Here is a 57,671-nt window from a genome sequence, read left to right as displayed (position 1 = left end):
CCTTGTCAGCGGTTCTTGCGTTGAACTGCTTTGTGAATTCAACGATATTAACTCCGTGCTGTCCAAGTGCAGGACCAACCGGGGGAGCTGGTGTAGCTTTACCAGCAGGGATCTGTAACTTAATGTATCCTTCTACTTTCTTTGCCATTGTGGCACCTCCTATAATAATGCAATAAATGCATTGTGGTATGGCGCATTCCTCCCGTGCAGCTTCTGCTGCAGCCTGAAGTTCTGCTCCCACTGTCTGCGGGTAAACGCAGACCTTACTTTGTTCCTATATTTAATAAGAAGTTTCTTGTGGAATACTTCCTAAAAAATATCAATCCTATGACATTTTTCTCACTTCTGCAAAACCAATCTCTACAGGAGTCTCCCTGCCGAACAGTTCCACATTGATGGTCGCTGTCTGTTTGCCAAAGTCCATACGTTGAACAATGCCAACCGTATCCTTCCAGACACCGGCTACAACAGCAATGGTATCTCCCTCTGCGAAATCAACAGATACATTCTCTGTCTTGATACCAAGGGGCTTCATCTCTGCCTCTGTCAACGGAACAGGCTTACTTCCGGGGCCTACGAAACCGGTAACACCTCGGGTATTCCGTACCACATACCAGGTGTCGTCATTCATGATCATGTTGATCAGGACATAGCCGGGAAACAGCTTCTTCTGGACTGTCTTCCTGGCACCATTCTTCATCTCAACAACATCCTCCATGGGCACACGGACTTCCAGGATCTCTTCTTCCAGATGTCTGTTCTCGATGGTTTTCTCGATATTGGCTTTGACTTTATTTTCATACCCTGAATAGGTATGTACTACATACCAGTTTGCTTCTGCCATATTATCCCACCCTCACTTTACAGACTTGTCAGGAAATCCACTCCGTACTGCATCAGGAAATCCAGCACGGCGATAATTGCACCAAGTACGATAGAAATGCAGACAACAGCAACAGACTGCTTCAGCACTTCGTTCCTGTCAGGCCATACGATCTTCTTGTACTCTGCCTTCAAGCCTTTAAAGAAGCTGGGTTTATTCGCTTTTTCTTTCTTAGCGGAATCTGCCATCTCTACTCCTTTCTTACGCAAAGCTGCATTTTCATGCAATCAGATTATTTGGTTTCCTTGTGTAATGTGTGAGTTTTGCAGAATCTGCAATACTTCTTAGTCTCCATCCTGTCCGGATGTGCTTTCTTATCTTTTGTAGTATTGTAGTTACGCTGTTTGCACTCTGTACAAGCTAAAGTAATCTTAGTACGCATTGTAATTCCTCCAATCTTTTACCGGATTTTGAGCATAAAAAAAAGACCTAAATCTCATCTCGCCCGATAACTATAACATATCTGTCCTGCCCCGTCAACTCATTTCCCAATGTTTTTCTTATTTTTGCGTATTTTTACGCCTCCTGTGCTTGAATTTATACCTCTCCCATGCTAAGATAGTAACATAACAGTGAGTTATTATGCCCTTAGTTTAATTATCAGGGAAAGGATTCCCTTACAGAATGATAGTCATGGAAGAAAGGAGGGGCAGTTATGGCTTATAGTGCAGCTCTGAATACGATCTATAATCATTATCTTTCGGCCTATGCGCCAAAGGGCACGACCCGTTATGATGCTCATAAACGAAGTGAACTGAAAAGCATCTATAATACCATCCTCAAGCTGAATAAAGAATCCCCCCTTTACCTTCCGGAAACAAATGACGAATCAATCCAGTTTGCTGTCAGCCTGAAGGAGAACGCAAGGCAGCTTCGGAACACCATTGCTTCCCTTGGCGGACTTGACCGCACAGATCTACTGAATAAAAAAACAGCCTATTCCAGTAATCCGGATCTTGTGGAGACCTCTTTTATTGGAGATGCCTCAGAGAAAGAAGTTCCATCCTTCCAGATCTCTGTAGAAAATCTGGCTACCGGTCAGATCAATATAGGAAGCTTTCTTCCTTCAGCAAGTCCTGCAGATCTACCAGAGGATTCCTATTCCTTTGATGTCCTGGTCAATGATCTGAACTATGAGTTTCAATACAACATCCGTCAGGGGGAAACCAACAGGGATGTACAGGAACGTCTTGCCAGGCTGATCTCCGGTGCAGACATTGGTCTTAAGGCAGATGTACTGATTGAAGGCCAGAACAGTGCCCTGCGTCTTACAGGTGTCTCTACCGGCCTTAAAGGCGGACAGGATTTCCACTTTGTCATTTCCGATAACAGTACCAGTAAAAAAGCCGGCAGTGTGGCATACTTTGGTTTAAATACGGTAGCAGTTTCCCCTTCCAATGCCAAATTTACCCTGAACGGAGAACCGCGGGAAGCATCCTCCAACCATTTTACAATCGAGAAGCTATATGAAGTTACCCTGCACGCAGCAAGCACTTCGCCTGAGGATACTGCTGAGCTCAGTCTGAAAACAGATGTAGAATCCCTGACTGAGAATATTTCCAATCTGATCGATGGTTATAATTCTTTCCTTGCCTCTGTCAGCAATTATGATGTGGATTATCACAAGAGTCGCCGGCTTCTTCGTGAAATGAATCATCTGTCCTCCCAGTATGCGCAGTCTTTTTCCGAGCTTGGCATCTCAAGGCAGGAGGATGGTTCTCTTAGTCTCGACAAAAACACATTCACACAGACTGCCCTTTCTGAAAAAGGCTTCCACGGTTATGACACTCTTAAGGATTTTACGGATTCTATCCTAAAAAAAATAAATGATGTCTCCCTGAATCCCATGCAATACGTGGAGAAGACCATCGTGGCCTACAAGAATCCCGGACACAACTTCCCGGCTCCCTATGCAGCCAGTGCCTACAGCGGCATGATGTTCAATTACTACTGTTAAAAAACCTCACTTCCCAGTCCATACCGGTAAGTGAGGTTTTTTAACTCTTACTGTTCCTTATACTTATCAAGCTGTGAATAGTCTTCCATCATTTCAAGGATCTTCTTACGTCCCTTCTTGTTCAGAAGCACATAATACTGCATAACTCTGTTTTCAAGAATCCTCTCTCCCAATGACTCTCCCTTTTCAAGAGAAGAAAAGTCGACCGGATTCAGACTCAGCTTGTCGCACATACGGATCACCGTTCCATATGCCATGCCCTCAATTCCTCTGTCAAGGGCAGTCACAAGAGTACTGTAAGGAATTCCCATTTCAAGGGCAAACTGTCTGACACTCTTGTATTGCTTTAAAATTTCGGCCTTTAAAATTTCTGCTTTGGTCATTTTCAAACCTCCATTAGCGTTTCCTGTTTATAATTCATATATCTTTGTTCTTCATGCAAGTATATCACATTCTCGATATTTCGTCACTGATAAAATACTTAATTTTTTATAAACTGTTACCAAAGTACCGAAAAATCCGGTTAAAAGCCCCATAATGCAAGAAGGAACAGGCAAAGCCTATTCCTTCTGTTTTATTTATTGTGTATTTGGCGCAAATTTATTTTTTCTGATCCATGAACTGCGGTGGTATTACATTGTTGCCACTCATGTTCTTATAATATCCATATGCTGTCCGGGAAGCCTTCTTTCCCTTCTGGAGCTCTCTCCGTTCTCTTATAAAGTAATCCTCCACCAGCTTTTTATTTCTGGTCTCCTGGGCTTTAATGGAAACTCCTTTTTCTGTCACCTCGGAAATCAATCCCTGAATCCTTCTGATCTGATCCTTATAAGCATCCTTATTTGTAAGCAGCTGCTCCCGGATTCTTTCATACAGTGCTTCAAAGCCTTCATCCAGCTCTGTCAGCTTCTGTATCAAAACATCCTTCTGTTCCATATTGGTGTCCAGTTCTTCCATGGATACTGTGTCCTTTTTCAGAAGCTCTTCCTGCTGTTTATTGTAGGCTGTGATCTCCTCCAGTACGTCAAGCTTCTTATGCAGACTGTCTTCCAGTATCCCCAGGTAATTATCGATCATACTCTTCCTTTCTCTCTATTAACCCGCATAACTTCCTTCCAGTTATCCCGGATGGCATGCAGGTGATCACGGATCTCTTCAAGGATCTCCACATCCTTCTTTACATTTGCCTCTACAAGTCTCTGATCCAGATAGACATACATCCTTTCAAAATCCTGTGCTACCGGATACTTCATATCCAATGTCTTCCGGAGATAATCGATAATATTCTCTACCTTGACAATATTAGTATGTGCCTTTGCTATATCCTTACGCTCTACAGCATCGATCGCCACATTACAGAATTTGATTGCTCCCTCATAGAGCATCAGTGTCAGCTCTGCCGGTGACGCTGTCAGCACCTTGCTATTGTTATACTGGGCATACGCATTTGGTAACGCCATGTCATGAGCCTCCTAATAATCCTGTTACAGCGCTTGAATTTGACTGCATCTTGGCCAGCGCAGTTTCCATCTTGCTGAATTTGGAGTACCATTTATCCTCATAATCCTGAAGCTTCTTCTCCAGCTCCTTGATCTTGCTTGTGTAACTATCGTAATCCGACTTCATTTTCTTGTCATCATAGAAATTACCAAAGGTTCTGTAGCCGTCTACTGACTTGGAAAGGTCTGTCATCTTGCCATACAGCTTCTGGGACAGTGACGTAAAGAAGGAAATAACCGTGTCCGGATCATTGGAGATCATGGTCTTCAGCTTGTCAGCATTGCCAGCGGTACTGGCATCATCTGAGTCTCCATCGATATGATAAGCATGCTTCTCATTCTCAGCTGCTGTAAAATAGCCGAGGGTATCGATGCCAAAATCACTCAGATACATGGTCTTGCCGCCAACCTCAACGCCGCCTGACATGATCTGCTGCAGAGCAGAATTTACTGTGGAAAGATTGTCATCTCTCCGGAGCAGGGCATCCTTGATCTTCTTTTCATATTTCTCAACCTCAGAATCGGACAAGGACTCCTTCTCATCATCCGTCAGCGGCTCATAGCCCTTGGCGGAATCTGCATTGTACAGCTTATCCATTTCGTTGATCACACTGTTATATTCCTTCAGGAAATTCTTGACCATGTCATAGATACCATCAGTATCCTGCTCTGTGGTCACAGTAACTGTCTCTCCTGGTGCTGTTGCAGAAAGTGCAGTAAAGGTCAGTCCGTTGATCTCAAATACATTGGTGCTGTCGGTAAATTTGGCACCATTGAGATAAATCTCCGCATCCTGTCCCTTGGTATAATGTGCTGCAGCCTCATCATCACTCTTACCGGTAGACTCTGCACTCGCATCATAGGAGATGCCAAGCATCTTAAGTGCCTTCTGTCCGCTTGCATCACCACTTGTGATGCTGAAGTTTCCATCCTCACCTGATGTTTTAGCGCTGACAAAGAACCTCTTCTGTCCGGCATCGTAGCTGGCATTTAAGCCTGCTTCCTTCATGGTATTCAGAACCGTTGAGATACTGGTATTCTTATCAATATTAAGTGTTTTCTGCTTGTCTCCGGCTCCCACTGTAATCGTACCGGAAAAATCATCTCCAAGCTTTTCATCCAGCTCTCCAAGAGTCGTAAGCGCCGTTACCTCCTTACTGCTCTGAATCTTACCACCTGTCAGGTATGCAGTTTTGGCAAGTCTGGAAACTTCCAGGGTCTGCACTCCATTCACAGCACCTTCACCTGTGATCACACTGACTGCGCTGCTGTTGGAAACCTTGGTCGTTTTTTTGCTGTATGCATCAGAAAAACGCATATTTGCGATATATTTGGACTGAAGATTCTTCAGCTTGGTATTCAGTTCCTTCCAGGCATCCTGCTTCCACTCAAGCTTGGTCTGTGCCTTTTTCTGTGTATCTACTTTTGTCTGTTTGGCACTGACCAGCTCCTGAATGATGCTTTCCGTATCCATACCGGAAAACATACCGGTCATTCTCATTGACATATCATATTCTCCTATCTCTTCTCATCCACTAAGATTCCAGCAAGCTCCCATACCTTGGCGATCATGTCAAGAGTCTTTTCAGGAGGAAGCTCCTTAATCACTTCCTTGGTATCCTTATCTATGATCTTGATGGTCACTCTGTTTGTTTCCTCATGGAATCCGAAGATTGCCTCTGAATGCGGCATACTCTTATTCAGCTGCTCTACCGCCTTCTTCAACTGTTCATTACTGGGCTGCTGATTCTGGGAGCCATTCTGTCCACTCTGGCTGTCCTGCCTCTCTGTCTCCCCTACCCTGGTTCCCGCTGCAATATCACCGCTTACAGCCTTCCCCTGTGTAGTAGTAACCTCCGTGTCCTCTACAACTGTCTTCTGTACAGGCTTCGCCTGTCTGGTCGTCTGTGCCTGATAGCTGACGGCACTGTTTAATGCTTCAATTGCCATGATAATCACCTCCGTGTGATAGTAAACAATTCCATTTAAACTGATTTCTTCTGTTATCTTTTATTTATATCGGAATAAATATCAAAAAAATTAAGGGTCAGCCAAGCAGATTTTGCAGTGCAGAAAGCCCTTCCATACTGACAGCCTCCTGATTTGCCTCCTGGATCTGCGCATAGACCTCTTTCCGGTAAACCGGCACTTCCTTCGGTGCACTGATGCCAAGCTTTACCTGTTCTCCCTTGATCTCCAGTACAGTAATTTCAATATTATTGTTGACGATCAATGCCTCGTTCTTTTTTCTGGATAAAGCTAACATCTATTCACCTGCTTTCTTTCCCGCATTCAGGATATCATAAATAGGGTATTTGACTGCATAAGCTTCGCCTTCCACAATCACCTGGCACGCTTTCTTTTCTGCCGCATTAATAATGATCGGTCCTCGTAAGTTAACGCTCATCTTCGTCAGATCCGAAGGCACTGTTACCGTAACGAGCACCAGAATCTCTTCCGGATCCAGCTTTCCGATCTGGGAAAGCAGTTCATCTTCTATTTCCGGATTGTAATCCGGTTTAACGATCAGCGGATCCATGACCGGCATGGCAAAAGCAGGCTCCTGCAGGGACTGCAGCCAGTGGATCGATCCTGCTCCCTTTTCCTCATCATGGATCAGGGCAAATTCTGTCATATCAGGAAATCCGATAATTCCTGCAGGAAAATGGATCGCCTTATCATCGTCAATCGTTACTTCTCCAAATACCTTCGTTTTGATCTTCATCGCTGCTCCTATCTGTACTCTCCGGTACGTTTTAAATATAATTCATCAGTGATGTCTGTAATATCTTTCCTGTTGCCATCAATGCCGCTTCGTACGTCAGCTTGGAGCTGGTGAGTTCCACAGTCACTTCCGCAATATCTGCATCCTCATTTTCGGACTGCAGCGTTTTAAAGGTTGTCTTCTGATCCATCAGTCTGTCGCTGATCAGGGCAAGTCTGCTGCTTCTCGTACCATTATCTGTAACTGCAATATTGGTGTCGTCCAGATATCCCTGCATACTGGTAATGGAATTTTCAAATTTTGTATGGATGTTTTCTCTGGCGTAATTGTAAGCCTTGGTTGCTGCATCAAGCTGCTTCTCTACCTTTTCATAGTCGGCAGTCCCCTCTGTCAGTTCCTTCTTCAGCCTGCTCAGATCCGTCATGGTCGCATTGATCTCCTGCAGGGAAGAAAGTGCTCTCTCAAGATCCTCGATATCTCTATTAAGGCCATGGGAAAAGGCTTCGTTTGCCATGGTATTGACACGTATCGTCTGGTTATATCCCACATCATACTCTATCACCTGATCGTTCACATCTGCCTCAAAATTAAACTTGGTCTTTGTACCATCTGCCTTCGTAACAGTGCTTCTGAAATAATGCTCAGGTCTTAAATCACCCTTTTCCCATTCGCTCTTTGTATAATTAATGGAAATCTCGGTATCATCCTTCACCGCTTTGCTCAGGGTTTCATAGGCCTTGTCACTGAATAACAGTTCTCCCGTCTCCGGAATGTAGGCCATGGCTGCAGTTCCTGCTTTATTTGCTGCTGCAATCTGCTGATAGCCTGCTTCTGCCGATGCCGCTGTCTGAATGTCTGCAGAATCAATACCCTGAATAGGCTTAAAAACTTCATTCCCACCTGCATCAACCGTAGCAGTTCCGATCTGAATACGGGCTGCACTCAGCTTGTCATAGGAAAGGCGGATCCTGTGGATGGTGCTGTTTGTTACATCCTGTTCAGTCACCGTATCATATTTGGCATCATTATAATTGCTCTTCGTCAGCCCGGCAAGCGTACTCATATTTGTATAACTGGTGGTATCAAAATCCTTCAGCTTCACCGGCTCTGTCATATTGTAGGAATCACCCTTTGCCGCATCCTCCTCTGTAAAGGTCAGCGTGGTATTGGTACGGTAGCCTGTAAATACATATCTGCCTGCAAAGTCTACATTGCCTGTAGAATAATACTCATTCCGGAGTGTCTTCATTTCCTGCAGAAGGATATTCAGGTCTTCCACTCTCTTTTCCTTATTGGCTGCCTTGCCCGCCTTCTTGACCAGATCTGTCAGAACCTCGGCATTTGTGCTGAGCGCGCCCTCTGTAATAGACAGCCAGCTGTCTGCATCCGGTGCATTCTTTTCATAGTACTGTGTCAGTTCGGATACACTGGTACGAAGCCGCAGTGCACGGATCGCTGTCACCGGATCGTCCGATGGTCTTGTCAGCTTCTTGGTCGTAGACATCTGTGTACTGAGCTTATCCTGTAAGATCTTATTGTTATTGATATTGTACAGGGAATTATTTTCCATGATCCTGTTTGTTATTCTCATAGCTATGTTCTCCTCTTTATGGCCTGGCTTTATACGCCAGTTTCCAGAATCAGTCTGTCATAAATTTCCGTCAGTGTCTGGATCATCTTGGATGCCAGTGTAAAGGAATTCTGATATTTTACAAGGCTGACCGCCTCTTCATCCTTATCCACTCCGGATATCGAACTTCTCTGGTTCTCAATCGTATTTTCCAGTCCCTCATAAGTCTTTTCAAAGGTATTGGCATTGCTTGCGTTCAGTGCCACATCCGACAGGATCATCTCCAGCATCTGACTGGCTGAACCATTCCGAAACTGGTATTTCTCCTTGCTCGTCAGAAGCTCGATCATTTCCTTGATCTGTCCGCATTCCTCCACACCCTGAAATTCATCATTCGAGATCCATGATCTGGTGCCCAGAAGCCCTGCATCATTTAGAAGCTCTTCATTTATAGTAAAGTTTCCTGCCGTCAGCTCATACAGACCGTTGTCCTTAGCTGCATCAAGGTCAGCCTCTGTATACTGTCCTCCCGTTGCCTTATTTCCTGTAAAAAGGATGCATCCCTTACCGTCATAAGCGTTCACACCACCGGTAAAAATATTATTTACCTTCTCAGAAAAGCCCCTGATCCATGTGTTCATCTGTGCCATATAATAGGGAATCCCCTGATATTTAATGGATTCTGAGGTCTTCGCTTCCTTACCGACTGCCTGTGTTGTAGGAAGTCCGGTATCCGGACTCGTCTTCAGGGTAAAGGTGTAAGTGCCATCATTATTGTATACCCATGATGTATAATCATAGATCGTATTTGCTATATTGATATGACCGCCCGTGTCAGAAAGCGTACAGGTCTTCATATCCTTCAGGTCATTGGCTGTTACCTCGATCGTAACCTTAGTGCCGCCACCCTTTACAAACTTTACCTTACCTTCAAAGTTGGTGCCGTTATTTCCATCCCTGAGCTCTACAAGTCCCTTCAGCTTGCCCTTCATGGCTGCATTGGTCAGATTAAACTCATTGCCGTTTGACCAGTGGATCTCATACAATCCGTCTACATCCGTCTGGTTCACCTTCTCGGAGGTGGATCTTGCTGTATAGGAAAGGGTATTGTAATCATTGGCATCTACAAGTGGCTGTCCCCCTGCGATCTGCACAATATAACGGGTTCCCCCCGTCTTTCTGTCCGGCTTATTCGGATCTGTGATGTCATATTCTGTAACATCCACATCCACAATCTTAGAAAGGTCATCAACAAGCTTTTCTCTCTGATCCCGGAGTTCATTGGCCTTTGCTCCGGAAAGCTCTATGACATTGATCTGCTTACTTAAGGTGGCAATCTTCTCTGCAATGGAATTGATCTGATCCACATTCTGCTGGATCTCAAGGTTTACATCCTTCTGCAGCTCCTGCAGATTTCCATACATGGTATTGAAATAATCCGTCAGCGCCTTGGCCGAGGAAATAAAGGTCTGCTTTGAATGGTCGCTGCTGGCATTGGATACCACACTCTGCAGTGCCTGGCTCATCTTATCAAAGACACTCTTAAAGCCTGTACTTCCATTATCATTGAAATAATCCTCAATGGTCTTGCAGTAATAGGCCTTAGACTGATACTCTCCGTATTTGCAGTTGTTATCCCAGTACTTCACGTTGTAGAACTGGTCTCTCACACGTTCAATCGCAATCGTATCAACTCCGGCACCGGCGCAGCCATAGGTCGTAAAGGTACGCAGTGCATTATTTGCTTCCTGTGATACCACCTGTCTGCTGTAGCCTTTGGTCTGGGCATTGGAAATATTATTTGCTGTTGTATTCAAAGCCGCATTGGAAGCTCTAAGTCCCGAGCCTGCGATCTGTAATCCAAAAAACTGTGAAGGCATGCTGTCACCTCATCTCTGATTATTTTGATTATCTGCCAAGCGTTGAGATCACGTGATCCAGCATCTCACTGATCACATTGATATAACGGCTGGCTGCATTATAAGCATTCTGGAACATGATCATATTGCTGAGCTCCTCATCAGACGATACACCATGCACCTGATCTCTCGCTGCATATGTCTCATTTACCGTCTTCTGCTGGTTCTCACTGATCCCCTTCAGTACTGATCCTGTATTTCCCACCTGAGATACCAGATTATTATAATAATTGGCAAGATTTGTCTTCGTATGAACCTTTGGATTCAGCGTATGCACGGCCTCTGTAAACAACGTTTTCAACGCATCTGCTGTATCCTGATCCACCTTCTGATCCGGTCTGATAAATCCAAGTAAGGATGGGGACTGCTTGATCTCACCGTTAATGATGATATTATTTATGGTAAAGTAAGGATCCCCATTCTGATCCGTTTCATTTGCTACCAGATTAAAAATCTGATAAGGGTTTCCATTACCGTCTCTCATATAGGTACTGTCCGGATAACTGCCGGCCTTATCAGCTGCATTTTTGAAAATCTCATTGATCCCCGTTACAACCTTGTTTACAAGCTGATCCAGCTCTGCCTGTACATTCATCAGGATCGACTGGGATATGTTCTTTTCATAATTATCCGCATCCTTCAGGTCTTCGTAGGTTGCTCTGTGATCTCCCCTTGCAAACAGCATGGATTTCAGGGATCCGATATCTGTATTGGTATCTGTGGAGATCGTCTGCTGCATATCATAAACTTTGGCAGAGCTGATATCTATAGGATTCTTCGTGGTATCTGCCAGATTTTTCCAATAAGGTGTATAGAACCCGGTCACCTCATCCTCCAGAAGTGCGATCTCATTGATCGAATCTTCCTTTACAAAATCATTTCCTTCAAATTTCACCAGCACATTGCCGTCTACATCCTCATAGTAGCTGATATTCCCCTTGCCTGATAATTCGTCAAGCAGCTGGTTTCTCTGGTCACGAAGGTCATTGGCATGCTCCCTGCCCCCTGCCTCGATCCTCAGGATCGCCTGATTCAGCTCCACGATCCTTTTACCATACTCATTGATCGTATCTACTTCCTTTTTCAGGTTATTGTTCAGATTGTCCTGATATTCTGCAAGTCCTTCATATACCGCCTTGCCCCTTGTAATAAATTCATTACATCTCTGGACAAATACTCCCTGATTTACAGAATTGGACGGATCCTTTGAAAGCTCCTGGACTGCTTTCCAGAGATTCTGGATCCCCTCGGAAAAGGTCTCTCCCTGCAGCTCCTGCAGAAGATCCTCCACCTCCTCTATAGCAGAAACAGAAGTGTCATAGAAAGCACTCCTTCCATTCTCCTGACGATAAGTTTTATCAAGGAAATAATCTCTGACCTGTTTAACCCGAGAATAATTAACACCAAGCCCTGTCTCCTGATAGGCATTGGCTGATGCTGTCTTAGATAAGATATTATAAGAACGGGTACCCTGCTGCACCTGCTGCCTGGTATACCCGGTAGTGTCAATATTGGACATATTATGCGCTGTGGTATTCAGTGCATTCTGACCGGTCTGTAATCCGGATACTCCGATGTATAAGCTTCCCATCAAACCCATTGTTATCACCTCATATAATTACAAATGCTGCCTTACTGTTTGGCATCAAAACCGCCAAAATTCACGCCAAGCTGCTCACCGGTATTGTAAGCGCCTCTGTTATAATTGGCTCCTTCCGGTGCTGCATTTCTGGACTGCAGCATATTCATGTCAAATTCAATCATCTCAAGTGCGTTCTGTAAAAGGATCCTGTTCTGTTCATTCACCCTTTTCACTTCCTGCACGACAGCCCTTAATCTGTCATAGGTCTGTGCCAGCTTCTGCTGTTCAGAGGGTCTCTTCTCAAGCATGGCGATCAGATCCGTGAGCTTCAGTGTTTTAACATCCTTGTTAATTACATTGGCAATATCGGCATAGGTTTCCTGGCGTTTATGATCCAGTTTATTCACTCTGCCTGCAATAGTCTGTTCTTCATCCGTGATTCTGGTAAGCTCTTCCAGATTGCCGGATACGATCACCGGCGTCTTCTTTCTGCATAATCCCAGCAGCGCTTCATATTCTCCGCTTTCCTGATCCAGTACATCTATCAGGTTTTCCATCAAACTTGCCACTGGGATTACCTCATTTCTTCATATTTGGAAAACAGCTTATCTGCAAAGCTTTCTGTACTTACATGATAAGTCCCTGCCTCAATACTTGCTTTAAGAGGAGCGGTCACTTCTTCTCTGATATCCGAAGCAGCCCTTGCAGCTTCCTTCGCAATCTGCATATCCCTGCCCATGCTGGAAATCTGCAGCTGGTCAGTAGGGCGCACATTCTTCTTTTCCTGCGTCTTCGTTGTCCTGTTTGTATTATAAATCTGCTGGATCTGTGAATAAGCTTCAATACGCATTCTGTTGTCCTCCTTCCATTATTATGATTTCATAATAGATATCGGATAAAACAGGAAAGACTTTAGTATATTTTCAAAAAAAGAGACCGGACACCTGCTCTGGCAGTCCGGTCTCTGATCATATTCTTCTGTTTAAATGTGCTCTCTTACTTAGATCTTGAACTTTGACATCGCAGCTTCCAGCTCTCTGGTCTGCATCTGCAGATTTTCAGCATCCTTTGTCAGACCCTTCAGGAATTCAACCTGTTCAGAAATGCTTGCTGTTACCTCTGTTGTTGCAGCGCTTGCACTCTCTGATGCCTGGGATACTGCCTGGATCTTCTTAAGAACATCATCCTTGTCTCCAACAAGCTCTGTCATGCCGCTTGTAATTCCCTGCAGATTAGATACCAGTGCCTGCACGGTATCATTGATCTCGTGGAATACGGAAACCGTTTCCTCCAGTGCTTTCATCTGATAATCCACATTCTTCTCTGTCTGTCCCGCAGACTCCGCTGCAGTTCTTGTAGCTTCTTCAATCGATGCCACAATTCCGGTGATCTCGCTGCCCGCTGTCATAGACTGGGCTGCCAGCTTGCCAATAGACTGGGCTACTACAGCAAAGCCTCTTCCGCTCTCTCCGGCTCTCGCTGCCTCAATGCTTGCATTCAGGGAAAGCAGATTCGTCTCCTCTGCAATATCACTGATCGTTTCAATGATCCTTGCGATCGCTGTACTCTGTTCGTTTACATTCTCAACATTGTCTACCAGCTCTCTGGTGATCTTGCCGGTAGCTGTTGCTGTCCTCTTCAACTCATCCACCATGGTAGTACCACGCTGGATACTTCCGATCGTGCTCTGCATCATACTGCCCATGGAGTCCACCGTTTCATTCATGTGGTTGATCTTATCGCCGAAGGCTGCCATCATCTGATAGCCATCCTCTGCATCCTGTGCCTGAGTAGCAACATCTGCTTCCACACTGCCAAGGGCACTGTTTACTTCTTCCATGGAAGACAGGATCTGCGAGGTCGTTTCTGCTACCTGCCCTGCGGAGGTATCTACCTCACCACCAAACTTCTGAACCTGCCACAGCAGCTCCTTCACACCGCCAAGCATCTTGCCAATGCTCTTGGATACCAGCCCGAATTCGTCTTTTCTCTTCTTGGTCGGAATCTGTACGAGCAGATCACCTTCACTTGCCACCTGCATGCACCTAGAGATGGTATTCAGTGTCTTACGGATATCACTGGAAAGTATGATACCGATCATGATCGCTACTACAGAAGCGATCAGCACGAATATAACCGTAGTGTTCCTGAGTCCTGATGCCTCTTCCAGGATACTGGCCTCCGGGATCAGGGCACATACTGTCATTTCAGTTTCTCCGACCGGTGCCGCCAGAAGCAGATATTTCCTGCCGCCTACATCCACATATTCAGATACGCTGTCCTTTCCTTCTGCAGGAGCAAGATCCAGTCCCTGGTACAGCTCTGCATCTGTCACTTCTCCATTCTGGATATTGATCTCACGTCCGTCCGCAGTCACGATAGATGCACTGCTGCCCTTGCCAAAGTCCATCTTTCCAAGAACCTCTGCAACCGTATCCATCTTGATATCAACGGTAAGGAATCCCTTACCCGTCGTAAATCTCTTCACGAAGCTGAATGCATAATCATCTGTGGTGATACCGGTCGTCTCATCAATATAAGGGTGTGTTCCCATCCATATACTTTTTACTGTAGAATCTTCAAAAACAGCACCTTCCCTCTTCAGGAACTCATCATAAGCCCCATCCGGGAAAGCCACCTTGGTCGGTGAATCCTTCGTGGTGGAAGAAACCGGGCGTCCAAGCTGGGCAAACTCATGCACATTTGCCGTATACTTGGTCGATGAGGTCTGCTTCAGGATCAGATCCTTCATTTCATTATAAGAAGTTGCTTCCTTATTCTTGTCCTTGCTGCCGGCATTCAAGCCAAAGTAATTTTTTACCTGCTCTGAGGTAAGCAGCTCTGTCGTACCGCTCTCCACTGTCTGTGTCAGCAGCTTCATATATTCTGCCACTGAAACCACAGTACTGCTGGCAGACTGCTCATACTTCTCCATCGTCGACTTGGACGCGGTCTCATAGGACACCACTCCAAGAACGATCATCATTACGATTGGAACCAGAAAGGCGCCAAGTAATTTGACAAAAATATTTTTCTTTTTCATATGTAACCCCCAGTGAAGCATATAACTTAATCGTTTTCGTTACATTTTATTATAATCCAAAAATACCCTTCTGTCTATGGATTATTTCCCTTCATAAGTAACAACTGCTTCAAAATCATAGCCCTTCAGCTTCCTGCGGCCCTCCAGCCCTGCAAGCTCCATCAGACATACGATCTTGACTACTTCTCCCCCAAGTCTCTCTACCAGCTTGATCGCAGCTTCGATCGTTCCGCCGGTTGCGATCAGGTCATCGATCAGGACAACCTTCTGTCCCGGTTTAATAGAATCCTTATGCATCTCGATCTCTGCAAACCCGTATTCAAGCGCATATTTCTCAGAAACTGTTTCACAGGGCAGCTTTCCCTTCTTGCGGACCGGGACAAATGCCTTCCCCATAGCATAGGCAACCGGTACTCCAAAGATAAAGCCCCTTGACTCTGTTCCTGCTACAACATCAAAATCCACGCCGTCCAGTATTTTGATCATGGAATCAATGGCAAGCTTCAGTCCCTCCGCATCCTGCAATACGCTTGTCACATCCCGAAACATGATACCGGGCTCCGGAAAATCAGGAATGCACCGGATATATTCTTCCATTTTCTTCACTTTTTCTTCCTCCCATCTGCTAGTATGACTATCATTTCTGCATATATTTCATTATACTCTGTGGTCATTTGAAAAGCAATGTTATTTCCGCAGGAGACCGTTTTCCAGTGCCACAGAAAGAGAGATCGTCTTCATCCCCGCCGGATCCGGAAAGGCGATCATGGCCTTGTCCCCTTCCCTTTTCAGGATGAGACCAAGCCCGAAGGTTTTATGCAGGACATACATACCTTCTTTATATTCTTCCATATCATATGTGTATGCCTGCCGGCTCCCGCAGGATATTCCGATTCCTTTCCCCCTGCTCCCTGCTGCTGATGCCCTGGACGCAAATATCTCCCTGGAAAAGGAGGATGTGCTTCCATCCTCAAAGGTAAAAATATAAAGCTCCTTTCTGGCACGGGTCATGGCTACATAAAAAAGGCGTCGTTCCTCCTCATACAGTTCCCTGTCCTTCTCTGCCTTTCTGCCGCTCCCGGTGCCCTTTTTCCCCTCAGGCGGCTTCTGCACAGAGGGCAGGATTCCCTCTGCCATATCCAGTAGAAATACCCTGTCATACTCCAGCCCTTTACTGGAATGAATGGTTGAAAGCAGAAGATGCGGTTTCTGCTTCGTCATGCTGCCGCCTGCCAAAATCAGCTCCTGCAGCTCCAACAGTCTCCGTAAAAATGCCCTGCTGTCATTTTCCGCTTCTCCAAGGATCCGCAGGATCTCTGCCTTGCCACTGTCAAGTCCATGGCTTTCCATGTAATCCTGATAGCCCATGAAATGCAGGATCCGGTAGATTGCCCTGCCTGCTCCTTCTTTCTGCATACTGGCAAAATGTGTCTGCAGCGACCGGCACTGCTTTCTGACAAAGGGCGTTGCCTTCTCTCCCTCTGCCACCTCCTGCAGGAGCGTCCGCTTCAGGGAATTATTCTCTATGGCCTCCAGTGCTGCCGCCTTGCTGATCCCGGCTCCCATTTTATAATAGATCCGAAGGAACACCTCCCCATCATATGGGTTCTGGGCAAGCCGCAGGAAATCACAGATATCACCCACCACTGGATGGGAAAAGAAGGTCATGTCACTCCCCTTCATCCGGTATGGAATCCCCTCCCTCTCCAGAAGGTCAATGAGCGGCAGGGCACTTTCGTGATTCCGGTAAAGCACCGCCGATATCCCTTTTTTCTCCCTGGCCTGTTGAAGAAGATATGCGTACTGGGCTTTCCGGTTCCGCAGCGTGATCCGCTGTACCTTTCCTTCCATATCCTTCCATGGTGTCATGTGCTTTTCGTGCCGCGCCACATTTTTCTGGATAAAGCGGTCTGCCGCCTCTACAATCTGCTGTCCGCTCCGGTAATTGCTTTCCATCAGAAGCACAGACGCCCCCTGATGTACCGCTTCGAAATCTACCAGTGCCTCCGGATAGGCCGCCCGGAACCCGTAGATGCTTTGGTCTTCATCGCCCACCATGAAAAGATTGCCGCATTTTTCAGAAAGCAGCCGGATCATGTCATGCTGGATCTTCGAAGTATCCTGCGCTTCATCCACGCAGAAATAGCTGTAGCTTTCCTGAAAATGTGAGCGCACCTCCGGGAATTGCTGAAGAATCCGCAGTGCATATACCATCTGGTCATCATAATCGATCAGCGACTTCTCCTTCAGCCCTTTCTGATATGCCTGATAAATCTCCGGAAGCTTCTGTACTGGTGTCTGATACTTCTGTATCTCTTCCTCCGTATAGCGCATATTTTTCACGTAGGTTACCGCTGTCTGCAGCTCACGGATGTCATTTTCTGTGGCAAAGCTGTTTCTTACCTCGAAAAAGGCACTTTTCAGAATAGCCACCGCTTCCTTGTCCGCTACGTCAAACGGTGTCTTGCCGGTCTTATATCCAAAATACTGCAGCACCCGTTGGGAGATCCCATTGATCGTCCTAAACTCCAGCCGCCCGGCATACTCTTCCCCAAACAGCTCGCAGAACCGCCGCTTCATATCTGCCGTAGCTGCTACCGTATAGGTCACCGTCAGGATCCGCTCCGGTGGGATCCCCTTACAATAGATCAGATACCCAATACGGGTCACAAGTACCGTGGTCTTTCCGCTTCCGGGCACAGCAAGCAGCAGTACCGCTCCCTCTGTGTGCAGTACCGCTGTCTCCTGCTGGTCATTCAGCTGTAAGGAAAATCTTTCTTTAAATTCCTGGAAGGTCATGGATGCCTCTTTATCTGTGTGGATAAATGTCTGGTGGTTTCAGAATATCTGATATCATGTTATAGGATACCAGGGTCAAAAGGTCTAAGACCACATGAGCTTGCTCATAAGTGGGTGAAAGACCTTAGGACCCGCCCCGATATGAGCATAAAAGTGGGATGATAATCCCACGATATGCGAATATTGGGTAGGATTGTGGGAGTGCGTAGCACGAAGCAATCCGTAGGTATCAAAGTCGGGGGCTTTTGACCCCGACATCATTATAGGAAAGTATAACTGATTCAGGGGGAAATGGCAAATTACCTGTTCCGTGCTCTCCTGCAGCAGAACAATAAGGTACTTACCGGCCTTATTGCCTCCCTGCTCCACCTTTCGCCATCAGAAATTTCTTCTGTGGAAATCACCAATCCCATTATCCTTGGCGAGTCCATTAACGACAAAACCTTTTTTCTGGATATCCGGGTAGACCTGAACCAGAATACCCTGATCAACCTGGAAATGCAGGTCATCAATGAACATAACTGGCCGGAACGCTCCTTAAGCTATCTCTGCCGGGAGTTTGATCAGCTTTCTGCAGGTCAGAGCTATGAATCGGTAAAACCTGCCATCCAGATCGGTCTTCTGAATTTCACTCTGTTTCCGGATCACCCGGAATTTTATGCCACCTATAAACTTCTGAATGTAAAAAATCATACCATTTATAGTGACAAGCTGCAGCTTTCTGTGTTAGACTTAACACAAATCCATTTAGCAACCGATGAGGATAAAGCCTGTCATATCGACTTCTGGGCTTCCCTCTTCAAAGCCAGAACCTGGGAGGAATTACATATGCTTTCTCAGAACAATGAATATTTAAAAGAAGCTTCCGAAACTGTCTACCATCTGACACAGGAGGAAAAAATCCGCCTGCAGTGCCAGGCCAGAGAAGATTACTATCGGCGAATGAAGGGCATTCAGGAGAAGTTTGAACATTATAAGGCAGAGAAAATTCAGTCAGACGCTGAAATTGCGGAACTGAAGCAGCAGATAGCAGCCCTGAAAAAAGAACTGGAGGCAAAAAGCAGGGAGTAACCCTACTTTTTCACTATTATGCCGAAACTATCATATTGGTTTCAGAATGGTAATTTCATCTGTTCATAGGACTGTGACTGTTTTATATTATCAAGAAATGCAGCAAGGCCTGTCTCATCATGTAAAACGGTGCTTTTTCCGGTATTTTCCAGATATTGATTTCCGGATGACATCTGTAACAAGCTGTACGCATAGCAGGCCAGTCTTTTATATTGCCGCATGGCAAAATCTGCAGTATGCATTGTTCCACTGTTCTGTTCTGCTTCAATAACAATCACTCCCTGGCTGATTCCACTCTGCAAACGGTCTCTTTCAACATATCTGTATTTCTGTACCGCCGTTTTTTCCGGATATTCGCTCAAAAGACAGCCACCTTTCTCCAGAATTTCCTCTGCCAGTTTCTGATTGGCAGCGGGCAAAATCCGATCCAGCCCGCAGGGAAGGAACACCACACATTTTCCATTTACAGAAAGAGCCCCTTTCAATGCAAGTGTATCACAGCCCAGCGCCAGTCCATTTACAAGATTGAACCCTTCCTCTGCTATCTTTATTCCTGTCCGATATGCCAGTTTACTTCCCTGCTCCGAAAGTGTCCTGCTTCCTATCGCTGCAATGTTTTTATGCTGATTAATAATTTCTATATTGCCTTTATAATACAGAAGCGATGGCATTCCTTTTAAATTCCGTAGTTCATTGGGATATCTTTCATCATCTTCCCTGCATACTGCAATGTTATATTTCATCAGATTGCCTTTCCCAGTGCAAACATTTCCACTTCACGTGCACCATTTTGAAGTAATATTTCTTTACAGGCAGACACCTTCCAAGTAAAATAATAATCAGGGCATGGTTCATGCCAGACATCCTGTGCAGGGAAGCAAGAAAGGGTCAGCAATGGAGATCATATTTTATCGTTATGGAAGCATCTGTGAGCCGGATATTATCAACGCATTTCATGCTGCCGGACTCACTGTAGCCGAAGAAGCACGTGAAATTACAGATAAATCCATATCTAATACTGATCGTCTCCTTGCTGTGGAAGCTCTGTTAAAGAGCCATCCACCGCTCTTTGTATTCAGTATCAATTTTTTCCCTGTAATTGCAGATATCTGCCATATTTACCGTGTGCCCTATCTGTGCTGGACAGCAGACTCTCCGGTACCGGAGCTTTTTTCTTCCTCTATCAGGCATGACACCAACCGGATTTTTTTATTTGACAAAGCACAATATGAACAGTTTGCTCCGTATAATCCAGACTGCATTTTTTATCTGCCTCTGGCATCCTGCACACAGCGTTTTGATCAGGTGATCTCTGCGATTTCTTCTGCTGACAGAAACCGCTATTCCTGTGATATTTCTTTCATCGGATCCCTTTACAATGAAAAAAGTCCATTACAGACACTGTCAGCTGCTCTGCCAGACTATACTGATGGCTTTATTCGTGGCCTAATTGAATCCTCCCTGCAAATTTATGGATACAATCCAATCGAAGCAGCACTTTCTGATTCTGTGATCCATGATCTGAAAACTGCGGATTCTGCCTTTTATCAGTTACAAAATGCGGTTGCCAGCTCTGACCGTTATGTGGCAGCACACAGCTATATCGGAATGGAGGCCGCCTGCCTGGAACGGATCCGTACGCTGAACCTTCTGGCTGATCATTTCCCGGTGGATCTCTTCACCAGAAGTGATACTTCCGCTTTACATAATGTCCATATTCATGGAGGTGTCCAGACTCTTACAGAAATGCCAAAGATTTTTCACCTGAGCAAAATCAACCTGAATATGACTATCAAGCCCATTCAGACCGGCCTGCCACTGCGTATCTTCGATATCCTTGGCTGTGGCGGCTTCCTTATGACAAACTTTCAAAGCGAGCTGACCGATTACTTTACAATCGGTGTAGATCTGGAAGCCTACTCCTCCATGGACGAGCTGGTTGATAAATGCGCCTATTATCTTGCTCATGATGATGAACGGCTGCAGATCGCCCGGAATGGCTATGAAAAAGTATCTGCCAGCCATACCTATCCTCACAGGATCCGAGAAATGTTGAAAACACTGATACCTGTTGGATAAGATATACTTCATTAAAACCCTTTTCTGCCCTTACCTCACGATCATGACTTTATTATAATACTCACTCTTATCACGCATAATTTCCAGTCCTCTGTGCAGTTCTTCAAAGGGCAGTCTGTGTGTGATCTGCTTTTCTGGACTTAAGATTCCCTGCTCCATGGCAGCGATCGTTCTGGTCCAGTCATCCTCCTTTTCCTCCGGAATAAAAGAAGAATTCCATGTACCGCACAGTTGCAGCTGCTTACGGAGAATTTTCCAGTAAATATCCCGCTTCAGATTCATATCGCCATGGGGATTCCCTACTGTAAGTACCTTTCCCCCACGTTTTACTACATCCAGACACTCTTCGAGAACTTCACTGTATCCGGCACATTCTATTGCCAGATCTACACCTTCTCCTGCCGTTCTCTCCAGAATTGCCTGCAGTACATCCACTTCTTTTCCATTGTAAAACTCAGAAAAACCAAGCTCTCCGGCAAGTTTCTTCTGTCCTTCTCCGGTTCCCACCAGAATGATCTTTTCTATACCAAGAGCCCGCAGCCACTGTGCAATCAGAAGCCCAATCGTTCCCGGGCCAAATATAACTGCTGAATTCATGCCTTCTTCATAAACTCTCCGCAGAGCATGGATTCCTACGCTAGCAGGTTCCAGCATAGCTGCTGCTTCCATGGAAATGCCATCCGGGATCTCGATCAGATTCCTGACAGGCACTGCCACATATTCTGCAAATCCACCATCACTTCTGGAACCCAGATAGTCATAATGCATACACATCTCATACTGTCTTTTCTGGCAGGGTGCACACGTTCTGCAGGGGATCAACGGAAATACACCTACCCGTTTTCCGATCAGCCCCTCATTTTCTTTATCCTTTACCTTGCATACCACTCCCGCAAACTCATGGCCTGGTATCGTCGGGAAATGATAAGTGCCATTTGCAAAAATCCGGGGAATATCTGAACCACAGATCCCGGCTGCTTTGACCTCTACCAGCACTTCTCCATCTTTTAACACGGGCTCCGGTACATCCATCAGGTCAAGACGGCCTATTCTATTCAATACGTATGCTTTCATTTAAAAATATCCCTTTCTTTTCTTTCAAAATAGCAGATTGCACAATACAATATTTCCCCTGACCATCCTGAATTCTATTCTACATACAGACTTTTCAAAGCCAAAACCTGGGAGGAATTACATATGTTAGCTCAAAAGAATGAATATCTCCAAGAAGCATCTGAAACCGTTTACAAATTGACACAGGAAGAAGAGATCCGTTTACAATGTGAAGCCAGAGAATACTATTACCGCAGGATGCATGGCATTCAAAGGAAATTTGAACAGCAGGGCGCTGAGTTTAAAGCTGTGAAAAAGGAAAAAGCTGCTCTTAAGCAGTCACTAGTCTCTCAAACCGCTGCAAATCCTCCGCAGTTGTAATCTTGAAATTCCGCTCATCCCCAGGGATCATATGCACTTTCATGCCTGCCATCACCGCCACCTCTGTCGAACCATTGATGGTCAAGATCCGATCCGGCATAAGTGCCTGATTAGCCCTACAGTAAGATCCCAGTCTGAAAGCTTCCGGTGCCTGTCCGGCAAAGATCTGTTTCCGGTCAAGAAGACTCGATATTTCCTTTCCATCTTCACTCAGATATACAGTATCTTTCATGGGAAGTACCGGCAATACGCCATCATAACCTTCCAGTCCCTGTAAGCAATCATGGATCAATCCGGCAGAAAGTAACGGTCTTGCCGCATCATGGATCAGCACTGCATCCTCTTCTTCAGCATAGCTGCAAATATCCTGTAACCCATTCCAGATCGACAGCTGGCGATTCTCCCCTGGCAGAGTAAAACCATGCATCTTCTGCTTCCATTCTGAGCCATTCATTGATTCCGATATAAAACCCTGCCACACCGGATCTGCCACAATCTGTATGGCATCAATTTCTTCATGATTCATAAGTGTTTCCAGACAATAGGCAATAATGGGCTTACCGCCTACCGCCCTGTACTGCTTCGGAATATCTCCTCCAAGCCTCGTGCCTACACCGCCTGATAAAATAAGTGCTATGTTCATCTCAGAATTTCAACTCCCTGATATTTTTCAGTGTTTCTCCGTAAGACTGATCCCTGCCAAACAGAAGTGTTGTTCCAAGGACAAAGCCGTCTACTCCTTTGGGAGCATATTCTATGATCTTATCCGCACCACAGGCACCATCCCAGAAAATCTGGATGTCCATTTCATCTTTCAGTGCCAAAAGCTTTGTAATTTTCTTTCCAACATAGGGAAGATACATCTGACCTGCATTCCCGGGATTGACAGACATAACAAGCACCTTTTTGACAATGCGCAGCATCTCCATCACCGTCTCAATACTTGTCCCCGGATTGATTGCAATACCGGGAACCATCCCGGCATCAATAATACTTTGAAGTGTAGTAGAAGGATGATACTCCGCCTCAGGATGAATGTAGACAGTATCTCCCTTTCTCAGATTTTTCAAAAATAAATTAATATGATTATTTGGATGTTCAATCATCAGATGAACGTCAAGCGGCTTCTTCACCGCACTTGCTATGTACCGCATATCATTCAGTGACATGGCAAAATTGGGCACATAACGTCCATCCATAATATCAATATGAAAGGAATCGATGCCTCCCTGCTCCAGTTCCCTGACTTCCTTCTCCAGATTGCCATAGTTTGCGCACATCATGGATGCTGTTAATTCAAAATTCATTTGTTCCTCCCTGAAAATCAAACCCTCTGATCTTTATTCCCCGATCAGAACCTTTGATGACTGCTCAGTTTCATTCAACTCAGCCTCTATACATATACCAAAGTTTGTATGTCGTTCCAATGAATTTAATCCCTTTTCAATAAATTTCCAGGAATCCTTATAATCCCCTTTTACTGAAAAGCCGGATTTACAGATATAGGTAATAAATCCCTGCAGATCATTCCTGTACTTTTTTGCAAACTGATAAGAATTTTCTTCCTTCTCATCATCTGAACTATTTCGTTTATCGTACAGCACATGATCCAAATTACAGGACATATAATACACCTGATATGGTATATTCCAAATCTGTCCTGTACTCTGCAGACGCCTTAAATTATCCCGTTTCTGTTTATTACGCTCTATGATCAGCTTTGGATTTTTCGTATAGATCCCTTCTGATTCATATACAGGTTCTTCCTTTGTACCGTCGTTTATCACCTGCTCATCGGGAATATACCCTCCATCTGTGTCCACAATATGAATAATCTGCCTGAAATTCTTTGCTGTATAGTGCTGTGACCTGGCATATCCCCGTATTTCATTTCCAAGACGGGCAACAATATTCTGTGCATTCACACCTTTTCTGGTCGTAATATCCCCATGCATGATATATACATAAACAGAATTTCTGTCAAACAGCTGGCTTAACATAACACCAAGTGCTGTGTCATCTGAAGGCCCTTCAACAATGACCATTACTATCTTCTTATGCGCCAAATGCCTCACCAGCCTCTCTGAATGCCAGTGCTATTTCAAAGTTATTTGTTGCATTATATAACAGCTCACTTTGCTCACCCAGCACAATATCTCTGTAGTAAAAATCCCTCAGATTATTATTTTCCTTCACATTTGTCATCCGGATATAACGATTTTCTGGATTTGTTGTAGTAAATGCTACAAATCCCTTATCAATCGTTTCAAGTGGTCTTAAATTATGAGATGTAAAGATCAGCTGTCCCTTTCCTTTCTCTGAAATAATCCTGAGAAGTTCTCCCAGCAGATATTCAAATATCCCAGAATCCAGTTCATCGATCGCTACTGTAACAAATGCATCATTATAAACCATAATTAAAAGCTGTAAAATGGACACTATTTTCTTAATGCCCTCTGATTCATAGCAAAAGGGAATTGCCCTGCCATTTTTCAACGACATTACTTGAATCAGCCTCTCCGTTCTGCCTTCCTTTGATACCAAAGGACCCAGATCCACAATATCAATTGTTAATCCCGGCACTATCTGTTCCAGAACGATATTCATATTTCCAATAACTTTTCTGACCAGCTCAACTTTCTCTTCCTGGATTGGTGTAGCTCCATTCAGGGAAAGCATGAAGCTTCCCACTGTAACTATCTTTTCATCTCTATACTGAATTGCGAGTGGCAATACATTCATACTGATCAGACCTGTGTTTTCTGTATCTATAATAAACAGCCCCATACGCCCAAACGTATACAGGCTTTCAATAACATTCTTATAACTTAATACCTGGCAATTTCTTCTGTACCGCTCTATCATACCTTTACAGAAGATAAAGGATCTGGACTGTTCCTGTGCCAGCCGCTTCGTAACGAGTAGTTCGGTGATATCCTGTCCCTCTTCTCCAAGCAGCTCCTTATACTTCAATTTGGGAGTAAATACCTCCTGCGTCCTTGTATCAATCAGTACACTTTTTCGTACTTTATACCCTTCTGATATACCCCCAAAACTAAGAACTTCATTGAATACCTGTACTTTATCTTTGGGTCTTCCATTTTCCAGTTCATCTTCTGAATGCAATGTATCTGCGCATTTTTTTATTGAAAACTGATACCATATATCATATACTGTTTCTCCCGGTTTCGCCTTAAACTGGAATTTGAATGTCGCACACTCTTTCTCCAGCTTAATATAATCAGCATATTTATCGGGTACTGTAAGTCCACATAAAGCATACCTCAACAGATGAAGTGCATCAATCAATGCCGTTTTGCCCGATCCATTCTGACCATATATCCCAACAATACTTGCCTGATAATTTTTCCTGCGGTTCTCCAGATCCAGATATCCTTTTTCTACATTTTTAAAATTTTCGATTGTAATATTTTCTATCCTGACGGGTTCAATATTCATAAAAGCCTCCCAAAATGCACCAATTTCTCTACAATTATACCATGGCAATCATCAGTTCTCAATATTTTTATTCATTTCGGCACATTTTGTTCCGTTTTGTCTATTTCCCGATCAGTACCTTCTTCCCCTCAAATGCAAAACCGTAATGCCGGATCCGGTTCTGTGAAAACCCACGACTTTGAAGTTCTGCGTCATAGTTCTTCTCCTGAATCTGCTGTAACGCTGCCTTTACCGTATCCTGCAGGGAACCTTCTTCCTCCGGATCATGTACTTTAAACTCCATTACAATTGCATCATCCTTTTTGAAACGTGGAACCAGCATGACATCATATCTTCCATAACCGCTTTCCCGGTTGGAACAGACCTCATAACGATCCCGTAATTCTACCAACAGTCCTAATACAAAACCGTGATAAAATCGTTCCGGCTGTGTCCGTCCCGATGGATGATTCCCCACATCAAAGCTGCTGAAAGTAGTTAATGCCACATCATTCATATAGGCATTCATTTCTTTCAGCTTTCCATCCAGCAATGCTTCCACAAATTCACTGTAATTGGAGGCTTCGTTCTCAAACCATCCTTTCAGCATACTGCTGAACGCACTAAAGGTTTCCAGATTCGTAATCTTTAAATGATACCATGGTTCCAGCATCATTCCGCGATACTCAACTTCTTCTGTCCGTAAATATCCTCCTGCAAGCAAAAGGCTCCAGATCGCATTCCTGCTCCGGTCCAACTGGTCAAATACAATCTGTTCATCAAAGCCTACTACGATCTCTTCTCCCTGCAGCAACGATTCCATGCCCTCTTTAATCTCGGGAGAAGCCGTCTGAATCAGCTTACTGACCAGACTGTTGGAGCTGGTAGAAGCCCAATAAGGACGCAGCTCCCTTTTATCTAGAAAATTCGTAATCGACCAAGTGAATATTACGGTGCGGCGGAGCCGCTAGTCCGGTGTGGCGAGAGCCACCTGTCCGGACTAACGGAGCCACTCTGTTCTCTAGTATAATAAGTTACTTTGCCATTGCAGGATCTAATCCATATACTTCTCGCATAGAGAGATTTTTGGATGGATCAATGCTTTCGATGTCGATTTTATATGAGTCATACGATATGCGATCCATAATGGCGTCTGCCAGGGTACTTTCACCGCCGCAGATTTGTTGGTACCATTCACTTTTGCGGAACTGCGAGCAAAAGATCGTGGATGATTTCTTGCGTCTTTTATGTATCAGTTCAAAAAGATTTCTGGCTTCGGCTTCTGTCAGTTTAAAGAGAAGCCACTCGTCAATAATCAGTAATACTGGCTTGGTGTATTTCTTCAGGACAGTTGAAAAAGTTCCGCTGTCTCTGGCAGCCTGTAAGTCCAGTAATAAATCAGGAAGCCGCACATACCTTACTGTGTAGTAGTGCTTGCAGGCCTCCATCTGTTATACGCACATCGACCTTATTTTTGATATACTGATAAGGCACGGAGTAGTACATCTTGTCTACTGCGATGTGATAGTTGAACTGGACAGTGGCTTGTTCCCACTCAGCCAGTTCTAAGGGTGTAGCAGGCAACGGAGCCAGTAACGGCATTTCTTCCCCAAGAAATAAACTGAGCCTGCTGCATTCCTTTTTCTGGAATTTACGAGCATTGTAGGCATTCAGTTTTTCCCGTATAGAATCATTTAATTCTGCAAGCGAGAAAAACTATTCATTACGAAGGGCTGCAGTTATCCATGTAGATATCTTTCCTACAGATCCTTCTACATTTGGTTTATCCTTGGGTTTCCGGACTCTGACCGGAATGATGGCAAGATTATAGTGCTCTGCCATCTCATGGTAAGTTGTGTTTAATGACGTGGTATACCAGTCGCTCTTTTCATGATTCACTGCTGTTGTGCAGTTATCAGAGACGAGCATCGGTGTTGCACCACCAAAGAAATCGAACATCTGGACATGAGCTTTAATCCAGTTGTTTGTTTTCTCATTCATGCATGCTTTTACAAAAGCATACTGGCTGTAAGTCAATACTCCTACAAAGATCCATGCTTCTGTGATCTCTCCGGTGTCCGGGTCAATGATGTGGGCGGGATCGCCTGCCAAGTCAACTTCAATCTGTTCACCAGGCTTTCTCGGGATATGCATGGTAGCCCTGCGTTTCTCTTCATCCTTTTGGATGTAGTAGCAGAACTGGGAATACATGAGCGGTTCTTCGCTGCTCATGCGGCACTCCTCACAGTATTCTACCCAGAGAAGCTTTTTGTTGACTCCATTTTGCAGAAGTTCTTTGCGGATGTAGTCAAAGTCAGGCATCCGTTTATTTGTTGCCGACTTATCTTTGGGGAACATAAGCTCCTCAAGTGCGCTGTCGGTCATGTCAAAATCCAGCGGCCATGAAATATTTATTTCCGCTGCCTTTTTCAAAACCTTGACGACTGTGTTTCTGGATACACCGCAACTCTGTGCGATGTTCCGTTCACTGAATCCTAAGCTTTGCAAGCGTAGGATTTCACGATACTTGGTCATAATTGTGACCTCCTTTACCTGTATTCACACCAATGGTGTGTAGCTACAGCATAAAGGAAATATATGTAATAGAGCTTTTAAATGTGGCTCTGAATTACCGGTACACATGGCTCTCAATCTCCGGAAAGGTGGCTCCCAAAGTCCGGACAGGTGGCTCAGAGAGCCCCGGAATAATCAAATATAAAAGCTCTGCTCCTGACGAATACTGTCAAATCTCTGATTGCCGATACTGATTACCTGATTCATACACCCACCATTCCGTTCAACGATGTTACTAATTTGATTTGTTTCCTTACAAACTGTGTAACAGTTCATTACCTATCAGTATAGCAAATTATCGGGGGATTGACTATTATTTTTGCCCGTAACTATGGCATGGCATATAACACGGTCTCTCCATCCCCATTTGAATGGTGGCGCAAATATAATCTATACTCCGGTACCAGTTCTTTTATATAGAGAGGAAGTTGATACATATCCTCCGCTTTATGATATATGCATATTGCAAGTTTAGGCTTATCCCTCCGTATTGTCTGCTCTGCTCCTTTCAAGGATTCCAACTCCGAACCTTCAACATCCATTTTAATAAATGTTACTCTCTCAAATGGGTCTACTACATCATCTATCTTGATTACCTCTATACTATCCTTTCCCTGATCTGATATATGAGATGCTCCATCATTCGATGCTTCAAAATATAATGTTGTATTCTCACTCCAAGTTCCCTTACAAAACACTCTTACCACGCCATCGTCAAACTCGTCTTGTGCAATTTTTTTACAAATTTCATAATTTCTTTTATCTGGTTCAAATGCATATACTCGCTTCAGTTTTTTACAATGTAATTTAAGCCTTCTAGACGTAATCATATCGCAGCACCCCGCATCAATAAACACTTCTTCATCTCCAAACGTCATAAATGAAGGATTAAAATATTGTTCTTTTTGTGTAGCAAACATATAATTTGACATTATAAAAATTCTTGTTCTGTCTATTCCATTTGAAATCAGGTATTTTTTTATTGCTTCTAATCCCCTATGCGTACTGATTACTATACTACTATCTTTAGTTTGAATAATAGCTTCTGGCGAAATAACCGCATATCCTTCTACTCCATCCTTTTGCTTTTGTTTATCTTGGTCACAAAATCCCCTAAATCTAGCATCCTTCACAAAATAATGTAGATTAGCCAGTGCATCCTCGCCAGCACCATATAAATAAAAGTCTTTATCATATGGTAATTTCTTTAATAAGGAAGGAATTGCTTTATCATTTAAAGCTGCCATATCTGGAACATACTTGCTTATAATTTTATAAATATAGTTATAATCCCTTGATATCACGAAACTTAATCTACTAAGAAATATTTCTTTTGATTCTGCATCCTCCATCCAATTATATATTTTCTGAAAAGAAATTAATAATTCTCTATCTTCCATATAGTTCACTCTCCGTTTTCTCTATACGATTTATAATACATTTATACTCTTCCTGAGTTTTTCTTCTATTCTTTCTGTCCTCTTCTTCCATCCAACCACCAAAAAAATGATGAACAGACATTGTTGCATTTCTCAGATGAGTCTCACAACTCATGTAATCATACGGATGATTCACATATGATGGATAAATTGTCACACCCTCTATTTCCTGCAAAGTATTATCAGGTCTAAATCCTGCATCAAGAAATGGCTTTGATTCATATACACCATTGGTTTCTATGTTCAAACTCCCATCTGACATCATAAATTGGAAATTTTCTCTATAATCTATTAATTTTTTTAGCATTGCTTGTTCCTTCATAAAGCCACAGCCACCGCCACTATTTATGTTTCCCCATTTTTCTGTACCAATAAATCCCTCCTGATATAAGCAATTATCCAGATTTTTTAACAATGTAACATCTGTATCTAAATAAATTCCTCCATTCTCATATAAAATATCTAATCTGGCAACATCTGTCACAAACCCGTACTTTCCATTTGTGTATGCTTCTTTTGTAAACTCATGCCTATTAATATCATAGTTATCTTCATTCCACTCTATTATCTCATAATCAGGACATTTTTCCCTCCAGGAATTAATACAACTACATAAAAATTGCGGCATTTCCTTTTTCCCAAACCAACAATAATGTATTTTCTTTGGAATTAATTGAGTCTTATATTTCTTTTCTATAATAATACAATTATTATTCTCCTCAATTTCATGAAGTTGCATAATTGGTACAATATACCCATCTGTAGATTCCAAGGTCTGAATATTATCAAGGAACTCTAATACTTTCGAATATTTACTGTTCGTAATTAGAATTATTTGATTATCTTTATTTTCTTCTAAATAGTCCGTATTTTTTATTTCATAAATATAATTATCAATGTAAATCTTCTGACCTTTTTTTCTTTTGTCTGTATCAATAAAACAATCAATATGGCTATAAAGATTGTATTTACGTACTAAATAAGGAACAATAATCTGCCCTATCATTCCTGCGCCATAAACAATGATTCTGCTGTTATTCTCTTTAACCTTCTTTACTAATGATGTATAATCTGTGTTTCTCAATTGCATCGTATGATTCCTTGAATTTTATTTTTCAAAACTACATTTAGTTGGAAAAACCTCATTTAGAGCTCTATTTATCTCATCTCTCATTATAACAAATTCTTCCGGTGTGCAATCTTCAGTCAGACACACCATCTGACACTGTTGCTTTCGAATAAAAGCCGCTACATCCTTATAATTATTGATGGTGATCAAAAAAGGTTTCCCTATTGATTTTTGTGGGATAAAGTTACCTGTACATAGCTGCCAATATCTTACAATACATTGACTCATGTCACTTGAATGTCTAAATTGATTATATGATACTCTGTCTAATTTCTCCCCTTCAATATTCCATATATACTTCAATGTCGACTTTTTTAACGGTACCGGCATATGATAATCATGAAAGCCCACAAAGTTGTTCCAATATTGGAGTCCTTTATTTCGTTCCAGTAGTTCTCCATACCCCTCATAATACCATTTATCCCAATTTTTTTTCTGTACTTCTCTCTTGTTAAAATGATTATTAATAAATAAAATATTATTTGCCTTGACAAAGCTTGCATAATTTGATATAGCCCCAACATCAACCGGTACTATAGGACTTTCTATAGCTTCATCACATGGTATTCCTTCTCTAAAATAATAATCTGAATGTATTGGTTTCAATGGATAACAATCATCATTAAAAAGAATAAAGTTTTCACTCAGTTCTTCAATTCTATGATAATTTAATTCTATAACATTAGAATTAAATGTTGGAAGATATTGCTTGGGTATATAATCTGAGTGTTTCACTACCCTTAACTTCGGATTATTTAGATTCAAAAAAGACGGCAAATGCCCATATGTCACCAAAAAAACCTTCTGTACCCATGGCATAAACTTTTCTATTGCCCGAAATATATACTGAAGATTATCCCAGTTCTCGTATCTTATATTGGAATTTGCCTGCTTTATAATATTATATTTCTCTTCGATTCTTAATTTCTCTGTAATCCACTCTTGATCATTCCCATCAACCCATGGAATAATAATATCTACTTTATCGTTCATTCATTTCTCCAAAACATATCAATCAATTCTTCCAATAATAATATTTTCGAATTTGTTTTTTCTTTCAAATCCCTTACAATACTTTCATTATCATATGTTGTAACTATAATAGCATCTACCTCAGGAATTTCATCCTCAGGCCTTATAATCTTAAATTCTTTGCCATACTGACCAACATATCGATCTATGCCAAAATTAGGAATGACATTTTCTTTTATTAACTGTTGATATGTCTGTTTCCCCATCATAGCCATGCCATAAATAGCAATACTCTCAATATGAAATTTATGGAAATAGGACTTAAAATCGATTTTACCCTTTCGTTCTGCTTCAAGCCATTTATCAAATATTTCTGTGAACGCTTTATATTTTTTTACTTCCAAATTAAGCCTCACTAACTCTTCATTATTACATTCCTGTTTTTCTTCCATTACTATATCAGTACATACTTCTACTCTTAATTTCGCCTTTTTTACAGCCTCTAAATATTTAAATTTATGTGTTATATCCGGTTCAAGATACATTCCCTCTCCCCATTCATTCCAGGCATTCAAAAAAAACAGTTCGCTTTTCTGTTCAATGCTTTTTTTCATCATTTGAACCAAACCATTTTCAAAAATTTGAGGGGATCGATTGATCAAGCATTCACCACTTCGTCCTCTTCTTGGTGTATCATCATATCCAACTACACCGCTATAAAAAGTCTTACACCCTAAATATGGTCTTTCATCTATGATAGCATCCCAGATATCACTATATTCAAAGCATCTTACACCATTCTTTACATCAATATGTCCTTTATCATTTATCCGATTGATTGCAGTTCTAGGCTCATAAATCATGGAAGCATCTAAATCAAGGCCAACTATATTTGTATTTGCTCCAATTAAATATAATCCAGCAATTCCTGCTTTTGCTGCCCAATTTCTCCAACAAGAAACCATTTTATTCAGGCACTTTATGTCATTTGGTCTATAAAAGATAAAAACCGGTTTATCTTCTATTCGTATATATCTCTCATCAAGAAAAAAGGGAAGCAAATACTCAAAATGTTTTCGCCACGCTTCCTCGTCTCCATATTCTTGATTAATTAGTACTCCTTTAGGCTTATCATCACTTTCTTTCTCGATTTCAAACTTTTCGCTCCAAACATTGCCATCTATTCTACTCCATGATCTTATCCAGGATTCACTTGCCCAATTAAAACAAAATGGCATATTAATATTTTTCCATTTCAGAAGATTTTCTGCTGGTTTCTCCAATTCCATTTTTCCCTTTTCGAAATAATAATGATAAAAACAGAAACCATCAATTCCATATTTAGCAGCCAGCGATGCTTGACATGCCATTGTTTCGTATGTATTTAAATCATAATAGTTATTTTGATATGGAATCCATGGAGCATCATGCCCTTCAAAGTACTGTTCTGCCGTTTTAACGGTTTCCCAATCGGTAAATCCTTTGCCCCACCATTTATTATTATCTTCTGTTTCATGAAATTGAGGTAAATATATCGCTATAACCTGAGGTATTTTTTTATTCATCTCTTCGTACCACCGCATACACAATCAATGGATAATACCGATCATCCATCTCAAAATCGTTAGCTTGCAAATCTTCTGCACACATGCCCGCCAAATGAGCTAACGCAGTTTTTACATTTCCATATGAACCAACGTCTACTATAGTTGCTTTTTCATTTTGAAACATTTTATTAAAAACAGCAGCATTAAAATTAAAATATGAACCATAATTATCCATACATCTTCTTGAATTCTGAGATAAACATGAGCATGTAATTAATGCTATTCCCCCTATTTTTAAAAATCTTATTATATTATGAGCTGCTGCTTCTAAGTCATATATATACATTAATGTTTGCGTCAAAATAAAGCAATCTGCCACACTATCGCGGATTCCTTCCCCCGTCTCTATATTGGCATTAAAATCCACGCTAGGATCTGCAGATCCAACATCAATCACAATAGATTTTTCAACTTTCTCACCACCATATTTCCTAGTATAAAAGGAATCTTCTATTTCAAGTACATCCCCTCTTATGTACTTCTTATACTTGAATAGAAATTGCTCAATATAAACCCGATCAATGGGCTTTCCACGTTCCGTGGCAAACTGTTCACTTATAGGCACATTATCCATAGATGCTATCTCATTTATCAACGAATACTTTCTCCTATATAATGCCCTTAAATAAGTAAACCAATCTTCTTGCGTTGTTAAAGTTATCTTTTTTCCGTTCTTCTCAAAAATATAATAATGCTCATTTCCAAATTTGATTTTTTCCACAAATTCATCCACCACACTATCACTTTGAAAATATGGTTTTTCAAAGAAAGGATAAACCAATCTATTTGGACAAATCCCCAGCTCCACAAGTTGCTTCCACATCGGTATAAAATTCATAGTCATCAGGTATATTTTTTCCTTTGAATCAGGTTCCAAATTCAAAGGATTAATCATGAGTATACCTCTATATTCATTTATCTCTTCTGTACATTGTTCAATTTTATTATCAAGTAAAAATTTAACCGAATATTTATCTAAGATATCTTCTTTATGCTTAAAATATTTTCCTGTTCCAAAAAGAATTATGCTTTCCATTCTAATCCTTTCTATACAATGCTCTGTAAAGATACAATCTTTGTATATCCTCTCTCTTCAAGTTCATTTTTTATAGAATCATAATAATATATCGCAGTTACAATAACTGGTATATCCCGAATATTTTCATTTCCAGGTTTATAAATGAATACCTCAGAGCATGTTTGAGTGATTTTCTGATCTAATATGTAAGCAACTTTCACTCCACATTTTATCAACTGTTTTTCTAGTATTTTCCCCAATTCCGCATATCCATAAATAATCACTTCCGTTATCTGATTATTTGTACACCAGTTTTGAACAACCTCCGAATCTGCTTCCATAAGCCAGTCCACCAATACGTTATAAAAAACCTTAAACTTTTGTAACTCATTTTCCACTAGACTATTTTCTTCTACTAAACTACCAAAGGATATGATCTTTTTGTAAACCTCTATCATTTTCCCAGGCATTCGATTTTGTATCGCCCTGTATATACTTTCAACTCTAATATATTCATCATATGGGATTATCTCCAGCTGAGATTGATGAAAACGGATAAGTTCTTCCTTTCTTTGTATATATTCTGTTATATCCAAATAGTGCGTTGGCTTTTGAATTGGACTATGTATTTCATATTGGTACACTTCACAGTTTTTAACATTTTGCTTTTCTAATGCATGAATTGCACATCTATATGCTGCCGTATGATCCGCATGTCCATCATTCTCTCCTGTCACAAATATTTTTGTATATTGCTTCAGATTAAAACCATCTAAACAATTAAGATAATTCATTAGCATTCCATCCGGATAGTCCAACCAATAATATCTTTCTACTCCAATAGATTTCATTTCAAGAATGAACTCATTTTTTCGTCTCTTTGTGCATTTATCTGAGTTTCCGTGTCCTTGTCCAACAGCTCCATCAGTAAGCACAACAATGGAACACTGATCAGGAAATTCACTCAAAACGCCTCCTGGCCCAATACACTCATCATCTGGATGTGGCGCTATTATTAAAATATTGTCATGTGGATATATCTTTAACAGTTCCATAAGTTAATCCCAAAATTTAATATAATTATTGATTTCATTATAATTCAAATTACACTCTATTTCCCTCTTTACGTTTTCATTAATCGGAGTAATAATTATCAAACTTTCGATATCATTTTTCCAATTCTCTATAAGTTCTACTCTAAGTGAATCAACAAATTTATCTCCTCCATCTGTTACCAAAAAAGCTACCGGCTCTATTCCTTGCCTCCGCAAATTTGCTAAACAAAAGCGCCCCATCAAACCTGCTCCATATAAATATACCTTTTTCCCCTTAGAAGCATTTAACACCCTATCCATATTCTCCTGGACTCTTTTCGCACTTTCTACAGTCGGGAATGGATAAAACTCATACATCCTCTTATAAATTTCCATTGTTTCTCGCTTTACAATAAGTGTCTGAATTTTGGCATAATCCAAGGTCATCACTTCACCAGTATCATATCCTGCGTCCTGCGCTACATAAGCAAATACACGTTCTATACCATAACTTAGGTAATTTACATCACTTAGCCTAGAATCATCAAAATCATTTATCATCCATGGATATCTAAACAATTTCTCCAATGCCGTTGTTCTAAACCATAAGGCGGTTCCCAGCCCCAACGGAGGAATATCTTTGGATATATTACAATTAAGTTTTAACTTCTCTGTTATTTTTTTTGTTATGTCATAAGAGCCATGCCACCCCATACCATACCACGAACAAAAATATTCTCCTATTGGGTCTGGTGGTGTCAAAACCCCTATATTCGCATTGGATTCAAATATATCCAAAATTTGTTGTATATGAGTTTCATCATTCCCTATCAAATTTCCCCATATGTTTTTTATCCACACATTTACATCATCTTGTTGTTCTATATAATGTGCACGTTTATCATGTAAAAAACACACATATTTATACTGAGCCAAAATCTCCTTGCCCTCTATCAGTAACGCTGCTACATCTCTTCCCCTAGCATCCTTTTTTAGAACATATTTGAAGTTCTTTCCTCTATTTAATTTATAAACAGCATCTAATAGTTCTTGTCGTGAAGAGATAATATAGACATCAATTTCTTTTGAAATGTTGTTAATATACTCTTGATATTTCTCTATATCTTCAAGATAATACAAAAAAATAATAATTGCACTTTGCGTCAAAATCTTTTCCACAGATTTTGTTAGAATATTGGAATCCAATATATAAAGCAATCCCTTATCTTCTTTAATATTATATACATTTTTCATAATTAAATTACATATCCTTGTAATAAAAATTTAACCAGCAAATTTTTTAGCTATTATGTTTTTTGACTTCTAACCATGGATTCGATCCAATAGGTAAATCACAAATATCAGGTCTAAAATTATTTTTCCAACACACATACGGAAAACTAATCTGGTCTCTGTAAGAATACTTTTGAATTTGCTGCCACCATTCTTCCATTAATTTGATAACTAATGGATTATTATGTTCTCTTACAATACATCCCATTTCATATAAACCATTATTAATAGGATAACTATCTCTAAAATAGTCTGAACACTGCTGTAAAATTTTAACCCGATCACCTTTTCTGCATTTTATGCATTCTGCTGCTTCTTCATAAATACAATTTCTTTCAAAATGAGGAAAACAAATCATCGGCATATTTTTTTTATACTTTGAAATATATGAGAAAAAATTATTTTTTATCAGGAATTTTCCATCTACCCACACGCTCAATTCATATTCTCTAAAGAACTCATTTGGGAAAAATTTATATTTCTTTGCTAAATACATATCATCTAACTGATTATCTGATACATATTCTATATTCCACCTTTTTGACTTGATAGCACGATTATTTGTAAAACACACATATTCTATATTATTATCCACTAATAACGGTTCTTGCAAATTATCATAATTTCCTGTAATGCATGTATATACCACAATTGGAGAAATCATTGCCATTTTACTCTCATTACATACATATCCATACCTCTGATAATATTGATATTTTGTATAGCATATATGACTGTAACCATCCGATGTAATAATATTTTTCGTATTTATTCCTAAATTAATAAGTTGTTCTTTGATTTGATTTATATAAATACTGGTAATAACAATATAGTTAAAGTTTTCTTTCATTACCTGAACTGGCGATATTATCTTTATTCCTTCTATATAAGTCCCCCATTTATCAACATTACTATCTACAAAAGCAATTATTTCATCATTATAGATATTAGATGCTTTTTTACATTCTTTTAAAAAATCTCTTCCGTATGTACCTGCACCCCAAAATATAACCTTGCTCATTACCATACTCCAATCAAATCTCCGGATACATATTAAGCAAAAATAGACTTTGTTGTAATAATAAATAATCTTCTATTGACATCCTGTCACCCCGGGGATTATTTTCTATTGCAAACCTAGATTTTCTAATATACTTCTCCGTATATTCAATGCCTAATGCTCTTTTTACATCCTCATATATAAATACCTCATATATATCCAAGTCAGATTCTATCAGATAATCAATATTAGTTTTTATCCCCAGCGCATATAATGTTCTCTGGGCTATCTCTCTGGCAAGTATAGGCATAATGTGCCATGGTTCCGCAAATAATTTTTCAGTTTTATAGTTATCCAAGATATAATCACTGATCTTAATATCCCACTGCTGTTCTCTTTGGATTAATTTATCAATAAATTCATTCCATCCCTCTTGTATTTCTTCATCAGAATAAAAACCACCAAACATGATCCGATCTTTGATTGCATCAACATCCATACCATTTTTAAAGCTTTCATATATTTTGATGTCTACACCATTATTGAACATACAAAAGAGTTCATTTACATCTGAAGGTCTTTCTAATTGTGGAAATAAACATCCTGGCATTCCATACAAGTTAGGAATTGCAATGCATTTTGCTTTCTTTGATACCTTAGGAAGTATGTTTATTGATGCATAACATTCCCCATATCTGTTTTCCTTGCGAATTGGCTGATATAAAAATAGGTCGGCTCTTTCAAACACCTGATCATGTTCCTGAATATCCTCAATATTTTGAATCGGCAACAAGGGGTAAAATCCGTATATATTTTGCAACATCTCTTCTTGTTCCAAATAGCTTTTAACCGCCGACATATGGCAATTTCCGTACGCTACAGCCAGCTTTTTCTTATACATCGTATATGGAATAAAATCATTAAATTCAGTATATCCTAATGCACATAGTTGTTTCTTAATTTCTCCATATACAAATGCATTTTGTGTTGCAATAATAATATAATATTGAGAATTGTACATTGGTCTGGTTATTGTGATATTCCAAAATCTATCTCCCACTTTATTATTGTCAAACACCCCATCTATATTCAGACGTTCATTTACCAAAAATCTTGTTGCTACTTTTCCTGATCCAAATATAATAAGTTTCTTCTTTTCTTCTTGATATGTCATGCGTCAAATTAGTCTCAATCTTCATCTAAATTTTTTATTAAGCTAATATAATCCATTAGTCCAAAAGTACCATCATATGCTTGTTCATCTAATAGATCGCCTTGTATTATTTTCCCATAATACTTATTAAATGCCAACTTTTTATCTATACTTAGTTCCATGCTCCGTATTACATAATCAGCTAGACTGACTGCAAATATTTCTCCATAACGCGCTTGAATCCAAAAATAATCTTCCCCAAATTCAGCATAATGAAAATGTTTTTTCTTTCCATTAAATTGTCTATGTACTGGAATATCTAATTTTTCTTCTTTCTGAGTAAACATATTTTTAATATATATACTATCTCCATCTGTTCCAAGGCGAATTTGTTTCCCCCCCACTAATACACTTTGCATACTTGTTGGTATCTTTTCTCTCTTTTGTAACAATTTCCCTTCACATGTCGCCACATATTCATTTCCATTTACATCATATAAAAATACTTTATCATTAACGAAAGCTATGTCTAATATTTTTCCAATTTCAAACTTTAATATTATTTCACTAATTTTTTCAATATCAGGTTCAATAAAATAAACAATATTATTCGCTCTACTTGAAGTCCAAACACCATCATCACAACAGAAAAATGTATCTATCCACTGAATCTCTTCGTCCACATATTTAATACGTACAGTATAACCATCATTTTCAATATTATTTAAATCTATATATATCAATTCAGAACCATCCCTTAAACACCATATCTGTCCTTTCCACATAAATGCCTTCAAAATTTTATTATATATCTTTTCTCCACTATCTATTGCCTGCGCGACTCCTGAGTTTAATTCTACCTTCCAAAATCTTTTTGCATTAAAAGGAATTAAATACGCTACATCCTGGTATATTATGCAATTTCGAAATAGCCCCCTTATATTTTCTTCATCTATTTCAACAACCTTTTGTATTTCATGCTGTTCTATATCTGCTATAAACATAAGATTGGTATATGAAGACATAATTACCATTTTATCTTTCCATATTTTCAAACAATCTGTAGTAGTCAAATAATAAAGTAAATTGTTCAATATACTAAAACCTCCTTTTCAGATGGGTTGCCTTATTATCTTAGGCTTTTCCCATATTATTTTTCCTTCCTCTACTCCAAGTTGTGTCAACATTAATTTAATATTCTTCGCAACATTGGCATCTGCAACAGCTATAATGATAAAATCATACTGCAAATCATCTAATCTATTAATACCCACGATTTTCCGATTATACCTACTAGCAATCTCTAAATAATTCAAATCAACCCATCCTGAAATTTTACATAAATGAGTTCCAATTATTTGGTCATAGTAATCCCTTCCAACACGACCAGCCCCGTACAAAACCACTGTATTATTAGTAATATACCTATTTTCAATTGTGTATACTAATCTATAAAAAGGATCTCCAGTAGAATAGGTGTCTCTTGTTGGATGTTTTTCTGTATACTCCTTATACTCCTTAGCGGTTTGATATAGTGCAAGATTTCTGTCCAAGTCTGACATTTTACTCTGTAATAACCTGGTATATTGATCTTCATTAAATAATTGTGACTGAGCTTCATGAGACCATCTTCCCTCACATTCAAACCAATGATACGTATTGTCTTCTAATACCACTCCCCAATGCTCAACTGTTTGACTTATATCTACCCAAAAATCTCCTAAATCCTCCATCAGAACATATGTATGCCCCGTGGTATCATTTAAATCTTTCCCATCTATATCATTTTCCCATTTATAACCTATTTTATTACATATTGTTGGCATCACATCAAGTAAAGATCTTATCTTTTCATCTTTGACTAACTCTATATCCCCCTTATTCTTCATATACATAAATGTATTTGTTCTTTCCTTAGATAACATATGTGTTTCCAAAGAATTATCTGCTTTATATCCATGATCTGAAAACATCATAATGCAATCAAATACATTCCCCCCCTGATAAAAGCTGACAATTTCTTTCACTATGTTCGTGAGGAATTGATTACCTTCCGTATATCCTTCTTCCGAATAATCCATTTCACTTAAGATATAATGAAGATCAGGTAAATAAAAAAAGGAAAAAGAATTCTCTGTAATTTTTGCTTTATTTAAAAACTCATAAACAGATTTTTTATATACATTTTCTTTTCCTGTAAAAGGGATTAATCCCAATTTACAATTACTCTCACAACAATAAACATTCACATCATAATTCATTTTTTGAAATATTGACCAGATGTTGTCCAATGATCTATTCAAATCTTTTTGAGGCCATTTTACTCTATTATTACATCCATTACGCTTAGGATACACCCCTGACCACATGCATGCTGCTGCTCTAGGAGTATCTGGCGCTGGTGAATAACATTTTGTATAGATCTTCCCTCCAAGTTCTTTTACATATGTATCAAATGGAGTTTCACTTACCTTGGAATTACATATATGAAGTTTTTGCGCCCCTAACATGTCCAAGAAAAGCATCAATATCTTCAATTTTTATTCCTCTTTTCATAATAGATTCTATACTCATTAATATAATTGCTTAAACTTAATGCTTTTTTTAGGTGAGAATTTTGGGTGTATTTTCTCATTTCATACTTATTATTCCATTTCATTCCAAAATGCTTCATTACAGCTCCATATACTGGCATTTCATATGCATCCAATTTATAATGAATGTAAACTGGCTTTTCATTTTCGGCTAAATATAATATTTTCAATATTTGTTTTGCATAATATTCACCCACATAATTCGTCGGATGATTCACATCATAAAATAATTGAATATGTTCTATATTATCTGCAATAAATTCAGTTGCCTTAAAACTGCAATTCCTTTCTCTTTTTTCAAACTTATTTAGCCCTTCTCCCCAAAAATCATATCCGTCACTTCTATCCTCATAAATATTAGCTCCTTTTATGTAATTATAAATATCCTCATTACTTTTATTTTTTGCAATCAATTCTTCAATATAACAATCTCTAAATCCAACCATTATATCATCACATACCGCAAACGTATTTTTGTTCCTTATAAGTTGTGGGAACATTCCTTTGGGCAATCCATATAAATTAGGCATCGTAATTATTTCACAGTTTTTCTTTACTCTCTTCTTCATATAAAATTCAGAATATTCTTTTCCGTACTTATTATTCAATTGAATATCTTGAATAATAAGTAGGTCACATTTTTTAAAGACTTTTGACTTAAAATCCTCTCCCTGAGCTGTTGCTATTTCTTGAATAAGTCTAATAGGATAAAAACCATATAATTTATTAAAGCTTTTAGTTTTTTGTAGATATTCTTTAATGGGAATAATATGACAATTTCCATATATTATTGCAATTTTCTTCTCATATATTTGATAATAACAATACTCTTCAAATTCACCTAATCCGTCCTTATCAAGTAATTCCTTTATTTCCCAAAAAGCTTCTTCAGAACTAGCGATCAAAATATAATATCCTTTTAATCGTTGCTTTATCTCTTTCCATGTATAAACATCTATTTCATGAAATTTTTCTTGTTTTTTATGGTTATCAATGAATGCTATTATTTTGATTCTTTCACCATACATTTGCATGCATTTTTCTGAATGAATTCCAGTTCCCCACACAATCACTTCTCTCATGTAACTGCTATCCTCATCTTTCCATTCAGTCTACAGAACATCAATTAACGATATCACTTCCTTAATTGGCATTAAGAATTTATCTGCCTCCTGTGCTCTATGATTTTTTAGTATTAACTCAGCGGTTTGTTTCATTGCAGGATATGCACTCCTGATTAATTGATTCGCATAAATAACAATATTAATTCCATATTTTGCAAATTCGTCTTCTGTAACTGAGTTAAAAGATGTAGGAACAACTATAAGCGGAGTTTTACTATCAAACTTTCTAAATTCTTCACAAAAGTAGAATATTTCATCAGGTTTTGTTTTTCTACTATGGATCATTATTCCATCAGCTCCAGCTTCAATATAGGCCTTGGCTCTCTTAATTGCATCTTCATTGCCCTTTTCTAAGATTAAACTCTCTATTCTAGCTATAATCATAAAGTCTTCGGTCAGTTGAACAGCCTTACCCTGTTTTATCTTCTGGCAAAAATGTTCTATTGTATCTTGCTCCTGCACCACTTCAGTTCCAAATAAAGAATTTCTTTTTAATCCCACTTTATCTTCAATAATAATTGCAGATACTCCAATTCTCTCTAATGTTCTGACCGTATATACGAAATGTTCTATTAACCCTCCTGTATCGCCATCAAAAATAATTGGTTTTGTTGTTACCTCCATAATGTCATTGATTGTTCGTAATCTCGATGTAATATCAACTAACTCAATATCTGGCTTTCCCTTCTCCGTTGAATCACATAGACTGGATATCCACATCGCATCAAACTGATCCAAACCCTTTTCTGTCTCTACAATTGTTTTTTCAGCTATTAATCCTGTCAATCCACTATGAACTTCAATAGTCTTAACAATGGGCACTATTTCAATTAACTTCTTTAATCTACTACGCCGATTTTCTGGCATAGAAAGCCTTTCCTTTACCCTCTTTTCTACTTTAAGAACATTTTCTGTATTTGTGTAAGGAAATTCTATTAATTCACCTCCATATTTCCCAATGTTTTCTAATACATTCTCTCTTATTGCTCTTTGTGCACCTTTTTTCCAATCATCACCATGTACAATTATATCTGGACGATACTTTTCAAAAATTTCATCATACATAATACAATTTTGGATAACAACATCAGATACCTCTGGTATTTCTAACAGTGCCTTAATTCTCTCCTCTATGGAGAGTATGGGAAAGCGATTATATCTAACTAATTCTGAATCACATAATACCCCAACTGTTAACTTTCCCAATTCTGCAGCTTTTTTTATAATATTAAGATGTCCTTCATGTATTACATCTACACAAAAACAGGTATATACATTCTTTTTCATTTAGCACCTCAATCAATCTATATCTGCGATATTTAAAAATCTTTCTAAACTATATACTAAGAATTTCTGTTCTCCACTCATTTCCCTAGTACATTCTGGCTTAAACTCATATCTTTCTGGACCCTTCCACTCTTTAAGCCAATAGTCTACAGCTCTTGCCATTGCTATTTTTTCTGGTATATCAAGGTCTGGATATTTCATCTTAAATAACTCTCTAAGTAAATATTTACTTTCGCCATTTCTCACCCTGCTTAAATCCAATTTATCTCCCATTTTCAATCTTGCATATGGATCTAAATAATCCATTTTTCCATAATCAAATGCATTAATGTAAGCTCCTGATGATGATGCATTAAAAACTATATCCATAAAATACAAATAATCAATATTTCCATTCGGCTTTTTATATCTTTCATAAACCAAATCCATATTGGTCCACTGATGTAAAACTTTATCAAGTTTTACAAATGAGAATCTGTTCTTCCATTCCTCATATGTCCAATCCCTTGATAGCAACCTATCATATCCACCAAATACCATATCAGCTGAATCACCATATATTATTTTGGTGATCCCATCTTTTTTCATTTCCCTTACTAATTTATATACTTGTGGCTCATTTGCAAAAACCGGACACCCATCATATAGCATCAATTGATCCATGTATTTATCATAATCATCCCAGGTTACATCCACTATTTTATGAATCAAGCCATTAATCTCACAATATCTTTTTGCTTGTTTTGTTTCATCAACTGCATTAGGAGCTATACATCTTGCTGTATATGCTTTCATTCCCTTGGGCATAAAAGATGCCAATATTGCTGAATCTATTCCCCCACTTAATAATAAGCCTGTATGTTGAGGATCTATATCCAAAAGTTGTTTCTGTAAATATTGATTAATATCTTCCGCTGTGAAACATATAAATTTCTCATTCTCCGGAATATAATTAAATATCCGGTGTGGAAGCTTGTTACTAAATGATTTATTATCATCAACAATATAACGGAATGTCAAAAAAGAACTCATACAGTAATCTTTATCTTTCATTGTTCTACCTACTTTCTTTTATACATATAAACATCATAAATATAATCTGTATTCCAATACCCTTGAATTCTAGGCTTAACAAACTTAATATCCAACTCGTTTTTCTCTGCTATATTTAGAAATAATTCTTTGCTTATAAACAGCTTATCTAGGTTTTTATACCTTTCATCATAATTCTGAATAGTTTTACGTCTAAAATCAATGAACTCCGTCTTCAATATAGGATCATGAACCTCTAAAATTCCTATACACTTATTGGCCTTTTCAATCATTTTCTGGCATACATCTATTGCATATTGTTCATCTGGAAAATATTCAAATGCTGAATTAGAAAAAACAATATCATATTTAATAGCCGTATCCATTTCCTTAGCTTCTTCACAATACAATTCTAATGGCTTATTCACTATTTGCTTTGCAACTTCGATTAATGCTCCTGAATAGTCCAAGCCTCCAACTTGATATCCCTGCTTTATGAAAACATAAAGATTGGCTCCACTTCCACATCCAACTTCAAAGATACTTTTTCTTTTTTCTTTTTCTTCAGAAAAAGTCATTTCTGACATAAATCGTTCAATTCGATCCATCAATACTTCATATGACACTCCATTCCCCGTCGTATCATTTCCTGTCAATCTTTTCAATTCCATAAAAATTGATTTTTCGTCTTCCGAATCAATCTCTGACAATATAGTCTTTTTACTACTCCATATTTTTTTCCAATTCATATCCATACGTTAACTCTCTATACAAAAATTTTCTCTGCAATCTGCAAGTCATTTATATCGTCTATCTCAAACCACTTCTTTTTCTTTAAAATGTCTCCCCATATGAGATTTTGATCAGATTGGACTATTTTTCTTAATAATTTCTCCATTGGAACATTTTTTCCATTATCTTTTACAAATTGATCCAATTGAGTGATAAATACACTTTCAACAAAAGTATTATTAAATTTATGTATATTCACAGTCTTGTATTTATCAGTTAATATAAATCTCTCATTTTGATCTGATTTATGTCTCCAATCAATTACATAACCTTCTTTATTTAGTTCAGCAAATGTACCTTCCAACTTATCATTATATGGTTCTAATACAGTAGCATTTTCATGTTCGCAAGCCATTAACTCTTCTATAATCGATTGTTCAAAAAAAACATCTCCCTCTAATATATATAGCTCATCTGCAACAGATGTAACTGCATGTAAAGCCTTTTGAAGCGAATATATTGTGTTTGTAAATGCAAATTCATCATTATCAACAAATGTAATTTTTGCCTTTATGCCAAATTTAGCAATTTGAGTTCTTACTCTTTCTTTTAAATACCCTAACACGATTACTATCTCATCTATTCCACATTTCTCCAATATACAGAGTGCATTATAAATAATAGGAACTTCATTTACTTTGGTCATACACTTATGTTCTTTATCGGTATATGGTTTTAGTCTAGTTCCCATTCCAGCTGCAAGTATTATAGCCCGTTTCATATTATTTTCCTCACTTCATCTGTTCTCGATTGCTTTGCATAAAATTTCGATTGCATACTCCAATTCATCTATAGTTGGATAAGTTGGTGCCAGTCTAATAAACTGATCATATGTATCCCTTCCGTAAGGGAATGTAGATCCTGATGGAGTAATTAATACACCATTTTCCCCGCAGTAATTATAAACCCGGGTTGCCTGATACGGTTGCAATTTCAAATTAACAAAATACCCTCCTTTAGGATTATTCCACTCTACCAGTTCCTTATTATGGAACTTATCTTTTAGCATTTCGTCAATCATATCAAATTTGGGTTTAATAATTTTTCTATGTTTCTCCATATGTTTTAATACATTCTCTTTATTCTTTAGAAACAGCGCATGACGATACTCATTTATTTTATCTCCCGATTTAAGCTGCAAAAGCATTGTTTTTTTTAACCATTTAATATTCTCAACACTTGATGCACATCCAGCCACTCCACCTCCTGGGAAAGTAATCTTTGATGTTGAAAAAAACTCAAATACTCTATTTATGTTATCAGCACTTTCACATTCTTCTATGATATTTTTTATTTCTATCTTTTCTTCCGTCAAATGATGGACAACATACGCATTATCCCAGAAAATTCTAAAATCATCTGCTGCCTTCATTGTTGCCAATCTGCTAATAACTTCATCCGAATAAATCGTTCCTGTTGGATTTGAATAAAGTGGTACACACCATATTCCTTTAATTGATAAATCCTCTGCTACTAACTGTTCTATCTTATCAATATCGACTTGCTGTTCATCAATAGCCACAGGTACCATTTCTATCCCTAGCATTTCACAAATTTTGAAATGCTTTTCATACCCCGGAGCCGGACAAATAAATTTAATTTTTCCTTGCCTACTCCATGCCTCGTGCCCATTCAATCCCAAATACATTGCTCTAAAAACAATATCAAACATTAATGTAGTACTCATTGTAGAGCCAATATATATTTGACTATCTTGAACTTGCATAATCTCGGAAAAAATTTTCTTTATGGGTTCTATTCCCCCTGTCCCTGCATATCCCCTATAATCACATTCTAACTCAAGATTTGTTTCTGACCTCACCAAATCAAGCATTGGCATTGATAATTGTAATTGTTCTTTGCACGGCCAACCTCTCTCCATATTAACCTTTATATTATTCTGCATCTTTAATCTCCCCACTTTTAAAACACTTTCTATCTTCTGATAATACATAACCCTTAGTTCAAAAAGAGCCGGTTGAATCTGACAATCCAACCGGCTTAATCACCTTAACTATGCCTCCATGCATCATCACAATTCATCCTGAATCTTATTCGTTATATTGTATATCGGCATATTCCACTATTTATTTACCCTGTTTTCACCACAGTCTCTTTGCCTCGAAATGCTTCTCAATTGCCAAAGTAAATTCTCCCCATCTACCCCCTCACAGTTGAATTTTCTCTATGATACAGGTATGCTTTTTGTCCTTGCCATAATTGATACCGACAAGCAACAGATTTCCTTTGTAGTCTTCCAGTGCCTTCACATAATTCTTCTGTTTAATCTGATCAATGGCACCTTGTGCGTTCTGATCTTTTTTCAGTTCAATTACTACAGCAGGCTTATCCGAATGCAATCGTCTGGGAATCAGGCAGATATCTGCAAAGCCTTTTCCTGTAGGTAGCTCCCTGATAATCGTATAATATTCACGAGCATAATAGAAAGCAAGGTTGATCGTACAGCTTAGCGAATTTTCGTCATTATATTGAAGAATAGAGATCTCTTCATGTGCCCGATCAATCCCCTCTGCAACTGCTTCTGCATCCATAGCCCACAGAGCTTCCAAAAGTTTCTTAGATTCTATGATAGAGCGCATTACCTCTCCCCAATCTTCAATACGTTTAATAGAAGTCATATATACCTCACTGACCTCACGATTAGGAATTGAAACACAACGGGTATTTCTGTTATAAGTAAGATATCCCAGATGAATCAACAACGAAAAAAACGTCGTCTGCGCAATGAAATGTAGTCATATCGTTGGCAAAACCACTGATATCTACCTCTATTGATTCACCGGCAAGCATCCTGATCACGGCATCCTTTAGTCCATCTAAATTCATCTGAATATAAATCTTCAATGCCTCATAAGTTTCGGTCTGGTTCCAATACGTGTCAAATGTATGACTAAGCATGGCATCCACCACTGACTTGGGGCTGTACATGGAGAGTACGGTATCACCTTCGGCACTCTTAGTCACAAGCTCATACCCATCATACCATGCTTTAGCTTCTTCAAAGCTCATCTGGTATTCCGTACACAATTCGCGTACCTCATTTTCCGTAAAGGCAAAATATTCTGCAAGTTCTCTTGGATTTGTCATAGAGTACTCCGTAAACATATTAAGGGCAGAATGCGAACCGTACTTCTTAATTGGAAGAATCCCCGTCATATAGGCAAGTGCTACATAAGACTGATCCTTGAGCCATGCCCGCAGAAAATCCAGGTAATTTTTCTGTGCCTCTGTATCACTGGCATACTCGCGAAACAGACAATCCCATTCATCGATCAGAATAACAAAAGAACGACCTGTCTGTGCATATACATCCATCATCACCCATATCAGCTGTTCTCCCTCTGCAACACCTGGATAAGCCTGCTTTAATTCTGCTAATACACGTCTCTACAGGGCTTTCAGCATCTCATCCACATTATGTGTTGCGCTCAAAAATTCCTGTACATTGATTTTAATCACATCATACCGGTTCAGGTGTTCTTTGAATGATTCGTCTTTACTGATTTTCAGTCCTTCAAACAATGTGGAAGCATCTTCACCTGTGCTATCAACAATGTTTTATCAACATATATCTGAGAACGTAAACTGGTTTTAAAACATTCACTTCCCGGATTCAGATAGCTTCCCATTTTCATACCTCCAGACAGCTTTTATAATATAGTACCATACATATCTTTAATCTGTCATCAGATCTTTTCCTGGCATTGCATATTCTGGATCATGACTGGTTTTTTCTCTTCATAAAATTTCATAACAGCAGGCATCGGATCCCCGTAATAGGCATCATACAGATCATATTGCAGTACTTGTTCTTCCCCCGGCATCCAGTTAATATTCATTCTGTCAGGCATGCCAAGGGTCTCCTGAATCAGCTCCCTGATCTCGTTTTTTATTACCGTCCATGCAGTGCCTGTCTTCTCAGGGAACAAATGTATAGTAACTTCTATTTGATCCTTATGCTCTTCAAAGATATGCAGGTTATTCCTGATCTTTCGTCTTTCCGCCTCCGGTTCTTCCAGATAGGTACCAAGACCAATTCCATATAACAGTCTTTTCTTATGTATCTGCTTATCAGCCGCTTCCGGTTTTCTCACCAGAATTTTCTGTTCCCAGACAGCACGGGTATCTGTTCCAGCAGCCTCTGCCAGCTTTTCAATGTACCACTGCTTCTTGTCTTCCGAATTAAGCAGGATCCGATCTGCATACATCACTCCGGGCATGGTTACATAATACTGCATATTCTCGTATTCTCTGGAATCTTTTCCATATAATTCTCCTTTTCCATACGGAGATACATAAATCAGCTCCTCTGTATATTTCCGGAGGTTCACTGCATAAAACAAAGGAGGAACACTGATATTCGGGTTCCATTCATCGTATGGATTCTGGCTATAGATCTGTTCCGGACGAAGTAATTCCAGATACTCTGCCGTCAGCTGTTTCGCATCCAGAATCTGTTTTTTCTCCACGTCAGATAATCCGGCTGCTTCTGCGAAATCCCCTGCACTCCATGTATGCCATTTCATTGGAGATCCATCGTAATCCTTATTATACCAGGGTAAAATAACCAGATATGGCATAGTGTTCATATCCTTGCATTTTTCTTCCCACAGAGACCGGATATTATCCCATTCACCTGGATAACTGATCAGAAACAACGCAATTTCCTTAGAACTGACATTCTCTCTCCACTCCTGTTTTATTTTCTGCATAATGCCAGAAAGATCATGCGTTCCCATCTCTACACATCCACCTGTAGAACACTGCTGGTATAACCGGTACAGTTCTTCACAATATCGTTCCAGTAATCCGATGATTTTATGCTTTTCAAAGCCTGCCTGCTCCAGCATAGTTCCAAAATCAATAGCAAGCTGCTGGCTCACAGATATTGCCTCCACTGTCACATCTGATTCCTGCATTTGATATGTATTTATGATCTGGTCTTTCAGGGTAAGAAGCTCCTGTAAGCATTCCTCTCCCATTGTTTTATAGGATTTTTCTTTATATTCCAGTTCTTCTCTGATTCTTTCCAATTTTTCTCTGTCAAACTTAAAAGAAGGCAGGGGAAAATCCAGCACTTTCTGCAGATTCTTCTTTTGTCCTTCAAAAAATGGATAATCATGGGCACCGGCATTTTTTACCAGCCGAAGATAATCGCCATACCTTTCCCTGAGCATTTTATCATAAAGACTAGGAACCGGTATTTCTGTATATTCAAATGGCAGATAAACAGGCTCCCCATAATATTCCTTTGGATAATAATGCGGTTGCTCTTTCAGCCCCCATGGAAACATCTGTACCAAATGGTCTGCCTCCTGCTCCGGCACCCAGGCAAAACATTTTTCTGCCTCCCCGTAAAGATATCTTGCCATTTCCACCGGATCTTCTATCCGTTCATAATGCTGTCCTGTCATCTGTTCCAATCTGCGTAGATGCCATTCCCTATCCTTATCCTGTATTTTTCCCTCTGTAATCCCATCTGCAATTCCAAGCATGTATTTGCAGATGGTTTTTCTTTTTTCCTCTTTATCGCGGTTCCTGTAAACATAGTCCAGTACAAAAATATCCACACAGGCGATATAAGGGAAATTATGGAACCGGCGCAGATGCTTTTTTTCAAAGCAGAAGTGATTTTTGCCGACCACCTTTCCCATAAATAGCCAAAAATCCGGCTGATTATGGAAGGTCTGCACAGCATATCCCTCTTCCATATCCGGGACTGCTACTGTCAGAAAGCGGATGTAGTCCTCTCTTTTCATGACAATATCTATATCATCATCCCATGGGACAAAACCTCCATGTCGTACACATCCAAGAAGTGTTCCCCAGTCAGCATAATATGTAATATGATGTTTTCTGCAGACCCGGTCAATTTCCTGAAGGACAGTGAGTTCCGCTGCCCACGCCTGCTTGATCGCTGCAGGAATCACAAATCCGCATCTTACTTCATCCAGCAGAAAAGATACCGGTATTTCTTTTTTCATCTGTATATCCTGACTATCCTCTGTCATACGATCTGATCATCACTCCTGAATCTCTACATCCTGCAGCATTACCGGTTTTTCACTCTGTTTCACAAGCTGCGCTGTCCTTCCGGCATCCCCATAGAATGCATCTGCCATTTCCACCGCTTTCTCTTCCTCCAGTGGTCCCTCTATGGTAATCCAGTCTTTTCCATCATACTTCTTAAGCAGGTTTTCATATTTTTTCAGTACGCCCGGAACCCTGTGAAGCAATCTTTCTCTTAAGCTTTCGTCCTGCACCCAAAGCACATGGATATGTTCCTTTTGCTCTTCAAATACTTTCAAGGCATATTCTATTTTGGAGATCATCTTTTCCTTATGCTCCAGAAGTCCGTTTCCACTGATATAATACAGAATCAGTTTCTTATCCTGCCACTCTGCAGGACGCTGCACTTCATTTTTCATTTCATAAAGCGCTGCTCCTGTTCCCTGAATTTTTCCTTCCCAGATTGACCGTGTTTCTTCCCCTGCCCACTGGCACAGGTATTCTACGTAGCTCTGTTTCATGGCTTCTGATTGGACAATCACCTGATCTGCATTCACAATTCCCGGAAACGGCACGAAATATTCTCTGCTTTTCAGACCTCTTTCGTCTTCCGGATCCATTTCATCAATCTTAAACCATGGAATATAAATTAACTGCTCTGTGTTCTTCCACAATTCACTTGAGTAATATTTTTCATTTACTGTTACGCTGTAGTTCCACTGATCATATGGATTCTGAATGTAAATAATATCCGGATGATTATTTTCCACAAAGTATTCATAATAAGGTGTGATCTGTACATAAGCAGGAAATTGATCTCCATCATATTGCATCTCACTTAAAGCTGCTCCCATTTGCTTTTTATAATAATAAGGAATGGGGACTACTTTCACATCACAGTCTTCATCCGCAGATGCTTTCTGCCAAAGGCTCTCAAGTACACTCCAGTGGGATGCATGGTACGGCATGAATACAACCTCTCTGCGAATCTTCATCTGCTCTGCTTCCTGCATGATCATCTGTACTGTCTCATCAAGAATCGTCCGTACTTCCCCGGGATCAGGCATTCCCTGCTCGCAGATCATTTCATAAACCTGATAAGCCATTTCGCAGTATTGCTCCAGACACGCTACGGTTTGTGTTCCCTCTCCCACTTTCTTTTCTATAGACTCTCCGATTCCCACTGCAACATTCTGCATTTCCTGCAATAATTGAAGAACTGTTTCTTTTTCACCGTACTGCATCAGCACTTCCAATTGCTCATGAATTTTTATAAGCAATTGGAGTTTTTCCTGTAATGTTATTGAAAATATAGGTTTTTTCTTTTCCTTATTTTCCGTATACTTATATTGAGGAAAGGAAACTCCTTTTTCATTCAGATATCTTTCCTGTTTATCATAAAGAGGATAATCATGGCTTCCTCCCTTTCGAACACTCTTCATATAATCCCCATACTTCAGTTTTAAAATGCAATCATAGCCAACTGGCACCGGAATCATAATATTTTCAAAAGGCATTAAAATAGAATCCGCATAACATTCTTTGGGATAAAGATGCCCTCCATTCTCCATTCGTTGGGGCATAGCTGCAATATTGTCTGCTTCCTCTTCTCCAAACAAAGCATACAAGGCACATACAATCTTATATAACTGATTCTTGATATTTCCCTGTCGGTCAATCTTCTGTCCAGACACTTTTTCAATATAAGCAAGCCATTCTTCCAGTTCTTCTGAGTTCATCAAACCTGCTCCATTAGTATCAGCTGCTGTCTTAACCAGCTCAACCAGTTCTTTCTGCATCTGTTCTTCTTTCGGATTTCTGGATGCATAATCTAAGGGAAAAATATCTACACCTCCCGCGAAGGGACAGTTATGGTATTTATCGAGAAATTCCGGTGAGCAATCCACAAATTCTGCATTCAGCACCCTGGTCATAACATCCCAGTAGTCCTTATCTTCTTCATAATCTAAAACAGCATACTCCTTGGGCAGTTCTCCAGGTAATACCTTTCGAAATTTCTCGTAGTCCATTCGTTTCATGGCAATATCCATATCATCATCCCACGGAATGTATCCACGATGTCGAACCGTTCCAAGCAATGTGCCCCACTCTGCAAAATACTGAATATGATGTTTTCTGCAGATCCGGTCAATCTCATTCAACACTTCAAGCTGCATTGCCCAGTAGCTTTTCATTTTAGCACTTACAAAAAATCCCGCTTTTACTTCATCTTCAAAATAGGAATCTGGAAAATTCATTGTCTGTTCTCCTGCATTCTCTTAAAAAAAAGGAATCGGAGAGAATCCGATTCCTTTTTGGTAGTTGTCTCTACACTATTTCTCTAACTATTAGCTAAGTAAGGACAGAACACCCTGATTAGACTGATTAGACTGTGCAAGCATAGCCTGACCTGCCTGAGCAAGGATATTGTTGTTAGAATACTTAACCATTTCAGAAGCCATATCTGTATCACGGATAGCAGACTCAGCACTTGTTGTATTCTCTACAACATTATCCAGGTTGTTGATGGTGTGCTCAAGACGGTTCTGAATAGCACCAAGATCAGATCTCTGCTCTGAAACAGCCTGAATAGCTGACTTAGCCCATACATTCAATCCTGCGAAGTTGGATGCTGTAAGCTTACCTTTACCAACCTTGTCTGCAGAACTCATACTAGCAAAGTTCTGGAACTTCTTAACAACAGCTGCTGCGGTCTTTAAAGCTGTGCTTGCCTTCATAGCTGATAACTTAGATGCATATGTTGCAGCACCAAGAGAAGCAACTCCCATGTTCTTAATAGTTACCATGATCTTGTTGTTCTTGCTAGATTCTGCACCAACCTGAAGTCCCTTCTTTGTGAAAGAACCATTTAACAGGCTCTGCTCATTGAAAGTAGTTGTTTCCTTAACACGATCGATTTCATTCATCAGCTGGGAAACTTCTGATCCGATGTAGCTTCTGTCCTGAGTTGTAAGAGTTCCATTCTCACCCTTAACAGCCAGCTCGTTAATTCTCTGAAGCATATCCTGAACTTCTGCAAGAGCACCTTCAGCGGTCTGTACTGCTGAAATACCATCCTGAGCGTTTGCAGAAGCCTGTGTCAGACCTCTTACCTGACGTCTCATCTTCTCGGAAATAGAAAGACCTGCTGCATCATCTGCTGCTCTGTTGATCTTGTAACCAGAAGATAACTTCTCAGTTGACTTAGCCTGTGTCTTGGTTGTTATTCCTAACATTCTGTTAGAGTTCATTGCTGTAAGATTGTGTTGTACTACCATAGTATATTCCTCCTTGAATTTAAGGTCGCTTCCCTGCGACTCATTTTTGACTGTAATGACTTCTGACAGTCGTACGCACCACCAAAAATCATCACTGTTAAGATTCGTAAGCAATTATCTTGCTTTACTTGTTATGTATATCGGAGAAACCCCAAAATACTTTATAGATCTTTTGAAATTTTTAAATATTTCTTATTTCTTATTTTTCAAAGTAAATGCAACCCCTCACATATATTTTTGTTGCATTTACTTTAGGAAATCATAGCAGTTGCATTTACTATGAAAAATAAATAGCTATATTCCCCTCTGGCATGGTATCATTCTTTTGCTGTACCCCGGTGTAAAGGAGAGAGGTACCGCTATGAATAAAAATAAACATTTACTTTCTGACGAAAGAATAAGAATTGAAGAGCTCTTGAAAGAAGGTCGTTCCTTCAAGGCAATCGCTAATGAACTGGGTAAAAGTCCTACCACTGTTTCCAGGGAAATCCGTTCCCATACTATTACTAAAAATGTAGGTTCTCCCGGCTGTCCCTATAATAACTGTAAGCACAGATTTTCGTGTACTTCCAGCTTTCTCTGCAAAGAATGTGGTTTCAGACGTTTTCGCTCTCACTGTAACCAGTGTAAACTTTGTAATTCTGTATGTTCCCGGTATGTCCCTGATTCCTGCCGCCTGCTGGGGAAACCTCCCTATGTTTGTAATGGCTGTCCAAAACGTAACTGCTCCTGTACTTTACAGAAGCATCTCTATGATCCTGTTTCTGCGCAAAAGCAGTACGAAGAGAAACTGTCTGAAGCCAGATCAGGTATTTCCCTGACAGAAGATGATATTGCCCACCTGAACGGCATTGTTTCCCCTCTTTTGAAAAAGAAGCAGTCCCTGCATCATATTTGTGTTAACCATCCGGATTCGGTTATGGTGAGTGAAAGTACTATGTACCGTCTTATAGATTATGGCCTTTTTGATGCAAAAAACATTGATCTTCCAAGAAAAGTCCGTTATGCCCGCCGAAAGAGAAAGAAAGTATACAAAGTAGATAAGAGCTGCCGTCTTTGGCGTACCTATGCTGATTACCAGCTTTATATCCGGGAGCATCCTGATCTGCCGGTTACACAGATAGATTCTGTGGAAGGTCGTAAAGGTGGAAAGGTTCTTCTTACCATTCATTTCGTAAAAGCTGAATTCATGCTTGCTTATCTCAGAGACCACAATGATTCCCAATCTGTCATTGATGTGTTTGAACAGCTTTATTTTGAATTGCGTCCGGACAGATTTATGTCACTAATGCCAGTCCTTTTAGGTGACAATGGAAGCGAATTTTCCAATCCCAAAGCTTTGGAATCCGACAGGCAGGGAAACCACCGGACAAAGGTCTTTTATTGTGATGCATCTGCCCCACATCAGAAGGGATCTGCTGAAAGGAACCATGAATTCATCCGCATGTTCATTCCCAAAGGAACTCCCATGGATGATTTCTCTCAGGATGATATTTCGGTAATGATGAATCACATTAATTCCTATGGCCGTTCCAGTTTAGGAGATAAGTCACCTTACGAAGTGATGGAATTTTTGTATGGTCCGGAAATTTTAAAACTCCTTGGATGTACCAGGATCTCTCCGGATGATGTAACCCTCAGTCCTTTCGTTTTCAAGAAAGAAGGTGAGCAAAAATGAGCCGCCCGCTTTTGCCTATAGAACGTATGGTCCTACATGACAGACTTCTGGAGTTTGAAACTTTAGTTCCTATGACAGTTTCCGAGAGAAGTGCCCTGCGACGCTGGGTAAAAGCTGGACACGATATCAATAGCAATCCATGGAATTTTTATGATGCTGATGGATGAAAAATGAGCTATCTGGAGGCTTTCAGAATGGATCTTGCAGAATATGAATTAAAAACTCTTTCTTATGCCGTATTTTTTAAAATCATCTGTTTTTGAAGTATTTTTCACACAGAAAAATCCCTGTCCGACAAGAGGGCAGGGATTGACAAGACATTTACTTTGACAAACCGAATTCACTTTGTCATTTGGTCTTTTTATTTCATTTATTTTGTGCGTTTTATTAATCTCCTTGTTTTCCAACAGCACATGGTTCAAAGCAGCAGCCTCAAACCAGTGAATCCTGAATTTCTTTTACCAGTGCAGGGGCACATTCAGCAGCTTTACAGATATCATCTACAGAAAATCCCATTCGCAGAAGATTACGGACTACAATTTTCGTCTTTTCTAAATTGCCTTCGTTTCTTCCTTCTCTTCTGCCTTCATTTCTGCCTTCTCTTCTGCCCCTTCTTTCTCCCATGATTTCTCTCTCTT

At 39.8% G+C, this 57,671-nt stretch carries 54 protein-coding genes and 2 pseudogenes (1 of these 56 running past the window's edge); 5 read left to right on the top strand and 51 right to left on the bottom strand.

Going from position 1 to position 57,671, the window contains the following annotated elements:
* The 4 genes from rplK to rpmG all read right to left on the bottom strand — a co-directional run.
* On the bottom strand, positions 1-148 hold the start of the coding sequence (gene rplK, locus WJQ40_RS07905; RefSeq protein ID WP_118799049.1) for a 50S ribosomal protein L11. Its footprint begins 278 nt before the window's first position; only the first 148 of its 426 coding nucleotides appear in the window; the start codon lies at positions 146-148; the stop codon falls past the left edge of the window.
* A gap of 177 nt (positions 149-325) precedes the next feature.
* A complete protein-coding gene (nusG, locus tag WJQ40_RS07900; protein WP_262575828.1) occupies positions 326-844 on the bottom strand; it encodes a transcription termination/antitermination protein NusG in 519 nt (172 codons plus the stop codon).
* A 17-nt stretch (positions 845-861) separates the two neighbouring features.
* A complete protein-coding gene (gene secE / locus WJQ40_RS07895) occupies positions 862-1,071 on the bottom strand; it encodes a preprotein translocase subunit SecE (RefSeq protein ID WP_118799118.1) in 210 nt (69 codons plus the stop codon).
* A 44-nt stretch (positions 1,072-1,115) separates the two neighbouring features.
* A complete protein-coding gene (gene rpmG / locus WJQ40_RS07890; protein ID WP_118799047.1) occupies positions 1,116-1,265 on the bottom strand; it encodes a 50S ribosomal protein L33 in 150 nt (49 codons plus the stop codon).
* A gap of 273 nt (positions 1,266-1,538) precedes the next feature.
* On the opposite strand from rpmG, the gene fliD (WJQ40_RS07885) reads away from it, so the two are divergent.
* The gene (fliD, locus tag WJQ40_RS07885; RefSeq protein WP_337539105.1) at positions 1,539-2,840 is read left to right on the top strand and encodes a flagellar filament capping protein FliD; all 1,302 of its coding nucleotides are present in this window, start codon (positions 1,539-1,541) and stop codon (positions 2,838-2,840) included.
* A 47-nt stretch (positions 2,841-2,887) separates the two neighbouring features.
* Here fliD (WJQ40_RS07885) and WJQ40_RS07880 read toward each other — a convergent pair whose 3' ends face one another.
* The 15 genes from WJQ40_RS07880 to WJQ40_RS07810 form a co-directional block, all read right to left on the bottom strand.
* A complete protein-coding gene (locus WJQ40_RS07880; protein WP_118799045.1) occupies positions 2,888-3,223 on the bottom strand; it encodes a transcriptional regulator in 336 nt (111 codons plus the stop codon).
* Positions 3,224-3,440: 217 nt separating this feature from the next.
* Positions 3,441-3,917 (bottom strand): flagellar export chaperone FlgN, encoded by a 477-nt coding sequence (flgN, locus tag WJQ40_RS07875; protein WP_337539103.1) that lies wholly within the window; start codon positions 3,915-3,917, stop codon positions 3,441-3,443.
* A complete protein-coding gene (gene fliS, locus WJQ40_RS07870; RefSeq protein ID WP_118799043.1) occupies positions 3,914-4,300 on the bottom strand; it encodes a flagellar export chaperone FliS in 387 nt (128 codons plus the stop codon). Before fliS ends, flgN begins: the two co-directional genes overlap by 4 nt.
* A gap of 1 nt (position 4,301) precedes the next feature.
* Positions 4,302-5,846, bottom strand: a complete 1,545-nt coding sequence (fliD, locus tag WJQ40_RS07865) for a flagellar filament capping protein FliD (RefSeq protein ID WP_337539100.1) — start codon at positions 5,844-5,846, stop codon at positions 4,302-4,304.
* Between the two features lie 11 nt (positions 5,847-5,857).
* Entirely contained in the window at positions 5,858-6,289 is a 432-nt protein-coding gene (locus tag WJQ40_RS07860; RefSeq protein ID WP_118799041.1) for a flagellar protein FlaG, read from the bottom strand.
* A 97-nt stretch (positions 6,290-6,386) separates the two neighbouring features.
* Positions 6,387-6,605: a carbon storage regulator CsrA gene (csrA, locus tag WJQ40_RS07855; RefSeq protein WP_337539098.1), complete on the bottom strand. Its 219-nt coding sequence runs from the start codon at positions 6,603-6,605 to the stop codon at positions 6,387-6,389.
* A complete protein-coding gene (fliW, locus tag WJQ40_RS07850) occupies positions 6,606-7,064 on the bottom strand; it encodes a flagellar assembly protein FliW (RefSeq protein ID WP_337404247.1) in 459 nt (152 codons plus the stop codon).
* Between the two features lie 31 nt (positions 7,065-7,095).
* Positions 7,096-8,655 carry a flagellar hook-associated protein FlgL gene (gene flgL, locus WJQ40_RS07845; RefSeq protein WP_337539096.1) on the bottom strand — a complete coding sequence of 520 codons (1,560 nt, stop codon included), beginning with the start codon at positions 8,653-8,655 and terminating at the stop codon, positions 7,096-7,098.
* A 29-nt stretch (positions 8,656-8,684) separates the two neighbouring features.
* The gene (flgK, locus tag WJQ40_RS07840) at positions 8,685-10,514 is read right to left on the bottom strand and encodes a flagellar hook-associated protein FlgK (protein ID WP_337539094.1); all 1,830 of its coding nucleotides are present in this window, start codon (positions 10,512-10,514) and stop codon (positions 8,685-8,687) included.
* Positions 10,515-10,542: 28 nt separating this feature from the next.
* Positions 10,543-12,153 (bottom strand): flagellar hook-associated protein FlgK, encoded by a 1,611-nt coding sequence (gene flgK / locus WJQ40_RS07835; RefSeq protein ID WP_337539092.1) that lies wholly within the window; start codon positions 12,151-12,153, stop codon positions 10,543-10,545.
* 32 nt (positions 12,154-12,185) lie between these two features.
* Entirely contained in the window at positions 12,186-12,704 is a 519-nt protein-coding gene (locus tag WJQ40_RS07830) for a flagellar protein FlgN (RefSeq protein WP_337539090.1), read from the bottom strand.
* Positions 12,705-12,709: 5 nt separating this feature from the next.
* A complete protein-coding gene (gene flgM / locus WJQ40_RS07825) occupies positions 12,710-12,985 on the bottom strand; it encodes a flagellar biosynthesis anti-sigma factor FlgM (protein ID WP_337539088.1) in 276 nt (91 codons plus the stop codon).
* 150 nt (positions 12,986-13,135) lie between these two features.
* Entirely contained in the window at positions 13,136-15,178 is a 2,043-nt protein-coding gene (locus tag WJQ40_RS07820) for a methyl-accepting chemotaxis protein (RefSeq protein ID WP_337539087.1), read from the bottom strand.
* Positions 15,179-15,259: 81 nt separating this feature from the next.
* Positions 15,260-15,784 carry an adenine phosphoribosyltransferase gene (locus WJQ40_RS07815; protein WP_262575843.1) on the bottom strand — a complete coding sequence of 175 codons (525 nt, stop codon included), beginning with the start codon at positions 15,782-15,784 and terminating at the stop codon, positions 15,260-15,262.
* An 81-nt stretch (positions 15,785-15,865) separates the two neighbouring features.
* A complete protein-coding gene (locus tag WJQ40_RS07810; RefSeq protein WP_337539084.1) occupies positions 15,866-17,977 on the bottom strand; it encodes an ATP-dependent helicase in 2,112 nt (703 codons plus the stop codon).
* A 291-nt stretch (positions 17,978-18,268) separates the two neighbouring features.
* Here WJQ40_RS07810 and WJQ40_RS07805 point away from each other — a divergent pair, with 291 nt between their 5' ends.
* A complete protein-coding gene (locus WJQ40_RS07805) occupies positions 18,269-19,048 on the top strand; it encodes an Rpn family recombination-promoting nuclease/putative transposase (RefSeq protein WP_337539083.1) in 780 nt (259 codons plus the stop codon).
* 41 nt (positions 19,049-19,089) lie between these two features.
* On the opposite strand, the gene WJQ40_RS07800 is transcribed toward WJQ40_RS07805, so the two are convergent.
* Positions 19,090-19,791 carry a DNA-processing protein DprA gene (locus WJQ40_RS07800; RefSeq protein ID WP_337539081.1) on the bottom strand — a complete coding sequence of 234 codons (702 nt, stop codon included), beginning with the start codon at positions 19,789-19,791 and terminating at the stop codon, positions 19,090-19,092.
* Between the two features lie 151 nt (positions 19,792-19,942).
* On the opposite strand from WJQ40_RS07800, the gene WJQ40_RS07795 reads away from it, so the two are divergent.
* Entirely contained in the window at positions 19,943-21,127 is a 1,185-nt protein-coding gene (locus WJQ40_RS07795) for a glycosyltransferase (RefSeq protein ID WP_337539079.1), read from the top strand.
* 30 nt (positions 21,128-21,157) lie between these two features.
* On the opposite strand, the gene WJQ40_RS07790 is transcribed toward WJQ40_RS07795, so the two are convergent.
* Positions 21,158-22,201, bottom strand: coding sequence for a galactitol-1-phosphate 5-dehydrogenase (locus WJQ40_RS07790; RefSeq protein WP_337404219.1), 1,044 nt, complete (start codon positions 22,199-22,201; stop codon positions 21,158-21,160).
* A 123-nt stretch (positions 22,202-22,324) separates the two neighbouring features.
* Between WJQ40_RS07790 and WJQ40_RS07785 the strand changes: the two genes are divergently transcribed.
* Entirely contained in the window at positions 22,325-22,561 is a 237-nt protein-coding gene (locus tag WJQ40_RS07785; RefSeq protein ID WP_337404217.1) for a hypothetical protein, read from the top strand.
* Here WJQ40_RS07785 and WJQ40_RS07780 read toward each other — a convergent pair.
* From WJQ40_RS07780 to WJQ40_RS07640, 29 genes and pseudogenes are all read right to left on the bottom strand, one after another.
* The gene (locus WJQ40_RS07780; RefSeq protein WP_337404215.1) at positions 22,512-23,204 is read right to left on the bottom strand and encodes an IspD/TarI family cytidylyltransferase; all 693 of its coding nucleotides are present in this window, start codon (positions 23,202-23,204) and stop codon (positions 22,512-22,514) included. The two genes, WJQ40_RS07785 and WJQ40_RS07780, sit on opposite strands and share 50 nt — an antisense overlap.
* 1 nt (position 23,205) lies before the next feature.
* On the bottom strand, positions 23,206-23,868 hold the full coding sequence (locus WJQ40_RS07775) for a ribulose-phosphate 3-epimerase (RefSeq protein ID WP_337404214.1): 663 nt from the start codon (positions 23,866-23,868) through the stop codon (positions 23,206-23,208).
* Positions 23,869-23,901: 33 nt separating this feature from the next.
* Positions 23,902-24,606: a hypothetical protein gene (locus WJQ40_RS07770; protein ID WP_337404212.1), complete on the bottom strand. Its 705-nt coding sequence runs from the start codon at positions 24,604-24,606 to the stop codon at positions 23,902-23,904.
* 10 nt (positions 24,607-24,616) lie between these two features.
* Positions 24,617-26,020 (bottom strand): AAA family ATPase, encoded by a 1,404-nt coding sequence (locus WJQ40_RS07765; protein ID WP_337539077.1) that lies wholly within the window; start codon positions 26,018-26,020, stop codon positions 24,617-24,619.
* 100 nt (positions 26,021-26,120) lie between these two features.
* Positions 26,121-26,822, bottom strand: a complete 702-nt coding sequence (locus WJQ40_RS07760) for a PD-(D/E)XK nuclease domain-containing protein (protein ID WP_337539075.1) — start codon at positions 26,820-26,822, stop codon at positions 26,121-26,123.
* 211 nt (positions 26,823-27,033) lie between these two features.
* Complete coding sequence (locus WJQ40_RS07755) at positions 27,034-27,447, bottom strand: ATP-binding protein (RefSeq protein WP_337539074.1); 414 nt, start codon at positions 27,445-27,447, stop codon at positions 27,034-27,036.
* Positions 27,446-28,534: pseudogene (istA, locus tag WJQ40_RS07750) on the bottom strand (IS21 family transposase); the annotation flags it as partial. The pseudogene istA and the gene WJQ40_RS07755, both read right to left, overlap by 2 nt.
* A gap of 368 nt (positions 28,535-28,902) precedes the next feature.
* Positions 28,903-29,973, bottom strand: coding sequence for an FkbM family methyltransferase (locus tag WJQ40_RS07745; protein WP_337539072.1), 1,071 nt, complete (start codon positions 29,971-29,973; stop codon positions 28,903-28,905).
* The gene (locus tag WJQ40_RS07740; protein WP_337539070.1) at positions 29,963-31,102 is read right to left on the bottom strand and encodes a glycosyltransferase; all 1,140 of its coding nucleotides are present in this window, start codon (positions 31,100-31,102) and stop codon (positions 29,963-29,965) included. The genes WJQ40_RS07745 and WJQ40_RS07740 overlap by 11 nt, the downstream gene beginning before the upstream one ends.
* Before the next feature lie 18 nt (positions 31,103-31,120).
* Positions 31,121-32,134, bottom strand: a complete 1,014-nt coding sequence (locus tag WJQ40_RS07735; RefSeq protein ID WP_337539069.1) for a stealth conserved region 3 domain-containing protein — start codon at positions 32,132-32,134, stop codon at positions 31,121-31,123.
* Positions 32,131-33,678, bottom strand: coding sequence for a glycoside hydrolase family 99-like domain-containing protein (locus WJQ40_RS07730; protein ID WP_337539067.1), 1,548 nt, complete (start codon positions 33,676-33,678; stop codon positions 32,131-32,133). Before WJQ40_RS07730 ends, WJQ40_RS07735 begins: the two co-directional genes overlap by 4 nt.
* Positions 33,671-34,756, bottom strand: coding sequence for a hypothetical protein (locus WJQ40_RS07725; RefSeq protein WP_337539065.1), 1,086 nt, complete (start codon positions 34,754-34,756; stop codon positions 33,671-33,673). Before WJQ40_RS07725 ends, WJQ40_RS07730 begins: the two co-directional genes overlap by 8 nt.
* Positions 34,757-34,767: 11 nt before the next feature.
* Complete coding sequence (locus WJQ40_RS07720) at positions 34,768-35,793, bottom strand: PIG-L family deacetylase (RefSeq protein ID WP_337539063.1); 1,026 nt, start codon at positions 35,791-35,793, stop codon at positions 34,768-34,770.
* A 3-nt stretch (positions 35,794-35,796) separates the two neighbouring features.
* Complete coding sequence (locus tag WJQ40_RS07715; RefSeq protein ID WP_337539062.1) at positions 35,797-37,026, bottom strand: rhamnan synthesis F family protein; 1,230 nt, start codon at positions 37,024-37,026, stop codon at positions 35,797-35,799.
* Between the two features lie 46 nt (positions 37,027-37,072).
* Positions 37,073-38,086: a glycosyltransferase domain-containing protein gene (locus WJQ40_RS07710; RefSeq protein ID WP_337539059.1), complete on the bottom strand. Its 1,014-nt coding sequence runs from the start codon at positions 38,084-38,086 to the stop codon at positions 37,073-37,075.
* 13 nt (positions 38,087-38,099) lie between these two features.
* Entirely contained in the window at positions 38,100-39,239 is a 1,140-nt protein-coding gene (locus tag WJQ40_RS07705; RefSeq protein ID WP_337539057.1) for a WcbI family polysaccharide biosynthesis putative acetyltransferase, read from the bottom strand.
* A gap of 14 nt (positions 39,240-39,253) precedes the next feature.
* Positions 39,254-40,312 (bottom strand): hypothetical protein, encoded by a 1,059-nt coding sequence (locus tag WJQ40_RS07700; RefSeq protein ID WP_337539055.1) that lies wholly within the window; start codon positions 40,310-40,312, stop codon positions 39,254-39,256.
* A gap of 18 nt (positions 40,313-40,330) precedes the next feature.
* Positions 40,331-41,755 (bottom strand): sulfatase-like hydrolase/transferase, encoded by a 1,425-nt coding sequence (locus WJQ40_RS07695; protein WP_337539053.1) that lies wholly within the window; start codon positions 41,753-41,755, stop codon positions 40,331-40,333.
* The gene (locus tag WJQ40_RS07690) at positions 41,752-42,894 is read right to left on the bottom strand and encodes a WcbI family polysaccharide biosynthesis putative acetyltransferase (protein ID WP_337539052.1); all 1,143 of its coding nucleotides are present in this window, start codon (positions 42,892-42,894) and stop codon (positions 41,752-41,754) included. The genes WJQ40_RS07695 and WJQ40_RS07690 overlap by 4 nt, the downstream gene beginning before the upstream one ends.
* A gap of 30 nt (positions 42,895-42,924) precedes the next feature.
* Complete coding sequence (aepX, locus tag WJQ40_RS07685) at positions 42,925-44,223, bottom strand: phosphoenolpyruvate mutase (RefSeq protein ID WP_337539050.1); 1,299 nt, start codon at positions 44,221-44,223, stop codon at positions 42,925-42,927.
* Positions 44,224-44,235: 12 nt separating this feature from the next.
* Positions 44,236-45,276: an asparagine synthase C-terminal domain-containing protein gene (locus WJQ40_RS07680; protein ID WP_337539048.1), complete on the bottom strand. Its 1,041-nt coding sequence runs from the start codon at positions 45,274-45,276 to the stop codon at positions 44,236-44,238.
* A gap of 8 nt (positions 45,277-45,284) precedes the next feature.
* Entirely contained in the window at positions 45,285-46,010 is a 726-nt protein-coding gene (locus WJQ40_RS07675) for a methyltransferase domain-containing protein (protein WP_337539046.1), read from the bottom strand.
* A gap of 11 nt (positions 46,011-46,021) precedes the next feature.
* Entirely contained in the window at positions 46,022-46,768 is a 747-nt protein-coding gene (locus tag WJQ40_RS07670) for a phosphocholine cytidylyltransferase family protein (protein WP_337539044.1), read from the bottom strand.
* A 15-nt stretch (positions 46,769-46,783) separates the two neighbouring features.
* Entirely contained in the window at positions 46,784-47,953 is a 1,170-nt protein-coding gene (locus WJQ40_RS07665; protein ID WP_337539043.1) for an aminotransferase class I/II-fold pyridoxal phosphate-dependent enzyme, read from the bottom strand.
* 262 nt (positions 47,954-48,215) lie between these two features.
* Entirely contained in the window at positions 48,216-48,686 is a 471-nt protein-coding gene (locus WJQ40_RS07660; protein WP_337539042.1) for a PD-(D/E)XK nuclease domain-containing protein, read from the bottom strand.
* A gap of 52 nt (positions 48,687-48,738) precedes the next feature.
* A complete protein-coding gene (locus tag WJQ40_RS07655; protein ID WP_337539126.1) occupies positions 48,739-49,386 on the bottom strand; it encodes an AAA family ATPase in 648 nt (215 codons plus the stop codon).
* 368 nt (positions 49,387-49,754) lie between these two features.
* Positions 49,755-52,052: a LicD family protein gene (locus WJQ40_RS07650; protein WP_337539038.1), complete on the bottom strand. Its 2,298-nt coding sequence runs from the start codon at positions 52,050-52,052 to the stop codon at positions 49,755-49,757.
* Positions 52,053-52,091: 39 nt separating this feature from the next.
* Complete coding sequence (locus tag WJQ40_RS07645; RefSeq protein ID WP_337539036.1) at positions 52,092-54,335, bottom strand: LicD family protein; 2,244 nt, start codon at positions 54,333-54,335, stop codon at positions 52,092-52,094.
* Between the two features lie 90 nt (positions 54,336-54,425).
* Positions 54,426-55,355 (bottom strand): flagellin, encoded by a 930-nt coding sequence (locus WJQ40_RS07640; RefSeq protein ID WP_337539034.1) that lies wholly within the window; start codon positions 55,353-55,355, stop codon positions 54,426-54,428.
* 361 nt (positions 55,356-55,716) lie between these two features.
* On the opposite strand from WJQ40_RS07640, the gene WJQ40_RS07635 reads away from it, so the two are divergent.
* Positions 55,717-57,033: an IS30 family transposase gene (locus tag WJQ40_RS07635; protein WP_337539032.1), complete on the top strand. Its 1,317-nt coding sequence runs from the start codon at positions 55,717-55,719 to the stop codon at positions 57,031-57,033.
* Positions 57,034-57,465: 432 nt separating this feature from the next.
* On the opposite strand, the pseudogene WJQ40_RS07630 reads toward WJQ40_RS07635, so the two are convergent.
* Positions 57,466-57,671, bottom strand: a pseudogene (locus WJQ40_RS07630) (hypothetical protein); the annotation flags it as partial.

It is taken from the genome of Suilimivivens sp. (assembly GCF_037359455.1).
GTDB lineage: Bacteria > Bacillota > Clostridia > Lachnospirales > Lachnospiraceae > Suilimivivens > Suilimivivens aceti.
Note: the sequence above shows the minus strand (reverse complement) of the source record. Positions and strands in the feature narration are given on the sequence as shown.

Bases quoted from the DNA above. Each gene is read 5' to 3' on its own strand.
- WJQ40_RS07810 (WP_337539084.1), bottom strand. From the start codon at position 17,977: ATGACCTTCCAGGAATTTAAAGAAAGATTTTCCTTACAGCTGAATGAC.
- WJQ40_RS07820 (WP_337539087.1), bottom strand. From the start codon at position 15,178: ATGAAAAAGAAAAATATTTTTGTCAAATTACTTGGCGCCTTTCTGGTT.
- WJQ40_RS07660 (WP_337539042.1), bottom strand. From the start codon at position 48,686: ATGACTTCTATTAAACGTATTGAAGATTGGGGAGAGGTAATGCGCTCT.
- WJQ40_RS07690 (WP_337539052.1), bottom strand. From the start codon at position 42,894: ATGAGAGAAGTGATTGTGTGGGGAACTGGAATTCATTCAGAAAAATGC.
- WJQ40_RS07710 (WP_337539059.1), bottom strand. From the start codon at position 38,086: ATGAGCAAGGTTATATTTTGGGGTGCAGGTACATACGGAAGAGATTTT.
- WJQ40_RS07635 (WP_337539032.1), top strand. From the start codon at position 55,717: ATGAATAAAAATAAACATTTACTTTCTGACGAAAGAATAAGAATTGAA.
- WJQ40_RS07775 (WP_337404214.1), bottom strand. From the start codon at position 23,868: ATGAATTTTGAATTAACAGCATCCATGATGTGCGCAAACTATGGCAAT.
- WJQ40_RS07645 (WP_337539036.1), bottom strand. From the start codon at position 54,335: ATGAATTTTCCAGATTCCTATTTTGAAGATGAAGTAAAAGCGGGATTT.
- secE (WP_118799118.1), bottom strand. From the start codon at position 1,071: ATGGCAGATTCCGCTAAGAAAGAAAAAGCGAATAAACCCAGCTTCTTT.
- WJQ40_RS07720 (WP_337539063.1), bottom strand. From the start codon at position 35,793: ATGGAACTGTTAAAGATATATCCACATGACAATATTTTAATAATAGCG.
- flgN (WP_337539103.1), bottom strand. From the start codon at position 3,917: ATGATCGATAATTACCTGGGGATACTGGAAGACAGTCTGCATAAGAAG.
- WJQ40_RS07740 (WP_337539070.1), bottom strand. From the start codon at position 31,102: ATGCAATTGAGAAACACAGATTATACATCATTAGTAAAGAAGGTTAAA.
- WJQ40_RS07880 (WP_118799045.1), bottom strand. From the start codon at position 3,223: ATGACCAAAGCAGAAATTTTAAAGGCCGAAATTTTAAAGCAATACAAG.
- fliS (WP_118799043.1), bottom strand. From the start codon at position 4,300: ATGGCGTTACCAAATGCGTATGCCCAGTATAACAATAGCAAGGTGCTG.
- WJQ40_RS07770 (WP_337404212.1), bottom strand. From the start codon at position 24,606: ATGGTCATTGTTGAAGGGCCTTCAGATGACACAGCACTTGGTGTTATG.
- WJQ40_RS07680 (WP_337539048.1), bottom strand. From the start codon at position 45,276: ATGAAAGATAAAGATTACTGTATGAGTTCTTTTTTGACATTCCGTTAT.
- flgK (WP_337539092.1), bottom strand. From the start codon at position 12,153: ATGGGTTTGATGGGAAGCTTATACATCGGAGTATCCGGATTACAGACC.
- fliD (WP_337539100.1), bottom strand. From the start codon at position 5,846: ATGTCAATGAGAATGACCGGTATGTTTTCCGGTATGGATACGGAAAGC.
- WJQ40_RS07670 (WP_337539044.1), bottom strand. From the start codon at position 46,768: ATGAAACGGGCTATAATACTTGCAGCTGGAATGGGAACTAGACTAAAA.
- WJQ40_RS07760 (WP_337539075.1), bottom strand. From the start codon at position 26,822: ATGGAATCGTTGCTGCAGGGAGAAGAGATCGTAGTAGGCTTTGATGAA.
- flgL (WP_337539096.1), bottom strand. From the start codon at position 8,655: ATGAGAATAACAAACAGGATCATGGAAAATAATTCCCTGTACAATATC.
- WJQ40_RS07715 (WP_337539062.1), bottom strand. From the start codon at position 37,026: ATGAAAAATGTATATAATATTAAAGAAGATAAGGGATTGCTTTATATA.
- flgM (WP_337539088.1), bottom strand. From the start codon at position 12,985: ATGCGTATTGAAGCTTATTCACAGATCCAGCAGATTTATAATACAAAC.
- fliW (WP_337404247.1), bottom strand. From the start codon at position 7,064: ATGAAGATCAAAACGAAGGTATTTGGAGAAGTAACGATTGACGATGAT.
- nusG (WP_262575828.1), bottom strand. From the start codon at position 844: ATGGCAGAAGCAAACTGGTATGTAGTACATACCTATTCAGGGTATGAA.
- WJQ40_RS07795 (WP_337539079.1), top strand. From the start codon at position 19,943: ATGGAGATCATATTTTATCGTTATGGAAGCATCTGTGAGCCGGATATT.
- WJQ40_RS07655 (WP_337539126.1), bottom strand. From the start codon at position 49,386: ATGATGGATGTATATGCACAGACAGGTCGTTCTTTTGTTATTCTGATC.
- WJQ40_RS07745 (WP_337539072.1), bottom strand. From the start codon at position 29,973: ATGGAAGATAGAGAATTATTAATTTCTTTTCAGAAAATATATAATTGG.
- WJQ40_RS07800 (WP_337539081.1), bottom strand. From the start codon at position 19,791: ATGAAATATAACATTGCAGTATGCAGGGAAGATGATGAAAGATATCCC.
- aepX (WP_337539050.1), bottom strand. From the start codon at position 44,223: ATGAAAAAGAATGTATATACCTGTTTTTGTGTAGATGTAATACATGAA.
- WJQ40_RS07650 (WP_337539038.1), bottom strand. From the start codon at position 52,052: ATGAAAAAAGAAATACCGGTATCTTTTCTGCTGGATGAAGTAAGATGC.
- rpmG (WP_118799047.1), bottom strand. From the start codon at position 1,265: ATGCGTACTAAGATTACTTTAGCTTGTACAGAGTGCAAACAGCGTAAC.
- WJQ40_RS07705 (WP_337539057.1), bottom strand. From the start codon at position 39,239: ATGACATATCAAGAAGAAAAGAAGAAACTTATTATATTTGGATCAGGA.
- WJQ40_RS07790 (WP_337404219.1), bottom strand. From the start codon at position 22,201: ATGAAAGCATACGTATTGAATAGAATAGGCCGTCTTGACCTGATGGAT.
- flgK (WP_337539094.1), bottom strand. From the start codon at position 10,514: ATGCCTTCACAGTTTTTTGGATTACAGATCGCAGGCTCGGGACTTAGA.
- WJQ40_RS07725 (WP_337539065.1), bottom strand. From the start codon at position 34,756: ATGGAAAGCATAATTCTTTTTGGAACAGGAAAATATTTTAAGCATAAA.
- WJQ40_RS07805 (WP_337539083.1), top strand. From the start codon at position 18,269: ATGGCAAATTACCTGTTCCGTGCTCTCCTGCAGCAGAACAATAAGGTA.
- WJQ40_RS07730 (WP_337539067.1), bottom strand. From the start codon at position 33,678: ATGAATAAAAAAATACCTCAGGTTATAGCGATATATTTACCTCAATTT.
- WJQ40_RS07860 (WP_118799041.1), bottom strand. From the start codon at position 6,289: ATGGCAATTGAAGCATTAAACAGTGCCGTCAGCTATCAGGCACAGACG.
- fliD (WP_337539105.1), top strand. From the start codon at position 1,539: ATGGCTTATAGTGCAGCTCTGAATACGATCTATAATCATTATCTTTCG.
- csrA (WP_337539098.1), bottom strand. From the start codon at position 6,605: ATGTTAGCTTTATCCAGAAAAAAGAACGAGGCATTGATCGTCAACAAT.
- WJQ40_RS07735 (WP_337539069.1), bottom strand. From the start codon at position 32,134: ATGAACGATAAAGTAGATATTATTATTCCATGGGTTGATGGGAATGAT.
- WJQ40_RS07785 (WP_337404217.1), top strand. From the start codon at position 22,325: ATGTTAGCTCAAAAGAATGAATATCTCCAAGAAGCATCTGAAACCGTT.
- WJQ40_RS07780 (WP_337404215.1), bottom strand. From the start codon at position 23,204: ATGAACATAGCACTTATTTTATCAGGCGGTGTAGGCACGAGGCTTGGA.
- WJQ40_RS07640 (WP_337539034.1), bottom strand. From the start codon at position 55,355: ATGGTAGTACAACACAATCTTACAGCAATGAACTCTAACAGAATGTTA.
- WJQ40_RS07675 (WP_337539046.1), bottom strand. From the start codon at position 46,010: ATGGATATGAATTGGAAAAAAATATGGAGTAGTAAAAAGACTATATTG.
- WJQ40_RS07665 (WP_337539043.1), bottom strand. From the start codon at position 47,953: ATGCAGAATAATATAAAGGTTAATATGGAGAGAGGTTGGCCGTGCAAA.
- WJQ40_RS07765 (WP_337539077.1), bottom strand. From the start codon at position 26,020: ATGAATATTGAACCCGTCAGGATAGAAAATATTACAATCGAAAATTTT.
- WJQ40_RS07755 (WP_337539074.1), bottom strand. From the start codon at position 27,447: ATGGAGGCCTGCAAGCACTACTACACAGTAAGGTATGTGCGGCTTCCT.